The sequence below is a fragment of the Hymenobacter setariae genome, assembly GCF_007713685.1.
Classification (GTDB): Bacteria; Bacteroidota; Bacteroidia; order Cytophagales; family Hymenobacteraceae; genus Hymenobacter; species Hymenobacter setariae.
The window spans coordinates 1-57,671 of the sequence record NZ_VMRJ01000009.1; the positions used below are offsets into that span (position 1 = coordinate 1).

Here is a 57,671-nt window from a genome sequence, read left to right on the forward strand (position 1 = left end):
ACTCCGAAGGCATGACCGGCGAGGTAGCCGAGCGGCTGGGACTGGATATTGCTACCCCCACGGCCTACGAAGACCTGTTTAAGCTGGTGCAGGCTACGCGCCGGATTGCCCAGGAAGGCCTGCGCCGCACCCGCGAGGAGCAAGGCGGCCAGTATTCGTTACTTCTTTAAAAACCACCACGTACCCGATGGGAAAGCCCCATGATTTAGCCGTTGGCGAGGCCGTGTTTTATGCGCGGGAACAGGCCATAGGCATCATTTACGAGACGTATTCCTTCGTTGACGGGCCAGGTGCCCGCCCCGGCGTGAGCCTGCTGCTGAGCGACGGGCGCAACCTCGGCGGCTTCAATGCGCAGGAGGCCGACCGGTTTTTGCTGCCGCTCGGACCTACCGACCTCGACTACCGGTTTACCGACGTGGGCCAGCTGGCCGCCGACTACGGGCGCGGGCTGTTTGGGGAAGCCTTTCGCTGCGCCCAGGTGCTGCACCTTTCAAAAACGCTGGCCGGCACCCCGGCCCGAGGCTAGTAGTTTTTTCCCTTTTGTTCCCTTCGATATGATACCGACCCGGCAGAATGCCCTAAATACCCCCGTTTTCGCTTCCCAGCTGGCTTATCTGGCCGTAGAGCGGCCACCGGCCGATGAAGCCGAAGCGCAGCGCCTGAGGCAGCTAAAGCAGCTTATTCAGGCGGCCCCCGATATGGCCGACCTGCGGGACTTCGCCACCCCGGCCCGCGAGCTGATGGGGGAGGGGTACACCATTCACTGCGGCAGCAGCCACGTCTGGCTGAAGCGTGACGACCAAACCAAACGGCTGGCCATCATTGCCGACCGCTACACCACCCGTTACCGCGATTGGGACGCCCCAGCCCCGGTTTTGGAGAATGCCGAGCCCGAGTATCACTTATAAAAAGTGGTTTTTGGGCGGTAACATTGCCCCTGTCAAATCCTTGCCCCATGTACAACTTCCAGAGCCTCCCTAAAAAAGACTGGGTGACTGACTATGGCTTTCGCAAAGCCCTCGAATCCGACCCCGGCACCATGACTTTTGGCGGGCAGCCTGTAGCGCGGGGACGCCGGGACATCGTGGACTACTGGCAGCGGGAGAAAAGCCATTATCCCCTGTGGGAACTGCTGTTGTACATGGGCAGTCACACCGCGCCGCAGACGCTGGCTTACTTCGACCTGCCGGCCGACTGCGTGGAGTTCGTACGCTGGGTCTACAATGACGTTTCCCATGAGCAGCGTGAGCAGGTAGAAGAAATGGCTCAGGGCTTTTTCGGCAGTGGCTTCGACCAGATGAATTTCTTTCCCTACGCCGAACTGTACCCCGTCTGGCAGCGGGCTGACGAGCGCGAGGCCCGCGACGGCAACGTGCTGGTTTACCTCGACCGCATCACCGAGCCCGACGGGCAGGAAATTGTCCGGTATCGGGCACCCACATTTTTCGAGTAGTTGGAACCGCGCAGCCAGCGGGCCGTAATGTTGCTAAAAATACAAAGATTTTTACGCCGCACCGGCCCCCAAACTTTCTGCGAAATGTCCACTAAAAAGCTTCCTTTTGATACGCTGGCCGAGCTAATTCACTCGCTGGGTGAGCGCGGTAAAACGGCCAAAGCCCTCGATATTAACCCGCGTACCCTCGTTACCCGGATGCAGGACCCTTCCACATTCACCGTGGGCGAGCTGCTGAAAGTAGCCGGCTTAGCCGGCGTGGACCTTACGGTGGTCACCGGTCTGGCGGAAAACCAAATCAATAATCCGATTGAGCCACCTGCGCCCGTGCTGGGCCGGCCGGTCCGCCAGCACTAGCACCCGATGGATAGCCTCCCCGAGTATGCAGCCCCAACCGGCATCCGGTCCATGCTCTACCAGATGGCCGAGCTATTGCTGTACTACCCGGACGAAGCCCAGCGCGTGGCCGCCGCCGAGGCGCTCCCCACGCCGAACACTTTTCTGGCGGAAGCTCCCGACCTGGAAACCGTGGCCGAATGGCTGCAATTCACGGGCGAGGACGTGAGTGCCGATGAATTGCGTGAGCGCTTCAAGCGTCAGGGATGGCTGGTGCGCCGACCTTAAGAAAGCTACTATCCGGCGAAGCGACGTGCTACTGCGTAAGGCTGAAGAAAGGGAGGCGGCCAGCTGACCCGTTGGGCACATTTGCTGGCTGCTACTGACCACTGGCTTGGGTATTCCCGGCTACGCCGGCTACCTGTTTTCCCACCCAAGCCCACCCGTGAAATTTCCCGCACGCCGCCGCCAGCCTCTGGCGCTGCCGGCGTTACCACCCATTCCCCTCGATGCAATGGGCCTGGCGCTTCAGGCGGCCGGCCGGCGCGGTGACGAGCTGCTAGGCCCGGCCCTGCGCCAGCTGGACGAGCGCAGCAAGCTCAGCCAGCGATTCGCCCTGGTCTTAGCAGTGCTGGCCGTAGCCACCGTTTGCGTTTTGCACTGGCTACACCCCGAGTGGACATTCCGCGCTTTGGCCGCGTCACTATTTAATCACTAGCCGGGGTAGCTACCAACTGGCCCCTTATCGGGCGAGGCTGCCAGGCAGTGTGAGTTATCCCAAGCGTACCAAGCCCCCTGATTGTGAAGCTAATCATCGTTGAGAGTCCGAATAAGATTAAGAAAATCAAGGGCTATGCCGGGCCGGATTACGAAGTAGCCGCTTCGGTGGGCCATATCCGCGACCTGGTGGTGAATAAGGAAACCGGCAGTATCGGCGTGGACCGGGAGCACGGCCACGCGCTGATTTACGGCATCAGCGCCGACAAAAAAGACGTAGTAGCCAACCTGCGCAGCAAGGCCAAGGCCGCTGGGCCGGGCAACGTGTACTTGGCCACCGACCCCGACCGCGAGGGGGAGGCTATCTCGTGGCACCTGTGCCAGGTGCTGGGCCTCGACCCGCGCACGACCAAACGGGTAACCTTTCAGGAAATTACTGAGAAAGCCATTAAGGCCGCGCTGGCCGCCCCGCGCCTGATTGATATGCCGCTAGTCAGCGCCCAGGAGGGCCGCCGCGCCGTTGACAGACTGGTGGGTTTCACCGTGAGCCCGGTCTTGAGCCGCAAAATCGCGCAGGGCCTGAGCGCCGGCCGGGTGCAGTCGGTGGCCGTGCGCCTGATTGTGGAGCGCGAGCGCGAGATTCAGCAGTTTAGCGACCGTTTCACCGTGCCGGTGGTGGCCACCGTGCAAACCAGCCACGGCGAGTCTCTGAGCGCCCGCCGCACCGCCGAGCCCTTTGCCACGCTGGCCGAGGGCCAGGCTTACTTGCAGCAGGTAGGCGGCAGCCGCTTTGGCGTAGCCAGCGTCGAGAAGAAGCCGGTGGAACGCCAGCCACAGCCCGCTTTCAGCACTTCTACGCTGCAACAGGAAGGCGTGAAAAAGCTGAAATTCAAGGTACAAAAGACCTCGGACCTGGCGCAGAAGCTGTTCGAGGAAGGCCACATTACCTATATCCGCACCGACAGCGTGAATCTGGGCGAAGAAGCCACCCAGCAGGCGCATGCGCAGATTACCGCGCAGTTTGGGGCCGGCCAGTTCCAGGCTCGCCAGACCAAAAATAAGGACGGAGCCCAGGAGGCCCACGAAGCCATCCGACCAACTCACTGGGAGAATGCCACGGCCGGCGATACGCCCGACGAGCAGGCACTCTACCGGCTGATTTATACCCGCGCCCTGGCTTCGCAGATGGTGGCCGCGCAGTACGACCAGACCACGATAACCCTAGTGCCCGGTGCCGATGCTGGCGATACCTACACCAGCTCCACCCGCGTGCAGACGAGCCTTGGCTATCTGGCCGTGTACCAGGATGCCGAGGAGGAGGCCAGCGAGAGTGACGAAGCCGAAACCACGCTGCAACACCCGGTGCAGGTGGGCGAGGCGCTGAAGCTCCTCAAGCTGGAGACCCGCCAGAGCTACGCCCGGCCCGCCAAGCGCTACAACGAGGCCACCATTGTCGCCGATTTGGAAAAGCGGGGCATTGGCCGGCCCAGTACCTACGCGTCGATTCTAAAGACCATTTTTGCCCGCCAGTACATCGACACCGGCAGCGTGGCCGGCAAGAAGCTGACCAGCCAGGTGCTGACGTGGCAGGACGGTCAGGTAACGACCAGTTCCAAATCGGAGACGCTGGGCGCGGACAAGGACAAGCTGCTGCCCACGGCCACCGGCACCCAGGTCACGGAATTTCTGGAGCAGAACTTTCCCAAAATCATGGACTATAAATTCACGGCGGGCTGCGAAGCCATCTTTGATAAAATAGCCGCCGGGACGCAAACCTATCAGCAGTTCGTGCCGATGTTCGACAAGAACCTACTCGACTGGGTAGCCAAGGCCAACGACCTGACTCCTGACCGGGCAGAGCTGCAAAAGCGCTTCGTAGGGCAGTTTGAGGGAGCTGAGATGCTAATTGGCACTGGCAAAAACGGCCCGTACATCGCGCACGCCGAGAAATACTATACCATTCCCGAAGGCATAAGCCCCGCCACCCTGAGTGAGGCGCAGGCCCAGGCCATCATCACCCAGCGCCGGCAGACCGCGCCTCGCGAGGTGGGCCAGCACCAGGGCAAGCCGGTGGTAGTTGGCCAAGGACCGAAGGGGGTTTACCTCAAATGGAACGAGCAGTATTTCAATGTGCCGGCTAACACAGCCGCCGCTGAGATTACGTCGGCGCAGGCGGTCGGCATCATTACCCAGGCCCAGGCTGAGGTAGCTAAAAACGTGCTGGCCACCGTAGGTAAGTACACTGTTGGCCGCAACGAGTGGGGCCTTTACGTGTCCGACGGGGATGTAAAAGCTAAGTTTAGGCCAGGTGTGACCGAGGACGAGGCGAAGGCCACGACCGTCGAGCAGGCCGCCGAAATGATTAAGAGTTATAAAGCATGGAAAAAGAAGAACGCCGGCAAGAAGTAGCTCCCCTGGGCTTTCCCGATTTTAGTCTGACCGTTCCTTACGCCGACGCGCTGTACTACGTGCAGCGTCGCTTGGGAATGTTTGGCCGGGGTGATTTGAAGCCCTTTTGCGAGGCGCAGCAACTCACCTATACCAATGTGGTCGGCCTGAAAAACGGCACCTTGAAGCGGCAGGAGCCCCGCTTGGTGCAGCGACTCCTTCGCAGCTTTGATGTGCCGGCCGAGGTACTGCGCTTCCCCCCAGATAGCCCAGGCGGTAGCTTTCTACTGCCGGATGCGGGCATACTGACCACTTTTCAAAGCCAGATTGCCTACTTCAAGACCTGCGAATGAGGCCACGGTAGTTGTCATTTTTCTCCCTTTTGTTCTATTACACTTTACCCTAGAAGAGTTGCTGCCGGACCGCGAGATTACCGAACCCTCCAGGCCAATCGGGGGTTAAAGAAGTGGTACCTTAACCTACTCAGTTGCGGGAATTTCATCTGTTAGCTTCGCGTAAAGTCAGCGCCCGGTTCCTCCGACCCACTAACGTGGCTCCATTTCCAAGACACTTTTCCTCATGAGCTATACTCCCCAGTTTTCCGAAGATGAGCGCACTCCCCAGCAACGGCGCGAAGCCGTGAAGTGGGCCGTGGGCGTGAGCATGAGTCAGGGAGGCAGTGCCTCGCCCGAGTTGGCCGCGCTCTATCAGCGCTACATCGCTGGCGAAATCGACTTAGCTTTTATCCGGGCCGAGCTTACCCGCCTCTATCCGCAGCAGCCCACCGCTGACCCCCGCTATCAGGCTGGCCAGCCCGACCGCTACTATCCGGTGCCCGTGGAAGCCGTTCCGCAGCAGTACGAGCAGATTGATATGGAGCAGCCCTGGATTGGCTAGCTGCCCCATTCCAGTTTATGATGAATTATCCAGCCCGGCCCCGGCCGGGCTTTTTTCTTGCCTATGAATAGCCCTGAGCAGCCACCGTTAGACTTTACTAACCCCGCCGATGGGCTGCTGTACAACTTCGTAGGGGCCACCAGCCAATCCCACCTCGACCGCCGTGAGCACGACCTGTCGATTGCCCGGCTTACCGAGCTGCGTTTTCCCAAAAGCAACGCGCCGGCTCCCGCCGTGCCGGCCCCACCCATCCCGGCCGTGTTCAACGAGCAGTATGCGCGCCAGCTGCACAGCTACCTGTTTCAGGACGTGTACCCCTGGGCCGGCGAAACCCGCGCCGACCGCAACTTTCAGGGCCAGAAGAAGGGTGACCGCGAGGGCTACTTTATGAGCTACGCCCACTACCGGCAAATCAGCCCCGACCTGGCGGCCGTGTCGGCCCAGCTGAGTCAGGAGAACAACCTGAAGGGCCTGGATAAGGACCAGTTTGTAAAGCGGGCCGCCTACTACCTGGACCACTTCAACCACATTCACGCCTTCCGGGAGGGCAATGGCCGCACCGTGCAGGCACTGTTTTTTGAGTTGGGCAAGCAGGCCGGCTATAAGCTGGACCTCACCCCGGAGTTCCGCGAGTTCAATCCCGCCCGCGATACTGCTTTGATTGCTGAATCCAGTAATCCGCGCAACAACATCGGCCGGTTGGAAGGCCTGCTAGCCCGCCTCGTGAAGCCCCGCGCCGGCAAAGAGGCCGAGCTAGCCCGTGACCCGCGCCAGGCGCGGCCCCTGGTTGAGCCAACGCTCGCCGTGGCCCGCATCGAGGCGCTACGCGAGTTGAAGGCCAGCAGCCAGGCGGTAAGCATCCGGCTGAATGACTTGCGCCAGACCAAGGAGGGCGACCCCATGCACAACGCGCTTTTTATGAACGTGCAGCGGCATATCACGCCCAAGCCGGAAGGACTGGAGCAAATGGCACCCGCGCTGCGTCGGCAGGTCGAGGATGCTGCGCAGGCCCCCGCCAAGGTGGGGAACGGCCAGGCGCAGCTGGACCGATTCAGCCGCGCCATTGACCAGGCTTCACTGCTCTATGCTGGCCAGGGCCAGCAGCTCACCGTGCTACCGTCAGCACCGGCAGTGGAGCCCGAGGGAAGAAAAACGTCGGCCGCTGAAGAGCAACAAAAAGCCCCCGAGCCGAAGCGTCGAGGGCCAAAAATGTAGGCTAGCGTGGTATAGCAGCTGGTTTTGCAATTGTAAAAAGCGAACACCAGCTTCGGTGGCTTTTGGGCAAGGGTAGGGCAACTGAATAGCGCTTACCCACAAGCAGACTCATAGAAGGGTGAAATAATCGCACACTTTCGGTGGTGTGCGACGGGACTGCGTGCTTTGCTCAAAATCCCCATTATGAGTCTTCACACCACCATCAGGCAGTTGCGGAAGCAGCAGAATATTACGCAGGAGCACATGGCTGAGCAGTTGTGCATGGCTCGCTCCACCTACAGTAAGCTGGAATCGGGTATTACGGAAATGCCGGTAGCCACTCTCGTTCGTATCGCCGGCCTGTTACAGGTAGCGGTGCACGACCTCATGCAGGAAGACGGCCAGCCCTACGTAAAAAAGCTGGAAGACAAATTCTCCCTGATGCTGTACCAGACTGAGAACGTACTCTCCTTTGAGCGGCTGAGCGCGGTGCCCTACGATGAGTTGACCCTTCCCCAACTCATGCTTCTCACGGAGAAGGGGCTGGCCAGCCAGGAGGCCTACGAAAACACGCCACTTGGGGGACGCTTCTATGCGTTTGGTCCCCAGCAGGTGTTTGGCCACATGATGCAGAACTTTGGAATGAGTATCCTCTTCGAGGAAAAGTTGGTCCAGGACCCGTACTGGCAGGCGAAGTGGAAACTCTACAAAGCTGCGCAGCAAGGCAAAAAACCTGAGTTGGCCGACTCGCTGGACGAGTACGACTATTTCACCGTCTACCTATTTGATTTGACTATGCCCGACGGCTCCAGTCGGGGAGTGCAGATGGCAGAGCGGGATTTTCCCGAAGAGCTGGACGAGGAGGAGGTATTGCAGCGGATGATTGTGCATTTAGGGGCTGTCTCGGGCGATATTCTGGCCTATAATGTAGAAGGGTACGACCCGATTTCAGAGATTATTACTTCCATTTGACGCTACATAAGAAGCGGCCGAACTGACTTTGCTGCTGGCTACCCGTATCTGCTTGCCCAATAGCTGTAGCCCTGTAGCCTGCCTTAGTAGCTATCGTAGTGATTGCGGCGCTCAGAACGATTGAGTTTCGCGACGGAAGGCCCCAGCACCATAAACGCGCCGATAATCAGTAGCCAGATTGCGAGTGTAGGTCCCCAGGCAGGAGCCCATGAGGAATAGAGAAACCAGATAAGCGCACCAAACAGGAGGAAGGTTTTCATGGTAATAATATAAATAATTATTATTCTGTCACTTGCCCCTTAGCAACGCGAAAGGTCTGGCCCTAGTTGTATAAAATTGTATTTTTTACAACATTATTTTGAACCGCCTGAATAATAGAGGGTATCAGCTTTTTACCGGGTGTAGCAACGCCCGCAGGGCCGACGACCCAGCTTGAGCGCTGCCGCTTTCGACAGGGCTTTGGCCGAGGTGCTGCACCAGGCCAGGCCCTCACATTTCGCCGTGGCATGGTAGGCGTAGGAGGCCGAGCCTTGACAGATATAGACCGCAGTTAGTCGAGGCGGAGGGGGGAAAACGAAAAGGATGGCCAACAGATAATTAAGCATGAATTACTGCCGGCTAGGCGTATTGTTTGCGTTTGATTAGTGGCAAGTCTGCTTTGAAAGCACACTTCTTGCAATAGGTAGCCGTGTGTTGCAGTGAGCGGTAAGCCAGCGAATATTTCAGGCTACGCAAGGTGGCTTCGTGTTGAATCCTATCATCACGCCGTCGCAATTCCGCTACGACTGCCACACTCAGTAAAAATTCGCGGGCAGTAGCCAGTGCTACCTCCCGGTTTGTAGTTTTCTGTTTGGCATAGTAGCGCACGGGCACTGGGGCATCAAAGCCAGCCGGGCTATGATAGCCGCGCTCACCCCGCGAGCACAGATAGCGCGGGGTGAGCGACTGCCGCTCCCGAATCGATACCGACCCGCAGGTGGGGCAGGCAGGCCGCTCATCCCCCGGTCCAACGTGCTCAGCCACGGCATGCTCGCTCACCTGGTCGTCAAGCAGGACCAGCAAATCTGCCCGGAGTTCGGCTTTAACGGCCTGACAGACTTCTTTAAAAGTGGGAGTCGGCAGCAAGTGTTGAAGGACAAAGGGGCCATCCGTTGTTTCGCAAACCGCACAGCTTGACCCAATCAAGGCATCACGGCGGCGCTTCCATTCGGGCGTTTGCCAGGCCGTGGGAAGCGCGGTAACCTGAGTTAAAGCCTGCTGCCAGGTTATCGCGCCGGCCGCCAGGTCAGAAAGAAGGTCGGTAATTTCCTCCGTGTGCATAGTGGGTGGGAATGAGGGGAGATACTGCCCGATGATAGGGGCAGGCTCACAGGCAAAGTAAGAACTGAGCGATTAAACCAGTGACCATCGTACTTCAAAGATGCACGCGTTTATTTGCCCTACGCATTCCTCCTCCTATGAGCTTCACATACCCTAGCCTGTTGCGGCCGAACACAACTGAAGCTCTTACCAGCAACGGCCAGGTTCTAGCAATTTCCAAAGTTGAGTTGCAGTTGCGGCGCTGGGAAGGAACCCCACTCAACAACACTTTCGGCAATAAGCCACTCATTGATTTTGGGGGCCGGCCCGTTTTTGCGGAGCTGTGCCTCTATGAGCTGATGCGACTTTCCGGCTGGCAGGCCCGCTGGGTGGAAACCTACGGAGCCGGCGCGATGACCCCCAATCACTTTACCCAGTGGGCAGATGCTGGTTTAGCCGGGCAGCAGCACGAGCCTATTCAGGACCCGGCAATGCTGGCCCTGTTGCCTAAGATTGCCCAAGCCAACGGCAACACCTACGCCGGGTGCTGGGATGTTGTCGGCTGGCAGGGCGATGCTGTTTTATTTGCCGAACTGAAGCGCCATAAAAAAGACCGGCTCCGGCCAACGCAGCCCCGGTGGCTGGAAGCTGGTTTACAAGTAGGCTTGCAGCCTGCCAACTTTCTTCTGGTTGAATGGGACTTTTAGGAAACTGCTAAGCATAATATCTGAGCACAATGGATACTACCACTACGACCCCTAGCGAGCCGTTTGACCCTCGCCACAATATCACGGCCAAAGAGCTGGACCGCGACCTGATTAATCTGAATCTTCCAGCAATCGACCTGATTGCAACCGATGAGGAATGCGAAGCCATGTACCCGCCCGGCGTGTATAAGCAGATGATGGATAGTATTCTGGGACCTAACCAAGGACAGAAATCGCCGAAGCTCCCTAATTGACAATCATCAAATCTTCCAGCCGTGTCGTGAACGCGGGCGAGCGCCATTGGGCCTTGCCTTCCCAGGGTGGACGGTTGGCACTACCGGCCGTAGCTGGCCGGCTAGGTGCCGCAACTGCCGTAGCTACCCGCACTGTGCCCCGGCCGAAGCGCTCATTCAGCGCATCGAGGCTGGCCATCAGGCCCGGCCGCCTGGTAACCAGCGTCGGCTTCTCGGGCAGTACCAGCGGTGCCGTCGCCGGGGCAAACAAGTCGAGCTGCTGACCCGTGCCGGGGGGCTCTAATCCGTCGAGCACCACGCCGGCCTTGTGATAAGCCACCCCCGGTTCCCAAATCCGGTTGAGTAGCACGCGGGCATAGCCCAGCAGCACCGTTGTATCGGCCGTAGGCCCGGCCGGCAGCGTGAGCGTGGCCGAGCGCGAAAAAGGCGGCAGCACATTAGTCGCAAAGCGGTTTTTGCTGACGTACACCGTCAGGACGTGCGCCATATCGCCCTGAGCGCGCAGCTTCTCCGCCGCCCGCGATAGGAACGCGGCCACGGCTGCCAGCATATCAGCAAAGGCCGATAGCGGCCGGCCGAACGAGCGGGAGCAGCTGATGCTTTGGCGGCTGAGCGTCCCATCCTCGGAAGCGTGCAGGCCCGCGCAGGGCCGGCCTTGCAGCTCCTGCACCAGCCGCGCCCCCACCACGCCTCCGAGGTGCTTCCGCGCCCAGGCATCCGAAACACGGGCCAGGTCGGCCGCTGAATCAATGCCAGCCGCATTTAGTTTGGCCGCATACTGCCGGCCCACGCCCCACACGTCGCCCACCGGCACTTGCCGCAGCGCCCAGGCCCGCCGTTCGGCCGAGTCGAGGTAAAGCACCCCATCCAGGTCCGCATTTTTCTTCGCGATGCGATTGGCCAGCTTGGCCAGCGTCTTGGTCGGGGCCACCCCTACGCAGGTGGGAATGCCCGTGCGTGATTTGACTCCGGCGCGCACTTTCTGAGCGTATGCATCCAGGCGACCGAGGTAGGTTTCCATGCCAGCCAGGTCGAGAAAGGCCTCGTCGATAGAGTAGATTTCCACGGCTGGGGCTACCTGCCCCAGGTGGTACATGACGCGGCGTGACATATCCCCATAAAGGACATAATTGCTCGAAAAAACGGCCACATCATGCCGGTGCAGCACATCTTTGACTTGGAAATACGGGTCGCCCATTTTCAGCCCGAGCGCCTTGGCTTCGGCTGAGCGACTTATTAGATTGCCGTCGTTATTTGAGAGCACGACAACTGGCCGGCCCTCGTAGCGCGGCTGGAAAACCCGCTCGCAGCTGACGTAGAAATTGTTGCAATCTAAAAGGCCAAACATAACTATTAATCAAGGCTTTGAATAAGAGCTTGGAGCTTGCCCGGAATCAACTCATGCACGACGTGGGTAACTACTCCCCAGATTCGCAGCTCGTCGGGGTCGGTAATCTCATAGGGCTTAAATGCCGGATTGGCGGGCATCAGCCACCACGTTTGCCCCTGACGCACCAGACGCTTGACGGTGCATTCGCCATGCACGACTGCTACCACGATGTGTCCGTGGTCGGCCTCCAAATGCTTGTCCACGGCCAGCAAATCGCCGGTATGAATTTCGGCTCCGCTCATACTTTCGCCGCCCACCCGAAGCATATAGGTAGCGTCGGGATGACGAAACAGCAGCCGGTTCAAATCAAACAACCCCTCCAAATGGTCAGAGGCAGGAGATGGGAACCCAGCTGGTATTAAGTAGCTGAAAAGCGGTAAGGGAAAAGGGTCAGGACCAGGCTCAGGTACCCGGATTACTTCGACATCATTCATAGTCTAGCTAGATAAATGGTGTGCAAAGTAAACGAGAGCCAACGTAATTAGTATGTGATTAACTAAAAAAATTAGTATGCGTAGTGTGCTTTGACTTCGATTACTTTCAGGCAACCTTCGAAACTATCTGACCTGCCAACGGTACAAGAAGCAATTATTAGCAACCAACATTCTGGTTAATAAGCTAAAAGGCAATATGACTACCATCTTTACTTTTCCTGATTGCGACGAGCTTCTGGACCGGTTTCTCAGCCTATACAAAGTAGCGAACTTCGTTAGTGACTCGCCACATCGAAAAGATGGATTAAAGCCCAGAGGAGAGAGGGTTTGCCGATTTTGTGGCCGGGATAATACCCAGACAAAATTCAAGAAAGTAGCCCATATGATTCCAAACTTATTGGGCAACAGATTTTTGCTCTCTGATTCAGAATGCGACGAGTGCAATTGGAAATTCTCGCTCTATGAGAATGACTTAGCTAATTTTCTCGGCATTAGCCGAACAGTAATGGGGGTGAAGGGTAAGGAGAGTGTACCCACTTTCAAATCCCCGGATAATGTGATTACTGCCCGGAGCACGGACTTTCACGGTATCAAGGATGGGATTAAAATCGAGCGTAGCGACGTAAACAACAGCGCTTTTCAGATTATGGATGCAGAAGGACGGGCCGAGATTTCGACCTTGAAAAACCCTTACGTCCCGTCGAGAGTGTACAAAGCCTTTTTGAAAATGGCACTATCCGTCATGCCCGAAGTGCAAATGCCAAACTATGCGTGGGCGCTTCGGCTTTTGGAAGATGACCAATATGATGAGCGTTTAAGCCGCTTTTTCACCGTTGTTCACTACACGTTGCCCCACACATTGTCAGCTACATTTCCTCACTGCTTCATGTTTGAGAAAATCGATGCGGCTGAGAGAAGGGTGACCCATCAATTTTACCTCCGTTACCAGAACAACGTGTACCTGCTGCCGGTACCGCTACATCATGATGATATTGTATTGGGCATTTACGAAGATGAGGTAACCACTTTGCTGAGTCCGCCTATTCTCTTTACTGCGTTGACCGACGAGAGCGAAACCTACTTTAGCGATGCGGTAAAGGACTTGTCATCCAGTTTGCCTATTAAGGAGGAAGAAACCATTACTATCCGAATGATTCCGAATGCGATGGCTAATACGCAGGGGATTGACCGGGTAACGGGCCAGGTATTATCCGAGCCATTTGACCCAACTGTGGTAAAAGCGATTTATCTGGCACCCTTGGGTTCATCGCTCAACCTGCCGGAATAAACGGCTATAGAAGCCGGAGGCACTAGCAGTTGGATGAACGAGCTGGGTACCCTTGTTAGGTCGCTGAACAAACATAAATCAGTGTGTTAAGCTGTGGTTTTGCCTAGTTGGGTAACTACTACACAGCTAGAGCTTCGGAAGATGACAATGCTTCTGCCCCTTGTACAAGCAGTTGTAGGGCAATTAGATTGGGCTGCCTAACAAGCTGTGCAGCTTATCCATGACCATCTTAATACCCTCTTGCAACTGGCTGCCATGACAGTTTCTATAAGTTCTACGTAGGCCGCAATAGCAGACAGAGTACGGCTGGCCTCCCAACCTAATGTATTCGAGCAAGTCATCCTTTAGCTTTTGGTAGCTTTCCGCAACTACTAATGCCGGCTGCGGAATGGTATGCTCGTTCCCGTCAAGCCGACTACCATAAGCAAAGGCCTGAGATACTGCTTCTGCCAACAGAATAAAGTCATCAACTAAAGGGTTTTGGGTTCTATTTACCCGGATATTGTCAACTGCTTTCCCGGTGTAGACCCAGTTGTCGTCGGAAACAAATTGGATTTCGTTTACACCGGATTCATAAGGTGTTACATCAACCAACTCACCGTCTTCGTTTTCCCATACGGCGTGCCTTTCGGCCTCGTAGAGAAGGTTGGTCTTATGAATCGACCAGCCATAATGGGGCCTTCCACCATCTCGCCTGACCTTTTCATCAACATTGGGGTAGCAGTTCAGCGGTCTAGCATAATCCTCTGGATGCACGGGCACGCTTTCCGGCTCGAATTCACTACCAACCTTGGTCAGTAGCTTTTCAAGGTATACAGCGTCGGGTATTTGAAAACTTCGCTTGGGCACGGTACAGGTTGAGCTTTTTGGAGATTATACAAGGGCAGTCCCACAAGAGGGATTAGCGTGTAAAGCCGCCCGTTGGGAAGGAGAACTCTAAAGTAAAGATTGTTGGGTGGCCCCTCAACGTTGTTAGCCTTTCGAGTATCTGCTATCAACAGGCCAAAAAGAGATTTTGCTAGCAAATGACAAGGTTAAACATTATTAATTTTGCAATTGTAAAAATTGCAATTGTAAAACTTATATCGTATCTTAGAGATGGTAATCACCACCTAAAATCAGCAAGCCATGAGCACGAAAAGCACGAAATTGGAGCAAGCCAGCAAGTGGGATACCATCTGCTTCCCGGTTGAAGTAGTGCCGTTGGTTGACTTACTGAATGAGCCTTATTTATTGCCCAGTGACCGTAACTGGGCCGTAGTGGGGGAAATGACCCCAGGCCGGAAAACCATCTTCGCCATGCAGAGCGGCGAGTACACCCTGATACCTAATGCGCTGGTGCGTGAGGTAGCTGACCGAGAACTACCGGGCCACAAGCTGAGCGCCAGCTTCACCGACCGGGGCGAGTTCAGCCTGTCCATCGTGATGCCCGACGAGGTAAGCGAGATAGCTACTACCGGCATTTCGCAGGTGCGTGACCGGCTGTTTCGCTCGCTCATCGTCAACAACTCCTACAGCGGCAAAACCCCGTTCTCGCTGCAAGGCTCGGCCGAGTGGGAGAAGGAGGTAACCGGCCGCCGCACGGAAATGCGGGTTAGCTACTTTCGCGAGATATGCACCAACGGCCTAATGGGCTGGGCCGACGACTACTATACTCTTGACGAATACCTGAACTGGCTGGCCGCCGGCAAGCCCACCAAGCACCGCAAAATTCAGCAGGAGCGCGAGGCCGAGCCAGTAGAGCGAGCCGACCAACGGATTACTCACGAGCACGAAATACTGATTGAGCGCAAGTTTCATCACAAGGGTCTGAACCTGGACGTGTTCAGAATGCACTTGCAGCAGGCTTTTCAGCAGTTTATGAAGCGCAGCCACTCGCTAACCAGTTCCATCTACAAAGAGTTGGCCCATAAGCCCGTGGAGGGCGACCGCGAAAAGCTTTTCACCGATACTAAGCTGCCTAAGAAGCTGGCCGCGATAGCCCTAGAACGGCTGGCCCATGAGGAAACGCTGCTGCAAACTGATGCTAATATGTGGCTGGCCTACAACGCCGCCAATTACGCCTTATTCAATAGCAAGAGCTCGCTGGCCATCAACGACCGATACCGTCAGGATGAGCAGATGTTTCATCACTTTGCGGAGTTGGCCATGCAATAGGTCTCAACTGGCAACAAGCCTTTATTGTGCCGTGTGAAGAAAGCTTAGTGGCATCAATTGAAAGTAGGCAAGAGAATGAGCTTCAATTCTCTGCTTCTATGTGCTCAATAAATTTTACTAATGCCGAGATATTTCTAAAAATCAATAGACTTTCATCACGATTGAGTACTGTATTATCGTGTGCTAAGCTTTGGTCATTCCGCACAGCGTTGAAGGAGGAAAGGATGTTAATAGAATACTTCAGGATATTATGTGACATTTCGGATTTTAGGATTCCTGAAGCAACAAGCGCTTTCACGTATTTGCCGAATACAGCATTTAGCGGCTCCTCTCTCGTTGTAGTAAGGCCATGCTTGGTACACAGGTGACGGAAATACTTAATCAGGAATGTGTGAAGCCTATCCAATCCTGCGGCTGGCTCGCCACTGTCGATACTAGCTTTTATTTGGTGGCTTAGCAGTTGGAAATTTTCATCGTAATCAATGGCCTGTAGGCCATCTAGGTGCTCAACTGATGTCTTACCTATTAACCGCTCACAGGCTTGCTTAGAATCTTCGTACGCTTGGCGTATATCCTCTGAAATTTCTTCGCCCGTTATGTCCCTGCGGCGTTCCCAATCTTCGGGAATCTTATCAAGCAGGTCGTTAAGCAGTTTGCCAACTAACTCATCTGACTCGTTGCTCCACAACGCTCGCAATCGGTTGGCTTTGGACCCAGAACCTTGGTTATACTTTTCGTCAAGAATATCCAACTTAATGCTGTCGGCTACGAAGTTTTGCAGCGAGTTATTGGAAAATTCTAATACATAACCGCCGCTCATCCGAAGTAGCTTTTCAATTTTAGATTTTTCGGTGATAGTAAGAGAGGACATTGGTAAGCGCCTATAGTTTCGAAACTCAAGAATACGGAATAATGCGTTGGTGGTCGGCGGATGATGCTACGCGATTAGGGTGGAGGCTTGTTGAATTTTTCCCACTTGTTGTACTCGTATAAGCACACTATCTGGTGCTGGCTACCCCCGCCGTAGCCCCGGAAGTGGCTGCACCTCATACAATCGGTGTCCACGTTGGCGTAGGATTCGACCGCGAAGGCCCGGCGCGGGTCGGGGCACGGCAGCACGTGACGCTCCGGCCGGTGGGGCGGCCGAGGGTCGGGCCGTAGGGTGATGGGCTTGCAGCGGGTGGCGTAAAACGCTTGGAGCGACTCCTTCTTGTCCTGCTCCCAGCGCTGACGCTTCTGCTCACGCATAGCTTGAGTGTGGCAGGCCAGGAAGAGGGGACGGGCGCGTTCCAGATACTGAGTGTGGAGCGTGGCCAAGCGCGCCGCGAGGCGGCCGTTATACACCCAGCGCTTATGCGTAGTCTGGTGCAGCAGTACGTCAGCCAACTCCGGTCCGGCTAGGTCGCGGCTGCACTTACTCAGGTCGATTTCCACGCACGATATGCCCCACTGCCGTAGCTTGGTGAGCTTGGCCTGGTCCACGAAATGCGTCACGGCCACTTCTACCAGCAGCAGCCCGGCTTCGGTTTCCAGCACGATGTCGGGGATGAGGTCGGCGGTGCGGTGCTCCAGCCACGCCCGGCGGATAGTGACTGGGCGAGGCGCAAACTCTACCTTGTAGTCTAAGCCGTCTTCGTAGAGGGCGTGCTCCACCTCGGCCTGGTATGGTTGGGCGCGGAAGCTGAAGCTGGCGAAGTAGTCGTCAGCCTGAAAGTTGTCGGCGCGGAAGCCCGTAAATCCGGCGGCCCCCGGCAGCCAGAAGGTGCTGTGCTGTGTGAAAACGTCCTTTGCGGCTAGGTGCAGAGCAGTTTGCAGGCCTGTGGCGCACTCCGGGGCTTGGTGGTGAGCAAAATGGGCAACTTTCACCTTGCCCTGGTTGCGGGCCACAAGGCGTGCACCGCAACCGGGGCACACGCAAGCGCAGGCCAGGCCGTTGGCCACGTCGGCGATGTGGAGCAGTTGCCCGTCGCGCAGGCCGTAGGGCAGTTTGAGGGTGGCGGCCATTGGGCGGCACGGTGCTGGTAAAATCGTGCGTAATTTGCTGCGATTAACCCGTGGATAATAATTGCCTGGCATCCCTACTGAAACCGTGCCAGACAAGTGAGGCAATTGCCGTCGCAGTGGCTGCCAAAGTTCAGTTGCCAGCAGCCGGCAGCGTAGGGCAAGCAGAGGAGATTGCCGTGGGCGGAAGTAATTACAACTACCAGAAACTAAGAAAATAGATACACGCTATCATGTCTCAACCGTCCATCACCCTGGAAAGCCTGTGGGAAGAAGCTGGATTTAAGCCCAATGCCGAGCAAGAGCGAGCTATTCGGCATATTGATGGGCCGCTGTACCTGACGGCGGGGCCAGGGTCGGGTAAGACGCGAGTGCTGCTGTGGCGGACGGTTAACTTGATTGTGTTCGAGGGTGTGCAGCCGGAGCATATCCTGCTTAGCACGTTTACCGATAAGGCGGCCCACCAGCTGCGGGAAGGGTTAAAAAACTACTTAGGCCAGGTAACCAACCACACGGGACAAGCCTACGACCTAGCCAATATGTACGTGGGCACCCTGCACTCGCTGTGCCAGCGGCTGCTGCAGGACCGTAAGCTCAACCCCAACTACCGCAATGGGCAGCCGCTGCGTGTGCTAGACGAGTTGCAGACATACTTCTTCGTGGCCCGGCGGCGCAACTGGCAACAGCTGATTGAGGCGGCCGGGCTGGCCGACCTAGAGCCAATGGACCAACACGTGGCCATCAATACCTTTTTCGCTGGCAACCGGGCGGGGCGCTCACGCCACGAGGCCATCCAGAACGTACTAAGCTTTTTCGGGCGCATGAGCGAGGAGATGCTGGTGCCGGCGGCGGTGCTGGGACACGCGCCCGACGACGACACACGGATGCTGCTGCGGATGTATGCCCGCTACCGCGAGCTGCTGGCTACGCCGGGCGGGTTCGACCAGTGCGACTTCTCACTGTTGCAGCAGAAGGCCTACGACGTGCTGCAAGCCAACCCGCAGGTGCAGCGCTACTTCCGGCACGTTATCGTGGACGAGTACCAAGACACGAACCTGATTCAGGAGCGGTTAGTGTTTGCGTTGGCGGGGCAGCAGAATCTTTGCGTGGTGGGCGACGACGACCAGGCGCTGTACCGCTTTCGCGGGGCCACGGTGGAGAACTTCGTGGAGTTTCCGGCCCGGTGCCTACGCTACCTGGGGCGCGAGCCGGAGAAGATTCCGCTCAACACTAATTACCGCTCGCGTAACCGCGTGGTGCAATTTTACACCGACTACATCGGGCAGCATAACTGGCGCAAGGACGACCACCCGGGCGAGCAGTACCGAGTACACGACAAAAACATCACAGCCCACAGCCGCGACCAGGACGTGTCGGTCGTCTGCACGGCGGCGGCGGCCCCGGACGTGGTATCGGAGGAGCTGGCGCGGGTAGTGCGGGAACTGCTGGATTCGGGCAAGGTTGAAGACCCCAATCAGATAGCCTTTCTGTTTCCGGCGCTGCGCGGCAACTCGCAGGTGGAGCGGATGCAGTTGGCGCTTGAGGCCCAGGGACTGCGCGTGTACGCGCCACGGGCGGGGCGTTTCTTGGATGTGGAGGAACCGACCCTGCTGTTTGGGGCTTTTCTGCACGTCTTTGGCCGGCCGGAGCAGGGGCCATTTACTTCGGCCGACTATACTGGCTACTTCGACTGGCTGAACGAGGCAATGGCCCAAGTGCGGCAGCGCTTCGGGCAGGAACCGGAATTGAAGCGCTACCTGAAGGCCAAGCGGCAGGAGGTGGAACTGGCCGTGAGCGACTACCAGGCGCTGGTAGCTACCTGCCAGGCGCAGGGTTGGGACTTGGAGGCGCAGTACGACGAGCGAGCGATGAAGCCGGCCTTGGTGGGCACGCGGGCCGCCTCCGAGCGTACCCGCCGGGCTGTGAACAGCGTGGCGCTAACCCACCAAGTGCGCCGCCGGCTGCGCGAAGGTAGCGACAAGCCCCCGCTGAAGCTAGCCGACATTCTTAACCGCGTCACAACGCTCGACTGGACTATCCTGGACTTGTTTTACCGGCTGAGCGGCTTTCCGACCTTCAAGCGGATGTACGACCTGGCGGAGAGTGGCCGGGACGAGGGACCTATCTGCAACCTGGGCCTGGTATCGCAGTACCTGTCGCGCTTCATGGAAATGTACTCGCCGCTGCTCACGGCGGGCTTTCTGCACGACAACCAGTTTCAGCGGCTGTTCTTCATGAGCTTTCTCTACACGATTTATCGGCGGGGCGAGTCGGAATTTGAGAACGCGGAAGACCCGTTTCCCAAGGGCCGCATCCCGTTTCTGACCATCCACCAGTCGAAGGGACTGGAGTTTCCGGTAGTGGTGCTGCCCAACTTGCGCAAGGACAACCGGGGCGCGGGGCCGCTGGAGCGCACGGTGCGGGCGCTGGCCCCGGAGGCCGAGGGCGAGCCGCTCGACCGCATGGCGGGCTTCGACATTGCTCGGATGTTTTACGTGGCCCTGTCGCGGGCCAAGAACCTGCTGCTGCTGGGGCGCTACCAGTCGCAGGGCAACCACGTAAACCGGGAGTTCAAGCCCCTGCTCGACCAGCTACCTACCACGGCCAGCTTCGACGTGGCCAGCCTGGCGGCCATGCGGCACGGCGAGGAGAAGCCGCCCAAGGCCTACTCCTACACGGCCGACTACCTGCTCTACGAGCGGTGCCCGCGCCAGTACATGGTGTTCCGGCGCTACGGGCTGGTGCCGTCGCGCTCGCAGACGCAGTTTTTCGGCTCGCTGGTGCACTATACCATTGAAGACCTGCACCATCGTCTGATTGAGAAGCGCGAAAAAGCCACGCCCCAGCCATGATACTGAAACAGAACACCGCCCAGATAAAGGCTGAGGCTGCCAAGAAGCAGCAGGAGTTGGCCGAGCTGCAACGGCAACTCGACGCGGACAAGGAGGCCAACGAACTAGAGCAGTACATTATCGAGCGCTTCGAGGCCAACTACGAGACGCTGGCGCTGGAATCGGGACGGCACATCGCGCCCGACGCGAAGGAGGCCGCCCTGAAGCAAGTGCTCATGTACTGGCGCAAGCTGCCGGAGGTGGCCACTACCATCACCCAGACCGAGGTGCGCCTGTCGCTGCCCAACCAGCGCACGAGCACGGGCACCGTCTTTACCATTGAGGGCGTGGTGGACATCATCCGCGACAACGACCGCACGGTGATGTACGACATCAAGACCCACGACATTGATGCGGTACGTTCCAACCTGGAGCTGTACCAGCAGCAACTCAACGTGTACGCCCACATCTGGCAGACGCTGCGAGGGCAGGAGCTGGAAGAAACCTGCATCATCGCCACGGCTTTTCCGAAGGCGGTGCGCGAGGCCGTGGCCCTGGGCGACGACGCGAAGCTGGAGCGCGAGTTGACCAAGTGGGAGCCGCGGCTGACGATACCGTTCAGCCAGCAGACCCTAGAGGAAACTATTGCCCGGTTCACGGCGGCCATCGAAGCCATCGAGGTGGGGCAGTTTGCGCCGCCGCCGGTGAGCCGCCTGCGCGAGCGGCTACCAGGAGAGCGGGCCCTCTACGCCAGCCGCATCTGCGGCAACTGCGATTCACGCTTTTCGTGCAATGCCTACCGGGCCTATGCCGAGGGCGAGCGGGCCAATGTGGCCGATGAGTTCGACTTTTACGGCGACTATGGCACTGAGCTGGAGCAGTCGGACTGGCTCAGCACCAACCTGGATGCTGGCCCACCCCGCGATATTGACGACCTGATTTAAGTAGGCAGTTGTATCAGAAGTAATAAGCGGCTGGCTGACTGGCCGCTAGTGTTTTTAAATTTACTTTTTAATTAAGTAGTACCGTGAGTGAACGGATTGTACCGGGCAAGGGTGAGCAGAACATATTGAAGGAAAAGCTGCTGGCGCTGTGCCCGGAGATTTTTCAGGACGGCAAACTGAACGTGGAGGCGCTGCAAACTCTCCTGCCCGACGAGCTGGAAGACGAGGAGCAGCAGCGCGAGCACTTTGGCCTGAACTGGCCAGGCAAGACGCGGGCGCGACAGCTGGCCCTGCAAAAGCCAGTTGGCAGCACACTCAAGCCTTGCCCCGGCGAGGGCGTGAATGAGGAGGCCACCCAGAACGTGTTCATTGAGGGCGATAACCTGGAAGTATTGAAACTACTGCGCGAAGCCTATAGTGACCAGGTGAAGATGATTTATATCGACCCGCCCTACAACACTGGTAATGACTTTGTGTATAAAGACAGTTTTGAGGATTCGGTAGAAGATTACTTGGCTAAAACCGGGCAGAAGGATGGTAAAACGCTGTTAGTGGCAAATCCAAAAGCAGCTGGTCGCTTTCACTCCAACTGGTTGAATTTTATGCTGCCTCGATTGAGGATAGCAAAAGATTTAATGAAGGAAACAGGAGTAATTTTCGTGAGTATCGGCAGTGATGAAGTAAGCAACCTAAAAGCCGTAATGAATGAGGTTTTTGGAGAAGAAAACTTCATTGGAGAGTTCGTTTGGCAGTCCAAGAAGGGTGGGGGAAGTGATTCAGGAGGAATTGTTAGCGACCATGAATACGTCTTATGCTTCGGTAACAGCACCGTAAAGAGTGCTCTATCGCGTGTACAGATAGTAGCTGAGGAGTTAGATAAAACGGATGCTATTGGCCAATATCGTAGAGGGCGAGAATTAAATAAGTGGGGTGCCAATTCTCGTCGTGAAGACCGGCCAACCATGTGGTTCTCAGTGCCAGGTCCAAATAGTGAGCAAGTGTTTCCAATTAGAAACGACGGTAGCGAGGGTTGCTGGCGATTCGGTAAGAAAAAAATGGATGAGTTTGTAAGTAAAGGCAACGCGGAGTTTGTAAGACGCGATGACGGTACTTACATAGCGTATGAGAAAATTCGCACTACTGACCCGAGAACTAAGCCATATCGCACTTACCTGTCTGATACAGGTACTACTGCGGATGGTTCTAAAACAGTAAAGGAAATCTTTGAAGGAAATAAGGTTTTTGACTTTGCCAAGCCAGTTAAGTTGCTAAAGCAATTAATTAGTATTGGTGCAACTGGTGATGAAATCATTTTAGACTTTTTTGCTGGCTCTGGAACTACCGCACAGGCAGTAATGGAGTTAAACGCTGAACAAGAGTTGAACTTAAGCTACGTGTGTGTGCAATTGCCTGAGTCTATAGATTCAAATCACACAGCTTATAAACTCGGATATCGTACAGTATCTCAGATAACTAAAGACCGATTGCGGAAAGTAAGTAATGCTTTGGTTGCCAAAGGCGGCGATGATTCTGGCCTAGGATTCGCAGCTTACGAACTTGCCAAATCAAATTTCAATGTGACGAAGTCCTATGTCGGCTCCGACGTGGGCCAGCTTACAATCGGTTTTCAGCAAGCCACCGACAAGCCCCTAGTGGAAGGCTGGACGAAGGCTGACCTGACCACGGAAATCATGCTGCTGGAAGGCTTTCCCCTTCACAGCCGGCAGGAGCCGCAGGTGCAGCTCATGGAAAACGAGGTTGTGGCCATCACATCCGACTTCAACGCCAACACGCTGTACGTGTGCCTGGACGCGCAAATGCAGGACGACACGGTGGAGGCGCTGGCCCTCGGCCGCGAAGACGTACTTGTATGCCTCGACGACGCCCTGACCGATTTACAAAAAGTGCGCTTGGATGACAAGCTGACCCTCAAAACAGTATAAGGGCGTGATGAAGCTACAATTCAACGCAGAGCAGCCGTTCCAGCTACGGGCGGTAGAAAGCGTGGTGCGTCTGTTTGAGGGCCTCGACAAGTTCGGTTCAGATTTCAGCATCAACGAGTACGAGGTAGTGCCCAATCTGCCCGAAACCGAGGAGCTGTGGGAGCCGAATCTGTTGGAAAACCTCCAGGCCGTGCAGGACGACAACGGCTTGCGCCCCAACCGCAACTTGGAAGTGGACGAGGGCGAAACGCTGCTGAGCCTCGACGCGGTGCGCTACCCCTCGTTCAGCGTGGAGATGGAAACGGGCACGGGCAAAACCTACGTGTACCTGCGCACTATCTACGAGCTGCACCAGCAGTACGGCTTCGGTAAGTTCGTGCTTGTAGTACCCAGTGTGGCTATTTATCAGGGCGTGAAAACGACCTTTAAGCAGACCAAAGACCACTTCGCCGCGCTCTACGACAAGCCAATTGTCCACCTGATTGACTACGATGGCAACAACGTGCAGCAAGTGAAGCGCTTCGCCACCTCCACGGCCTGCGAAATCTTGCTTATTACGCTCGATGCGTTCAACCGCAAGGCCAACAACCTCTACAAGCCCACCGACAAGCTGCCCGGCAGCCCGCTGCTGCCCTACGAGTACGTGGCCCAGACGCGCCCCATCCTGGTGCTGGATGAGCCGCAGAATATGGAAGGCGCGGCCGCGGCCAAGGCCCTGCGTACCCTGCGGCCTCTGCTGGCCCTGCGCTACTCGGCCACCCACAAAACCACTCCCAACCTAGTGTATCGCCTCACGCCCGTCGAGGCCTTCCGCCAGGGGCTGGTGAAGCGCGTGGAGGTAGCTGGCATTACCGAAAATGACAATTACAACGAGGGTACGGTGGCCCTGCTGGAAGTGAAAGCCAAAGCTGGCTCCACCCCCACAGCCGTGGTGCAGACCGTGCGCCAGCAGAACGGCGAGCGCAAGCCGATGGAAGTGACCCTGCGCGTGGGCCAGAAGCTGCGGGCGCAAACCGGCCTGGAAGAGCACGAAGACTTCGTGGTGGACAACATCTCGGCCGTGCCCGGCGACGAATATATCTCCTTCAAAAACGAAGTACTGGTGCCGCTGCACGCTACGCTCGGCTCGTCGCGGCCAGCCGTGTTCCGGGCGCAAATCCGCCAGACCGTGCGCGAGCACCTGCGGCGGCAAGCGGCCCTGCTGCCCCACGGCATCAAGGTGTTGTCGCTATTTTTCATCGACCGCGTAGCCAACTATGTGGATGGTGGCATTATCCAGCGCATCTTCGACGAGGAATATGAGGAGGCAGCCAAGGAGCACACCTACTTCAAAAACTACCGCGCCGCCGAGGTGCGCGATGCGTATTTTGCCAGCTACCGCAAGGGCAACGCCACCCAGCCAGTATACGTGGAAACCGAGGAGGCCAACCTGGGGGCCGACAAGGATGCCCGCAAGGCCCAGCGCGAGTCATTCGAGCTGATTATGCGCAGCAAGGAAACCCTGCTGACCCTGCCCACGCGCAGTACCGAGAAAGGCGCGAAGGTGGCCTTCATCTTCGCCCACTCGGCCCTGAAAGAAGGTTGGGACAACCCCAACGTCTTCCAGATTTGTACGCTTAACCATACTATCTCCGAGCGCAAAAAGCGTCAGGAAATCGGGCGCGGAATGCGCCTGGCGGTGAACCAGGAAGGCCAGCGTGTAAGCGAGGCCGGCGTGAACGCACTGCTGGTCGTGGCCAACGAGAGCTACGAGTCCTACGTGCGGGGCTTGCAGCGCGAGTACACCGAGGAAGGTAAGTACACCGACAGCGAACTGCCCCCGCAGCCATCCAACGCCAAGCAGCGCAAGGTGAAGCGCAACGACGCGGTGTTCCAACGGGCCGAGTTCCGGCAGATGTGGGCCAGGCTAAGCAAGCAGGTGGACTACCGCATCGAGTTCGACCCGCAACAGGTTATCAAGCGCAGCATAGAGCAGCTGCAACGCACAGCCTTCCCCCTGCCAAAGCTGAGCGTGAAGCGAGGCCAATTCGTGCAGACCGAAATTCAGATAACGCTGCTAACGGTGAGCGGCCAAGAGGCCCGGCTGAAAGTAGAGCTGTTGGACACGCGCAACCTGGCTCGCCAGGCCGAGTTCAACGTGGAGATGGGCCAAAACCTGAGTGCCGGGGCAGGCTTCAAACAATATCTGGAAAAATTTAAGGTCGAGGAGCTAACTGCCGACCCCTACAACGCCCGCCTGAAATTTAGTAACGGCTACGAGGTGACGCAAGTGCGCCCGCTACGCTTCGTGTCAGAACTGGGCGCGGTGGCCCGCCCCGAAACTACGACTGTGGAGGTATCCACCGAATACCCGGTCTTCGACGTGGTGGGCCGGGCCAGCCGAGAAACCCGGCTCACGCGCCGCACCGTGCAAACTATTTTCGCGGGCCTGACCCCGGAGAAAAAGCAGGCCTGCCTCAAAAACCCGGAAGGTTTCGCCGAGAAATTTATCAGCGTCATCAAAAACGTGCTGGCCGAGCAGGTAGCCGAGAATCTAGTATTCGAGATTGTGGGCGACGACCCTATGAGCTTGGACGAGCTGTTCCCAATTGAGCCGAAGTTCGTACAAGACCGCCTGCTCGACGCGGGCACCAACAGCATCTACAATCAGGTGCAGATTGATTCGGGCGTGGAAGCCCGCTTCGTGGAGCACCGGATGCGCGACATGCGAAAAGTGCTGTTCTACTTCAAATTCCCCAAGAGATACTGCATCGATTTGCCCCGCATCATCCGCAACTACAACCCCGACTGGGGCGTGGTGTACGAAGACATCGACCAGCAAACCAAGCTGGAACTGGTGCGCGAAACCAAAGGCTCGATGGATAAGGAGGCGCTGCGTTTTGAGCACGAAAAGCTAAAAATCACCTGTGCCGAGCGCTATTACCGCACTCTAGGTATCGACTACAGGCAAATAACCGACCAGATAGTGAACTGGCAAGAGCCGGCCGGCAGCGAGGTAGTGCAGGGGCAGGTACTGTAAGCAAATAGTCGCTTTACGCCTAAGTCTACTCGCCGCCAGCCTGTAAGCCGCTCAGCTTTCAGGCTGGCTGTGGCATTACTATTAAGTAGTGAGTCAGTTCGATATCACCACCGTACCCTCGACTACTGGTAGAGCGGTACTTGGCGATGACATCGGTAATGATGTCAATTCTTTCAAGTAGTTTATCGCTAGTGTTCCAATCGGCCTCATGGTGGCGGCCGATGATAATTAATTCGTCTAACCAGGAATTGATTTTAGCTACCCAATAGTCAATGTCTTCTTTTTGTATGTACCCAACAATGGCACTGGAATCGGTTTCTATGCCGTGTAGGTTCCGCTTATAGCGTTCGATTCCTCCTGCAGGCTTCTGCGAGTCGCTACCTATCACATACTCCTTTTCGCGAACTTTACCCGGTGCGGGCAGGCGCTTGGCCTCAATAGTAAAAACGGGTGTTCTATCCGTGGGAAGCACAAATGCCCCAATATCAGTCCGCCTGACCCGGCCCATAAGTGGGCGCTGGATAGATTCTTTCACAAAGAAAAAAACCTCATTCTTGGCGTGATGAGTCAGGTATTTTACTAACTCTTCCGTGATACTTTCCTCATCCTGCTCATTCAATACAGCAGTATTTCGGAAATGCACCAATAGCTTCTCTATGAAAGTAGTGATGCTGCGAATAATAGTTTTCTTGGGTATCTGCGGTGTTAAACCCAATGCAGGCCCACTTGATTGGAAAGAATCTCTCAGCATACAATCAGTAGCCAGCATTATACAAATCCTTTACAATCTCGTCGGCATCGCGAATAGCAATTGACCGGAGCCAGTAGCGCAGTTCAAGCGGTTTTATCAGGATTATCCTGTCGGCCTCGTACAGCTTAATGATGCGATTGATTCTGGTCGTAGCATTTAAAGTGTCTCGTACCAATTTCTCCACAGCAAGCGCATCAATTATAGTGGGCGCGACTGTGCTATGTGGTGCATCATTGACATGGTGCACATATTGAATAATTGAAACGCCAAAGCCACTGTTTGCCGTAAGTTCTATCGTTACGTAGCGGCCGAGGTCACTATCTGAACTGAACAGACTGTTCAGTACCTCGCATAGCACCTGTTGGTAAGCCTGCAAATCAGGCAGCGTAGCAGGCTGAAGCGCTCTGATATTGTTTTCCTTAGCCAAAAAATCAAGCCAATATTCCAGCGTGTCATCTACGAGTATCTGCTCAAGATAACCCAACTCATACTGTTGGTTTCTACCCAAATAAGGTAGTGCTAAAATATCTTTTTTGAGTACTGTGCGTACTGACCGCGAAATGCCACTGCGACCACTGGTGGCAGAAAGAATGAAGCGGTATAAATTGCTATTCGCGAAGGTTTCACGAATAGCCAGCAAAAGACTCTCATCGGTGGCATGAATACCGATGAACTCCTTCTTATAAGCAAGAGTAACTTGGCTGAAAACTACTGGAATAGTTTGAGAACCAATATTCTTTTTAATAACCAGTAGAGGGGGCCTAAAATTTACTTCTTTGCGCCGGCGCTGAAAATAGTTGCCGACCAAAGGGTGCGTATTGGCAATGCCGTGCTCCGTAAAGTCTGTGGACTCAAAGGTCAAGGCCCCGCTCAAATAAGGCGCAAGCTTATACCTACCCGTAATAATATCTTCGTCAGTTACTTCTTCATCGGGTTTGCCTTTGATGTAACCTTCACTTATCGCGACTGTTTTGCCAAGCTGTTTTGAGAAATAATCTTTCAGGGTAGGTAAGGCCCGGAGTTTGTTGAGCAGTAGAATCAGACGGCCTCCCCCAAGCAAGTTAGATTTCCAAATTAGAGGGTCGAACACGGCCTCCCGATGCTTGACTAAATGAAAGTCATAGTGGTCAAATTCAAAGTAATGTCGCTGAACCATTACTTTGAGTTTTTTAGCTATTACATGATAAATGTAATCATACTTAGTTGCGTTATTCTCAATGAATACCGCCGCTACAGCCACATTTTTTTCATTACCCTTGTTTCTGAATAAGGTATTGCTTAAGTAAGTGAAATCGATTATTTGGGGAATAGAATATCTTTCAAAAAATCGCTGTCTAAAATTTATTGATTTTGCCGATGAATTGTATAGAAGTGGCCCCGAAGGAAGAATGAAGCAAAGCAGGCCTTTCGGAGCAAGAAGTTTCTCCGATAGAACAGTAAATAAAATAGCACTTTGGTTCTTAGGTATTGTTACGTCAATGTCAACCATGGTCATAATACCATGCTGTTTGACGTAAGAATTAGGATACTCTATAAAAGGCGGGTTACCAATAATTATGTCGAATTGATTATTTTTTGCTTGTATAATCCAGGTGAAAAAGTCTTCGGCGATTATGTTACCGCTTAGGTTACTAAACTTCAGGTCTTCCCAAATGACCTTGGGTGAGAAGATATCGCAAAGTGTTAGGCTCAAACTAAAAACGGCGAGGCTTACTGCTTCTGTGGCAATATCAACGCCATAGACGCTCTGCACTAGCAGTTGCTGTAATTCGTGCAGATTACTCCCGTTGGGCTTGACCCAATAGCCTAGTTCATGAAATTTTTCAACCCGCCACCAATCAACGAGCCTCTTGTAAGCGGATACAAGGAAGATACCAGAGCCGCAAGCGGGGTCCAGTATACGGTAGTCACGCTGTGGCCGATGAATCGGCATTGTTTCATCAATGAGGAAATTAACTAAAAAGGAGGGAGTGTAAGCTACACCGTTATCCTTTGTGTTTTCTAGAAATTCCTCATAAATATTGCTTATTAGTTCAATTGGTAAATAATTGAATGAATACTGGCTCCATAAGACATACTGATGTCCATCTATCCTGCCAGACAAAAAATCCGCCAGTGGTTGAATGTCAGCTGACTCTATCTTACTAACCTCGTCTTCAAGAATGTTGAATATATGGCCGCCGAAGTGATTGCTTAGGAAATGAAGTATAGCTAATAAATATTTATTAGCGTGTAGAATGCCATTTTCTATGGCAGCTACGTAGTTAGCGGAAAACCCAAACTCTGCTTTGTTGAAAATATCTTTGGAAAATACCCGCGTTTCATTGCCATCAGCATCGATATCAACGCGTTCTTCCAAGTACTTTATTAGAATACTTACTATTAGTAACTTGTTAGCTACTTTTTGGTCTAAGACAATTTGTTTATTAAACTTCTGACGGGCATTGCGCAGTTCGGATATTAGTTTCTCGTAAGCAGTTGTGTTGTAAGAAAATTGGGATTTGTGTATTTCCCAAAATGAGCCATTATCAAATTTGCGACCTGAGTATTCGTCAAACCTTTCCTTCGCATCACTAATAAGATTCAGAGTTTCGAAGGGCTGTACCGCTAATTCACCATCTTTGATAATTACAGGCTTAGAAGAATTATAAACAATTAAATCACTTTTAGTAATAATAAAATAGATACGTACATCAGTACTGCTCCACACTTTGCGGTGTAGTTCTGGAATGGAATCTACTTGTCTACCCGTTGAGAAATCAAAGAGGTATACCTGTGCTACTGGAGCACGATTATCAGCGTTATTCTTAAAATACACCGCGTCCGCCCCAATCTTTTTAGCCCGCTCAAGCAAGAGCAAGTGATACGGCTCCAATATCGAGTTAGCCGTTGCTAAGCTTGAAACCAGTAACAGGCCACTTCCTGTATCCCCAACTGGCATATCCACGCGGTCTAGCGCTTGTGCAAAGCTGGGGGATACGTTGTGCATGGTGGGATAGTACGCGTTGGTTGGCCAAAAGTAATAGCAGCAGCTAACATTGCTGGCAAAAAATAACGCTGTTGATGCTGAAAGACGCGGAGGTGTTAATAATGAGCAGTCTTATTCCGGTACTATAATCCCAGAGCCCGGCCCGCGTTATACTTGATGATGTCATCCAGCCGGGTGTAGCGGCTAATCATTGCATCCGTTTTCTGCTTGGTCTGATTCTTAATGAAGTCGTTGCTCTGTCCTGCTAACTTGGCCGTGGTGATAAACGCCACCCGTAGCGAGTGGGCAGAGTACTTCGCGCCTAGATGCTCTTTCACCAATAGGTTAACGCGCCGGTCGGCCAGGCGCTTATCCGTAGGCTTGCCCGGCTCACTTGGCCGGCCCCGTTTCAGTGACACGAATAGCGGCCCCTGCGTGCGGCCCGCGAGCAGCGCTACCCATGCTTTGTAAGCCTCAATTGGGCAATATGCAGGGTTGTCGGCGTAGAAAATGACTTTCTGCTCGATGTTACCTGCTTGGTTGGCCTTGCTTTTAGGAAGCGTTACTACCAATACCTCGTCGGCCGCGTCGTGCACCATTTCTATATGCTCTATGTTGAGACCCACCAATTCGGAGCGCCGAAAGGCTCCTGTGAAACCGAGTAGCAGTAGCGCCCGCGCCCGCAGCCCATCCGGCCGCGAGAGGTCCAACCGGTCGATGGTGCGCTTGAGGTGGGGCACCGAAAAGGCCGGGGCCTGTTTCTGCTTTTTGCCAATTTCCCGCGCCACGCCCTTCCGCAGCACGTCCAGCGCCGGGTCATTGACAGCCGAAGGCAGCCCGAGCAACTGGTGATTCTTCTCGATAGCGGATAAGTGCCGGGTGATTGTGGCCAGCTTGCGACCCACATCAGCCAGGTGCGCCACGTAGCCGGCCAGCGTTTCCAGGGCAGCGGGCCAGGGGGCGAGTTCGTTTTTCTTACAATAGGCCTCGTAGGACCGTAAGTCGGCTGAGTACGCGAGGCGCGTATTGTCGGAGCCTTCGAGGCCGCGCAGCAGATACCGCTCGACGTTGGGCGCCACGCGGCTGGCCAGGTCGGCGGCCAGCGCCAGTGCCGGCCGGTCAGCACCGACTACGGTCAGGCCTTTTTCTCCCTTTTGTTCTTTGTACTGCTTACTCATGGGTGGCCAGCTGGGCGTAAGTTGCTTCAATCATAATCGCAAGGACATTGGCCATCGCCAGCGCTAGCCGGGCATCGGAGCGCAGCAGCCGGGCAACTTTCGCCGCCGTGGTTTCGGCCGGAGCCGTCCCTGTTGAGGATGGGCAGGAGAGCAGCCGGGCCGGCGACACGTCCAGCCAGTTGCAAAAGTGCAGGAACACCGGCAGGTCAGGTAGGCGCTGTTGCTCGACTCGCAGTAGCGTACCCACACTGACCGGACCGATAGTCTTACTGATTTCCTCGGCTGCTTCGCGCAGGGTCTGGCCGCCGCGCTTGGTGCGGACCAGCGAAGCCAGCAGTTGGGTATCGACTTGGTACAACATTTTGCAATTGTAAAATATCGCCGGTCAGCGGTGGTTTTGCAATTGCAAAAAGATAGGAAGCCGGCCCAACAAATATAGGCAGAGTTTAGGGCCGATAACTAACGTTTATGGTTCCTAAACTCTAAAAAGGAGAGGGGACGGATAGTGATGCATGGTCAAACGACTTTTGGCAGTGGACACCGCAAAACTTCGCACTACATTTACCGACCGCATTCCCGCCCAATTCGCCTACTCATTTTTTATGGCCAAAAGCTACTCTCTATTTTTTTCACTCCTTCTTATAAGTGTCCCCGTGCTGGCTCAACGACCCCAGCCCGCTGCGGTGAGTTTGCCACCAGCCGACACTGTTTATTTTGACCGCGATTGGGAACGCACCAAAACGTTGGAAGAATGTGCTTATGCCCGCGTCGCCCACCGCGATGCCACTGGCCAGCCTGTAGGCACGGTGCGCGACTATTATTACCCCTCGTGGAAAAAGCAGTCGGAGGGCAAAATGACTCATGAAAGTCCTGACCGGGCGAATGGATTATGCACGGGCTGGTTTGAAAATGGACAACTGAGTTTTCGCGGCACTTTTGTGAATGGCCAGGCACAGGCCGATTACCGGAGTTGGCGTGAAGATGGTCGGCCCGTGACCTGCACGTTCACCACTCGCGATGCCTTACCACTTATCAATGCAACGCTGGGCTGCTCGAACTGTATGGCGAGTAGCCGGAAGGTTTTCACCGTGGACTTGCCCGCTAATACGGTAGGTGTTGTCTACAAGCTCGATTTGCGTGATGAAGGCCAGCCCCCCATATCGTGGTCCACGGCCTTATCCCTAGCCGCGACTGTTGGTACGGGTGGGACCGCTGCGCCAGCTTTACTTGCTTCGGTTGCCTCGTCGTTGGCTAGTCGCGGCAGTGGCTCGGCCACCAAGCCTACCAAGTGCCATTGGTATATTACCGCTAGCCCAGTGGCCGCCCAGCAGTTCACGGACTCGAAGGGTTCCATTACGATACCCAATGGCCTCTATCGGAGCGAAACGAATGTGCCTCAAATCACTAGCCCAATGTCAGTTGTTGGTGGTACGCGTCGGCTATTTGTGTGTGTTAATAATGACAATAAGACTGCGGATGCAACTGCTACCTTAAGCGTAACGGCACTTGTGCAGTCTTGTAATTAGTCAACGCTTCGACCAATGAACTACTGGCATATCATGATGCATCCCGGCAATCAAGCCGAGTTTGACCGAGCCCGCGTCACCAGAATTTTGGAGGAAACTGATTATATCGGTGTTGGCGAGTGGGACGAAGGAGAGGGTATAATCCGCCAGTTTCGAGATGATATGGCTGTTGGAGACGTGGTATTAGTACGAAGCAAAGGACCGCTTGCTTTGGTAATAGTTGTGGGTGAGCCAGAATACGAAGAAGCTCCCAACGAAGAACTTGATTGGTTTCAAAACCGACGAGCAGTTAAAATACTAGCTTGGCATACCCAGGAGGTTCGCCAGATTTTAGGTAATCAGCTAGATGGTGTTTATCCAAGCAAGTCATTCTCCCTAGCTAACAATAGCTCCTACATTCGTACCTGGCACAAGATGATTATGCGTGAAGCTAGACTGAATGAGATAACTGACCTGTTGAAAGCCAAAGGGCAGGTGATTTTGCAAGGCCCACCGGGTACCGGCAAAACCTGGCTGGCGGAGCGAGTCGCCGAGCAATTAGCCGCCGCTTCCGATGTGAAGCTGGTACAGTTTCATCCTGCGTATGCTTACGAAGACTTTGTGCGGGGTATTGTGGCCAAGGCCGGTGAGCATGGTGGCCTGGAGTACCAGGCGGAAAACAAAACCTTGGCGGAGTTTGCAAAGCTGGCTGCTGCTGCGCCGGCGGGGCAATACTTCGTGCTGATAATTGATGAAATCAACCGTGCCAACTTACCCTCGGTATTGGGCGAGTTGATTTATGCGCTGGAGTACCGGGGTAAGCGGGTGGAGAGTCTGTACGCTGATGCGGAGACGGGTGACAGGGGATTGGTACTGCCGGAGAACCTGCTGATAATCGGCACCATGAATACCGCTGACCGGTCAATCGGCCACTTAGACTATGCTATTCGGCGGCGATTCGCCTTTGTAACGGTGTTGCCGGAGGAAGAGCCGATTGCCGACGAGGCCGGTCGGAAGCTGTTTCGGGAAGTGGCAGCGCTATTTGAAAAGAATCTATTAGTGCTGGAGTTCGAGCGCGAGCAGGTTCAGCCGGGTCACAGCTACTTTATGACGAAAGCTGATAAGGGGCTGACATTGAAGCAGAAGCTTGATTATGAGATTCGGCCACTGCTGCGCGAGTATTTACGAGATGGCATCCTACGGCCAGAAGCAAAAAAGCTAGTGGAAGACCTGCGAGCGTAGTTGGCGATGCTAGTACAGGTACGCGAACACGCCAAGTGGAAAGAAGAGCCCGCTACCTATCAGGGACTGGATGGCTTAACGCTACGCTTTAAAGGGCGCGAGCAGGAGGAGGGTATTTGCGTAGCCGTGCGGGAGGTGGGCAATAAGTGGCTGCTGAAAACGCATTATTATGTAGGGGCCGGTTGGCTACGACCGGGTGAGGTGGCAGTGCAGGTGCAGCCAAAACTAAACGAAGCAGGCCGTAATCTGAACCACTTAGCCATGCTGTTTGCCTGTTTGAGCAATACAGAGGTGATTCCGCACCTGGGAGAATTATACGAACTCGACCTAGAAGCACCACCAGTATCCTTGCCTCGTCAGGATGATTTGCTTACGCCGGTATTGGTCGCGCACTTCCTGCACCTGGTAAGCACGGTGGTACGGCAGGGCCTGCGAAAGGGCTACAACCCCGTAAAGCGAGAACTACGCGGGCGAGTAAAGGGAAAAATTGAAGTGGCTAAAACGTTGCGGCAGGGTGTGCTGAAGGGCCGGCCCTTGGCTGTCGCGTGTGCTTATGAGGAATTTAGTGTTGACATTCCCGAAAACCGTCTGTTGAAGCAAGCTCTACGCTTTGCCGGGCATCATTTACAGCGGTATCCTGCCCTTGAAGTCGAGCTGGCACCCCTGTTGCGCTACTGCGAGCCTGCTTTTGTAGACGTAAGTGAAGATGACGAATGGCAGAGCGGCCTGAATTCAGGCCGCAATTCCTTGTATCGCAGCTATAACGAGGCGATACGGGTGGGGCAACTGCTGTTGCGCCGGTTTGGGTACTCCTTGCGTGAGGCGGAGGAAAAGGCGGGCGATTCGATTATGGTGCCGCCCCATTGGCTGGATATGAGTCGCCTGTTTGAGCTGTATGTGTTGGGATTGCTACGCAAACAGTTTGGAGAGCGGATACTATATGGGGAGGACCAGGCGAAAGCGAAATACGGTCTGCCAGACTTCCTGTTAACAGGGGAAACCCCGTGGATAATTGACACGAAATACAAGCGGGCGTACCAAAAGCGAGATTATCTGATTGAAGATGTGCGGCAGCTAAGTGGCTATGCACGAGACACCGGAGTGCTAGAGCGGCTTGGCTATGTCAGCCCGGAAGAGCAAACCAAGGCGATGATTAATTGCCTTATAGTATATCCACAGCGGCTGAGTGGGGCGGCGGAGCTAGCAAAAATGGTGGAAGCGTTTCCAGCCGAGGACCAGTTGCAGGACTTTGCAATTAAGCAGTTCGTTAGCTTCTACAAGCTGGCTGTATGCTTACCTCAACTAGCTAATTCAGACAGCACAATTGATTAGCTAACGCAAGAAATGGGGCTAAATACACCAGCAATCGTATCTCCCACACTGCCTCACTAAAAGCTGTTTGGCGTAGTTTAGCGTGTTCTATAATTTGTTGCTTTGCCGAACTACCTGTTTATTGATGAGTGTGGAGACCCTACGTTCTATGGGCACCGCAAAAAGCTTTTAGTAGGGACCCCTGGCTACCAGCCCCTGTTGCTCATGGGCTCGCTCACGACCAGCAACCGACGGCAGTTACGGGCCGCCGTCCTACAGTTCCAGCAAGCCATCCTGGCAGACCCCTTATATAATACCATCCCCTCGGTCGCCAAGCCCGGCTGGTACCTGCACGCTAAGAATGACCACCCGGAAGTGCGCGCCAAGTTTTTCGAGCTGCTGCGTCAGTTGCCCGACTTTGCTATCCACATCGTTATCGGCCGCAAGAAGCTAGAGGTATTTAACCGCAAGCACAACAACAGCCCGACCGAGTTTTACTTTGACCTGCTGCACCACCTGCTGAAGGATTGCCTGCACGAGCCTGACCAGGCCTACGCTATTTACCTGGCCCAGCGGGGTAAGAACAACAGTGACCGGTTTCAGGCAGCGGTTGATAAGGCTTTGCCCCCGGCCGGGCAGGCTGCCGACGCTGCGGGGCCGGTTGTCAGCAAGCTGGCCATCGTGCTGAGCAGTGAGTACCCCGAGCTAAGCATTGTGGACTACTGCCTGTGGGCCTTGCAGCGCTACATCTTTAAAGAGGAAGCCCGCTTTTTCAAGGCGCTGGAAAACCGTTACGCCGTTATCGTGGATATCTATGACGAGGCCCGCTTTCCCGCGAACGGCCACATTTACGGTCCTCACAACCCCTTCACCACCCAGCTGGCCAGCCCTTTCGAGAAGCCGGTCTAGGGCCAACAAAAAAGGCAAAAGGTTCTCCCTCCCTCGTGCCAATACTGGCAACCCCCGCACGAGGCGAGTTCTAGGAGAAGGCCAACCTTTTGCCTTGTGATGCTGGTGCAAGAGCGAATCCCTTGCGATGACAAACTTACACAAACTTACACCGATTTACACAAAATCGTTTCAAGTTGATTTTGCAATTGCAAAAACTGCATAAGAATTAGTCAATGAGAAGAGGCTTCGTTCTTTTTGGCTTTTAGATTATCTGCTTAAAGTGGGAGTGCCATACATATCAACCCAGCGGAGGTATTCTTTCTCTGACAGCCGTCGCACCAGATATTCCGGCAGGCTCAGCCCCCGAGCAGTGAGTACCCATTCCTGAAAAGAAGGTAACTCAGTGGCCCAGCAATGTGCCCAGCCATTGTGGTACAAGTCAGGCCGCGAAGCCAGCGGCTGTGCATCGACCCAACTCACAAACTCATCATCGGTGGGCGCAAGCCCGAGCGCCAACGCCTGGTGCAGGTAAGCCTGAGCTAACTCACTTATGCGTTGCGTGAAATCTTTCATGCGGTAGTGTTTTCCAGAAAATAAAAATGCCCGGTCGGTGGGACCAGGCACTGGTTTTAGTAATCGTTGTCCTGAACTGGCTCGCTGTAGAATCACAACCCAGTCAGCCGCTAGTCTCTATTTGAACGTGCGGGCTTTCAGCAGGTCAGAATTGGCTAGCTTGAGCTTAATGTTCCGTCCGCCGCCCTTCTCGTACAACTCGATTATCAGCTGCTTTTGCTCGGGGATGGTGAACTTCTTGAAGATGTAGACTTGCTGCAACTTACTCTTGGCATCAATCTTTTTCTTCGCTCCATTGTAGACGTAGATGGGGTTAATCTCAATGGCTTGCTCGGCCGTGCGCTTGGCCACCTGCTTGTCCTGAATGTAAAATTTCACAAAGTCCACGTCGTAAGTGACGTTCGACTTATTGGCGACGTGCAGGGGAAAAAACAGGGTTTCCTGCTTGTAGCCGACGGCCCCGGCGCGCAGGCTGAGTTGGTTGGCGCTTTCACTGGCTGATGAGCCACCTCGCGCCAGCGCCTGCACCGAGTAGGCATCCAGACTTCCTTGGGGGATAGGCGAATTTGATAGGATAGCGCCGCCCGTCGAGGCAGTAGCCTGGCCACCGCCAGCAGCCCCACCGGCCGCGCCCATGTCGAAGCTGAGCACCTTCGGGTCGTGCTGGTAGTTGACCAGGAACATATACAGCTTGCCACCCGAGGTTAATACCGTCATGTTGGCCTCGGGGAAAGCGTTGCTTGCCGCTTTTACGCGCACAATGTTTTCCGCGCCAGTGGCCTTTGAGGCGATGATGCCGGGGTTACCCAGGTCCACGTAAGTAACCGGGTAGGGGAAGACCAGATGGGTAGTCTTTTGGTCGCTGACGTAGAGCGGCGTAACCGGCAGCTTGCCCGCCTCGCCGTTCGCGCCCAGGTCGATGCCGAGTAGTTTGGGACTTCGTTGGTAGTTGACCACAAACGTGTAGAGCTTACCCCCAGTGGTTAAAACCGTCATGTTGGTTTCGCCGAAGCCCGCGCCGGCCGCCTTCACCCGGACAATGTTTTCGGAGCCCGTAGCTTTGGCCGCGATGATGCCCGAGCTACCTAAGTCCACATAGGTAACGGGCTGAGGGAAGACCAGGTGAGTAGTCTTCAGGTCGCTGACGTACAGGTTAATAGTTGGTAGCTTATTCGCTTCCGTAGCGTTGGCAATCTTCTGCGCTACTGCGTGGGTAGGCCGGAAAGCAGCAAATACGAGGGCCAGGGCCAGGCAGGACTTAATTTTCATAGTTCAGGTTAGTCTTTATCGACTTTAAGCATGATGTTGTAGCCAGCTTTTAGCCGCACTTTAACCAGGCGGATTTTCTTTTGGCCCAGGCTCTTGACCGCGTTGACTGCCACCCCAGCTGCTGCCGTGGTAGGGTCGCCGCTCATGGTCATCATGTCGGCCGCGCCCATTGCGTCCGCCCCCGCCTGCTTCGAGGCATCCCGCGTGATAGCGCCCGGAATGTGCAGGCCTTCCAGCCCGTCCACGTCGTACACTTCCAGCGAGGCCGGGAAGATGTTGTTGCCCGATTTGAGGGTTTCAATGGTGATGGTGAGGCGTTCCCCAGCCAGCGCGCACTTGCCGTAGATGAAGGTGTTTGCCGCCAGCCGGTGACCATTAACCACGGCCGCGTCAGTGAGACGCATTTTCACCAGCGAGCCGCTGACTACTTCCTGCGATTCATGAATTACGGCCGGCAGGGTGTTAGCGCCCATCCCCGACGAGCTGCCATCATCTAGGCCTTGAAAGGAAGCGGTGCGCTTTTTACCCGTTCCGTTGGAGCCCAGGCGCGATACGATAGCATCGTCATCGACCATCAAAGCTCTGGTGGCAGGCTTTTTCTTAACTACTGCTGGCTTAGTCACCGTCACGGCCGCGCCACCCGCGCTGGCCGTGGCCATCGACTGGGCGTTGATGCGTTCCAGGCTAGCCTGCGTGCGGGCCTCGTCCAGTTCACGCTGATGCTGCGCCCGCATTAATTCCATCTGCTGCTCGGGCGAAAGCGCCGCTACCCCGCCCGTCGCTACCTGCCCGTTTGATTGCTGCGCAGCCTGCACCGCCGCCAATTGCTTTTGTGCCGCGAGCACCGCCGCGTCACTGGAGGCCGTAGCCGGCTGGCCATTGGCTGAAACCCCGTAGGCCATCCCTCCTGCTTTGGCCGTGTCAACCCGACCGTTCACCAAGTCACGGTTGCGCAGGGAATCTACTGGCGCGGAGTACGCCGCCAGCTTACTGCTGGTGATAGTAGAATTGCCCGCTTTGGGCAAGTCCGTGTTAATGCCAGGCTGAATCGGTGCAGCGCCGGAAGCCACCGCGCCTTTTCCTCCATCGCCCAGCCAGAACATAGCGGCCATGAATGGCACCCCTACAATCGGAATGAAGGTGGCCATCTTGCGCGTCCGGTAGAACTGCGCGTCTTTGGTGGTAGCCATACTACTTAGCGGGAAATGGTGGAGAGAGTGGTGTTTTGCAGTACCCGCCAGTTCTCCATTAGAAAGCCGTGGGGGTTATTCTCGGAGCGCGTCACGTCCCGCAGGGTGCAGTCAGCTATCAAATCCCGGTTGGTAATCGACGTGGCCCGAATCAGGCGCTGATGGGCATAAGTCCGGGCCGTAAATGGGCGGTTTTTGCTCAGCACCACACTATCCACCGTAATTTCCATGCTGATGTTGGCCGCTATCAAATCGTTATAAAAACCCTTTTCTTTCAGGTTTTCATACTCCCGCTTCGCCGAGTTGTCAGCCAGGTATAGGGCCTTGTTGATGTTGCCATCAATCGCTTTCTGGTCGGGGTCCAACGTGAAAAAATCTTCGTGGAATTGCTTGACGTGGGCGCGGGCTTCTACCGGCCGGTCGGACCGTGCATCCCGTGCCCCAGCCGTGAGCAGCTGGCCCCCTTCCAGCACGTAGATTCGGTTTGCCGCCGCCGCTGAGTTTTGGAAGGAAAAGTACGCCACGGTAATGGCCAGGATTAGGCACGAGGCAATGAAGATGATAGCCAAAGCTTTAACCTGCTTAAAAGCTGAATCAATGGTTTTTAGGGATTCAAACATGGTCGTTGTTGCTAGAGGGAAGAAGAAGTGCTTGCTTCTGATTCGTTAAGAATTGTTGCCATTGCGGCCGAAGTAGCCCCCTACCCTCTCCCGGAGTGCCGTGCCGGCTCGGTGGCCAGCTTGCTCGCCCCGCGTCATATTGCCGAAGCCAGCTCCACCCGCCATTCCTTGCCCCATACCAATTGCACCGCCCATGCCTGTTGCCGCGCCCGATACACCAGCAGCACCAGCTCGGCCAGCAACCCCGGCAGCAGCTCCAGCGCCAGCAGCTGCACCCGTCGCCGCGCCAATGAAGGCACTGGACATTTGGCTTGCACCACTAGCGGCAATGAGCATTTCCGTAATCTTCGGAATCAGCGCGTAGCCCACAATGGCAATGCAGAGGAAGACCAGGTAGCCGAAATCGGCTGAATCAACCCCCGCGTTAGCGTTCAGCCGGTCTACATCCGATTGAAGCATCTGCACTTGGAAAGTGGCCATCATAGCCCCAAACACATTGGCTACCGGTACCCAAAGCGAAATCGTAATGAAGTTGCCCAGCCATTTGGTGATGCCGCCGCCGAAGCCCGGAAAAATGGCTATGCCGAACGTGAGCGGCCCGAGCACCGAGAGCACGATTAGCAGAAACGTGGACATTACGCTAATCAGCAGGCGGGCCGCGACGTGGAACAGTTCGAGGGTGTTCTTCATCCACTCCCGGAAATTCTGGTTTACATCGTAGGCAATCTTATTGAAGGAAAGGCTCATCCGGTCCCCGATACCGCCCATACCGGTAGGTCCAGCCAAGTCCTTCAGTTTTTGCTCGTAAGCATCGTTGGTAGCGAAATCCTTATTTTCTGGTTTGCTGTCTAGGATGCGCTTTTTCTCCGTTTGCAGCCGGTCAATTTCAGCGGACTTGTCCATCCGTATCGAGTCGGTGCTATGCGATATTGCCCCCGTCATGCCGCGCAGGCCTTGGCACAGTTGAGGGAAAAGCAGGATGCAGAGCCCAATGAGGAACGGCCGCAGCAGCGGATACACGTCGATGGCTTCCGACCGGGCAATATGGCCCCACACTTTGGAGCTGATATAGATTAATGCCCCTACTCCCCCAATGGCCCGTCCCAAGGTGGTAAACTGCGATACGAGCGGCATCATGTTGTCGTAGAGCTGACTTAGCATCACCTCTAGCGCATCCATTTGCGCGACGACGGTATTGATATCCATAAGAAAGGAAGGCTGGTGGGTGGAAAAGGAAGAGCGTAGGTTGACCTAGCGGCTTCCCATTAGGGAAAGCACAGAGGCGCGGTCCTGGGCAGTTTGAGCTTGCATCCGAGCAATTGCCCGGCATTTCGACGTGTAGTAGTTCATCAGGTCATGCTGGCTGCCGATTTTGTCAGCTATGTTGTTGATGAACTCAATGCGTTCTGGGTCCGTCATCTTCGCCTTGCCGGCGCTGAGTACGCCCACCAGTTCACTTAGCAGCCCGATATTTTCATTCAGAATGCCTTGGTAAATGGTGGTGGCCCCCGAGAGCTGGGCAGTCGATAACCCTTTGGTGCGTAGCTCAGGCAGGACGCTTGAATAAAGGCCAATCATGCCGGTTTGGTGGTCGTAGATTTCCTGAACCCGCCGATACGTCCGCACCCCAGAACTGATTTGGAGTAGGCTGCTATACCACTGGTCATGCAGTTGTTGGGTCTGGTCAATAACGCCTTTAATCTGGCCGCTAACTGCCGTCATATCCCCCGCGAGGGCTTTGCCTTGCGCTAGCAAAGTGCCCGAAACGGTTTGGTGAGTAATCTGCTTGCGCGAAATCTGCTCCGAAATAGGAGCAGAGATAACGGCCGGGTACTGGGCGTGGGCGCGATGGGCACCGAGCACGAGCACCAAAGCGCTGAGCTTGGGAAGGGATTTCATAACCGCGATGCGTTAGGTGGTGAGGCCCCTACCCTATCGGGCAGATGACATGAAGGAGCGCAGGGATTGCAGGTCCTGCGCGTTTTCTTTGGCCGTTCGCATCATCATCAGATTGCGCGAGGTGTAGTAGTTGAGCAAGCCGGCCTGGTCGGTAATCTTCTTGTCCAGCTGGTCGATGAAGCGCATGCGTTCGGCATCCGTCATTTTGAGCATGGCCGGGCTTACAATCGTTTGCAGGTCTGAAATCGTGGTAGAGCTTTCGGCCAGCATCTTGCCATAAATGGTTGTCATATCCGACAACTGCGTGGGCGTGATGTAGGGCGACTGGCGCAGCACCTCGATAGCGGACGAGTATTGCGAGATGATTTGCGTCTGCTTCTCGAAGATGTTGCGAACACGCCTGTAGTCGCGCACGGCCGAGCTGACTGATAGCAGACCATCGTACCAGGTTTTGGCCATAAGCATATTCTTCTCCGAGAACATCTTGGTCAGTTCCTGCTCCTTTACTCCCGAAGCGACTAGCTTATTTGCCGCCGACGAAAGCACTTTCATCGTGTTTTGCAGGCCGGTTTGCACCCCTCCTTGTACTTCCAGTACCGGGGCAGTTACCACGAGCTGAGCTGAGGCCCGCAAGGCAGTGAAGCCGAACAGCGATAAGCTTAAGATTCCAACTTTCAGGTTCATAATAATGGAAAAGGAAGGTGGAAAGAGAGAGAGAGGAAACCGCTACCGTTGGTCGCGGGTGTAGGGGTGCTCCAGGTACATCATGTGCCGCTCAGCGCCCAGGCGGACGTGCTGCATCCCGTCCCACGCCATTTGCAGCTGAGGCAATGCTTTGTCGGAAGTCGGGGCAGGGTTATCCTGAGTAAGTGGGATAATCGTCTTGGCCACCGTCTCACATTCGCCCGCAAAGCCATCCCACTGTTTGGCATCTTCGGGCTTCACTTTTTTCATGCCCCTCGACTTGGCCACCATGCGCAGCACGGCGCGGTAGTTCTTCCAAATACCGTCGGCCAGCGGGTGAGCTTTGATACCTGAGCTTAGTTCACTACCATACCAAGCTCCGACCGCCTGCGTGTAGGCCCGTGCCGCCGTAGCGTCAGCCGGAGCACCGCCAGGAAGCGCTGAAAGGCTATCGGCAAAAGCAGTTGCTGCCGATACTTCAGGCAGCGCTGCGACCGTTGCAGCCGGCGCACCAGCCGCAGCCCCAGGGGCTGATGAATCAGAACCACCGCAGCCAGACAAGGCCAGTAGCATTCCCGCTGAAAGCAAGGTAGTTTTCATAGTTTTCCCCTTTTGTTCAAATTGGTTACTTGCCTTCTCGCAGTTCAGCGGCCACCAGCTTGATAGCCGTGGGCATGTCGCCGGTCTTCTCAAACTTGTCGAACAGGCGCATCTTCTCCGATTCCTCGGTAGTGTAGGTGATGTATTCCTCCTTGGAAACCTCAATGGAATACACCTTGGAAACCACCCCACCCAGCGAAATAAATACCTCGGTGTAGCGGCCCCGCTCGGGCTTGTTGTCGCGGTTGATGGAGAGGATGAGGGCCTTCTCCTTTTCGGTCAGGGAGAGAAGACTTTGTATCTGGTCGAACTTCAAAATGAATTTGCGCTGGTCGAGCAGAATCTTCGTGTCGGAGTTGTTGATGATGGCATCTTTAACAATCTCATTGCCAATGATGTCATCTATCTCCTGCGTTACCACAATGGCTTCGCCGAAGAACTTCCGCACCGTCTTAAAGAGATACTTGATGTAGGCGGCCATCCCCGGCGTGGTGAGCGCTTTCCAGGCTTCCTCAATCAGAATCATCTTCCGTACCCCTTTGAGCTTGCGCATCTTGGAGATAAAGGTTTCCATGATGATGAGCGTCACCACCGGAAACAAAATGGGATGGTCTTTGATATTGTCCAGCTCGAAAACGATGAAGGGTGACTGCACCAAATCCAGTTCCTTGGGCGAGTTCAGCAGGTAATCGTACTCGCCGCCCCGGTAGTAGGGCTTCAGCACGTAGAGGAAATTATCAATGTCAAAATCCTTCTCCCGCACCTTTTCGGCGAGCAGCAACTCCGAGTAAGGGCCTTTCACGAACTCGTAGAACGTGTTGAAGCTGGGCCGGATAGTCTCATCCTCTTCCAGCATCACATAGTACAGGCTCACTGCCGTGGACAGCGATACATACTCCGACTGGGACACGCTTTCATCGTCCTTTTTCCAGAGTGCCTGGAGCAGCGTCTTGATGGATTCCTTCTTTTCAACGTCTAGCTTTCCAGACACCAGAAAAGGGTTGAAGGCAATCGGGTTATCTTCCTCGTAGGTGAAATACACGCCGCCTTTCAGCTCGCAGAGGCCCTTGTAGGAGTTACCCGTATCGACCAGCAGGACGTGCGCCCCCTGCTCGTAATACTGCCGAACCATGTGGTTAGTGAAAAACGACTTGCCCGAGCCCGAGGGGCCAAGGATGAATTTGTTACGGTTGAAGATGATTTGCTTCTTCATCGGCTCATCCGACAAATCGACCTGCACGGGCCGCCCGGAAAGGCGGTCGGAGAGCTTGATGCCCTTCGTAGCCCCGGTGCTGCGGTAGTTGGTTTCGGAGGCCCAGAAGCACACCGACTGCTCGATGAACGTGTAGAAGGTTTCTTCGCTCGGGAAGTCGCCGGCATTACCCGGCACCCCACCCCAGTACAGCGCCGCAATGTCCACGGTGTTTTGCCGGGGCTTGCAGTTCATAGTGTTGAAGGCGGCGTTTACCAGCTTGCGTACTTCGGTCAGCTCATCTTCGCTTTCCGACCAGGTGAGCACGTTCACATGCACCCGCGCAGGCCGGCGCTTATCGGCCACTGCCTCATTGAGGTACTGCTGGTAGAACTCGTGGTTGACCGAGTTCTGGCGCGAGTAAAGCGAGAGCGAGTTGAGGCGGTCCTTCTTCTGCTCGAAGGTTTTGAGCGTTTTCTGGGTGTTGTCCAGAAACACGTACTGGTTCAGGATATGGCTGGTGCCCAGCAGCAGCCCCAGGGGGGCCGCGAACGAAATCGGGAAATCGGTGTACTCGGTGCTCAGTGGCTCGTAGCGGATATCCGATTCCACGCCCAGCGGCAAATCATCGAGGTTGGCCACCGAGAACATATTGCAGAACTGCTGGCCGACCTTCAACCCGTTGGTTAAGTCCAGGTCCACCTGCTGCGCTTGGTCGGAGAGGTTCAGGGCGAAGTACTTTTCCAGCAGTCCGGATTTCTCCGGCGTGCCGGCCAGCTCGTCGGAGGTGAGCCGGTGGGACTTGATGTAAGGCGCGTTGGTGGGGCCGACGCTTTCCAGCGTCCGCAAGAACTGGCCCACGTTGTCGAAGAAGGCTTCCATTACCTTCTTGTCGAGCATATCCTTCGGCACGATGTTGCGCCGGGCCAGCAGGCCCGACGAGCTGCCCCAGTCGGGCCGCTCCGACGACATCTTGGTGATGTAGAGGTAGCAGAAGTGGTTGAGGAAGGGCCGCTCGAAGAAATGGCGCTCGTAGGCCGACGAGAGCAGCGTTCTGTCCGTCTCGAAGCCGGGAGCATACTTGTCTTCGACAAACCAGTCCTGCTTATGCACCGCGCAATGGTCGGGCAGTAGCCGCACCGCTTTGACGAAGGCCTGTTGCAACTGGGCGTAGTCTTCCCGCGAGAGCGTGAAAATCTCGGGTAGCTCCAAGCGGAACGCCACCGTTACATCGGCGTTCTTGGAGATGAGACAGTCCTTCTCAATCTTGTAAATCGGCTGCTTCGATTCGAGCGAGGCGGAGGCGAGAATTTTGCTGCTCATAATCGGAAAGGGAAGCCGAGGCCCAGGCACTGCTAGCGCCTGGGCCGGTCCTCATTTAGGTTTTGGAATAACCGGCTCTGCCGATTGGTAATGAGCTTCGGCGCGGAGCGCCGGGCATTGGCTTTCATCAAGCCATGCTCCCCATACTTCGTGTTGAGCGCGAACACGCCCGCCCACATACCCCCGCCGAGTACCAGCGTGATAATGACCGAAAACAGCAGGGGCGTACCCACCAGGTACATCGTCACGAAGGCGACGAACACCAGGCCGATACCAGCCACCAGGTAGTAGACGTTGCCCCCAATCAAGCCCTGAAATTCCCACGGCTTGTTGATACCTCGGTTGAGGTTATAGCCAGGCATCGGAGCGCTGGCTTACAGGAAGAAGGAACGGACAACCGTTGCCACCAGCACCAGGAAAATCATGGAGCCGAACCACGACACCGCCGTCTTCTGGGTGTCCTGGTCGCCCGCGTTCCACTTGCTGTAGACCTTGATGGCCCCAATCAGCCCAAGCACCGCGCCGATGGCGTACATGAGCTTGGTGAGGGGGTCGAAGTAGTTGGTGACCTGCGTAGTGGCATCCTGGATGCCCGCCGTGCCCCCGGAAGCACCACCCTGCGCGTAGAGGACCTGGGAGCAGAGCATCAGACCAAGTATGGCTACCGACGAAAGAATTTGCTTCTTATTCATTTTGGGTGATTAAAGGAAGGATAATGGGAAATAGATAGTCAAACAGGGATAGGTAAAGCAAATAATTACTCGGTTTCGGGGCCGAATAAATCGGCTAATTCATCCGTATTAGTGGAGGTAAACTGAGCTAACTGGTCAGCCAGACTGGTGCCTACCAGGGCGACAGGGGTTGCAGGCTTCTCGCCTGCCTGGACCTGGGAAATGTAGGCGGCAACCGAATCTGCCTCATACAAATCCTCCTCTTCCAGCGTAGCCACGTCCGAAGGCGAAGCTACTGGCTCGTTGAAGTCAGCTAATGGCTCATAGCTGGTCGCAACAGCAGGTTGATACTCAATTGTGTCTTCTACGTGAAGCGCTTCAACATGGGGGTGTTTATTTTCAATATTTGCCCCTTCCGAATTGGTTTCTTCAATAACAACTGCCGAGGTATTCTCTTCTCCTTCAGCGGAGCCATCGGCCAAGTGTTCTGGCTGCGCGGCATGAGCCTTTTTGCGAATAATTGCCGCCAGGGCCTCGTTGGGCTGGTCGGCCTGCTCCTCCCGGTCGGCATCCATCGCAACGGCCTCATCCGTTGCCCCCGCCACCGAAGAGGCCGCGTCCATCGGTCCTTCGTCGTCGGTGCTATCGTCGCGGCCCGTAGCCGTGGCGGTTGAGCTGGGAAGCTCCCCCCCTACTACCGCCGCCGAGGCTTCGGGCAGGTTTTCCGCCGCCCCATCTTCGGGCGCTTCCACTTCCGCCGTCGCAGCTTCCGTCGCCGTGGGCGCAGTAGCGAAAGCCGACTTGGCGCGGACCAGCGAGGGTGGGCCAGCGGCCGACGCGGTGGCACCCGCGCCGGCTAGTTGGGGGACAGCCAATTTTCTGCCTTTCAGCAAGGCAGCCAGGTCATCCCGGTAGTACAGGAAGCCCACTACGACATAGTAGATTACGAGCAGGACCAGTACAAACACAAAGAATTGGACCCAGGTATATTGGCTAAGCATGTTTTGGTGGTGGTTAGGAAGATTAAAGCCTTTTGCCAGTGCGCTGGCGTAGCTTCTTTTGCAGGGCTTTTTGCAGCTCTGCATCGTGGGCCGAAATGAATTGGGAGATGATATTGTGAACCATATCCGGGATGGAAGCCCCCCCTCCTACTACCGTACCGAGAAGCGATAGGTATTCCTGGTGAGACTCGGTAATGCGGACGACCCAGGTTTTCTTATCGGCCGACTTCTCAAAGAGAGAGGCTAGATTAAAACTCATCGGCTCTCCATCTGTGGCGGCTTCTACGGAAGCGGCGGCTTCAGGGGCAGATTTAGCCGAAGGTTCTTTTTCCGGGACGGTTTCCACTTTTGGGACAGAAGTATCCTCAGTAGTGACAGTTGGCGCAGAAGTAACGACGAGCTTAGGCGCGGGAACTGGTTCAGCAGCAGGGGCCGGAGCAGTTTCCGGCGTGGGCTCAGACTCGGCGGCTGGCGCAGGTAAGGGCACCGGTACGGAAGTCGCCACAGGTTCGGCCACTACAGCAGCCGTGGGGGCAGGCGGAGGGGCCGACGCGACCGAAGCAAATTCTCCCTTTTGTTCAACTGTTGCCGTCGGCTCAACTGAACTGGCTACTGGTGCCGGGGCCGCTACCGGGGCAGCGGGGGCCGGAGGAGCCGAAGCCCCTCCCCCATCGATTAAATCATTGCTGGTGGCTGCTGCTTCCAGCATCTTTTGGAGGTCGGCGTCCTTTTCGGCCTGGCTCTTGGGTTTCGGTTTAGCCATTGGTGTTATTGGATTTTACGGAGTGAAAGAATTACAGGGTATCGTCCGATGCTTCGGCCGCGCCGGCCTCATCGGTGCTCACGGGCACCTCGATTACTTTGCCCGAGGGAGTTACTTCGCCGGGGCCGAGTACAATGGAGAGCATTTCCATAATCAGCCGGCCGAGGCCCAGCTTATCCAACTCCCGCTCAGGCAGCGAGAACATGGTGGAGCGTTTCTCCTTGTAGCTAATCATCAACTCGACCTTGCTTTCCAGCAGCGGCAGGTTTTTATCCTTCAAAAGCTGCGCTGCTTTATCGTAGGTGGACTTTTTCTCCGATTTCACATAGCGATTCCAGAAAGCGTAGAACCCCAGCAGGTTCGACTCGTCGGGGTCCGGCTGCGCGGACTTTAAAAAGCCGCCCAAAATCTGCATGTAGCCCATCGTGGAAGCTATCGTGCCTAAATCCGCTTCCATTGGGAGGAAGATGTACTGCACCATCCTGAGCAATTCTGGCAGACCCACGATGTTGACGGTACCCGGCGTATCCACCAGGATAAAATCAAAGCCCTGCTGTTCAAGCTTGTCGATGGAATCGACCGCTTTTTCCACACTGGAAATAACGATGGGATACGGCTTGATATCCTGCTTGAGCAGACGCTTCTGAAATGCCGGGTCACTGGCCAGCATCTGCTTGTCTTTGGTCCGGTAGACGTTGACCGTGTTCTGGGGATAGTCGCAGTCCACAATGGCAACTTTGTAGCCATATACATAGCAGAGCGCCGAGGCGACATGCACGCTGATGGTGGACTTGCCGGCCCCTCCTTTCTGGGTGGCGAAGGCAATCACTACTGGCTCTTTCATTGGTGCGGCGGTTGAGTTGTTGAGGATTAAAGTTGGGTGCAATGTTACTTTGTTACTTGGTGACAAATACACAAAGTGACGCTGTTACTCGGTGCCAAACAGCTACGGTGACAAAGTAACAAGATTACTTTGTCACGAATTTACTAAGTAACGAGGTGATAAAAGTACACCGTAACAAAGTAACTAACGCTCAAAGTAACCAACAAACAATATTATCTGGTGACTAAGTAACAAAGTAACAAACACACAATGTTATTTGGTGACCGAGTGACAAAGTAATCTTGTGACCTCAGCACAAGGTGGTTGGCGTAGCGGCTGGAAGTCACAAGATTACTTTGTCACTCGGTAACAAAATTACTTGCCCACAAAAATTAGTCGTTACCGTCACCGTGTACTAAAGTAGCAAAGTCACCTTGTGACAAGGCAATATCTCTCCCCTATTAGAATAGCCTGTTGAGAGCCCAAGTAACAAAGTGACTAAGTAACACCGATGCTAGCCCAGACAAGCTAAGAAAAAGCCGCCCGCAATCACAAGAGAAAACCGCTGTATTAGTAACAAAGTGACAATGTAACAAAGTCACTAAGTAATTAGCCTAGCCTTAGCTCTAACCCCGTTCAACGACCGTTCAACGCCCCCGTTCTACTAGCCCGTTCAATCGTACAGCAAGCCATGTCATTGTAGCTACAAACTACGTTTGCAGCTGACAATGACACCGCCAAGTTCGCAGGCTCACATGGCTTGGCTCGCTAAAGCAGACGATTAAAAAGTAGCTGTAATCTAATTCTAGCCGTAGGCAGGGGTAGAAAGTAACCCTGCGGAACTATGAATGAAGAAGCCACTCCTGAACCGACAGAGACTAATCGGGACGAAGTGCTACGTTTCCGCGTCACAGCTAATGAGAAGCGTGCTATTGAGGCGAAGAGTAAGGCAGCCGGGTTTAAGAAAACGTCGGACTACCTGCGCACCATCGGCATCGGGGGAGAAGTAAAGGAGGCGATACCGGCTGAGCTACGGCGGCAACTGGTAGGCATTGGCACCAACTTAAATCAGATAGCCCGGCGCATCCAGTCGAGCACGCTGTATGCGACCGATGAAAAGTCTTTGCACCAGCTGGTGGCCACCATCCGCCAGTACCTGGTATGATAGCAAAGACGAATACGGGAAGTGACTTTGAGGGAGCCCTTACCTACGGGGCAGGACAGCGGAAGGGGAGGGGCAAAGAGCCCGAGGACGCGCCGCTATTAGTAGTGGCGAATGTCATTCCCGGCAGCCCAAAAGAGATGGCGCAGGATATGCAGGCGGTGGCCCGGCTGAGCAAGAAAATCCAGAAGCCAGTGTGGCATACGGTGCTTTCGTGGAAGGCCGGCGAGGACGTAACCCAGGAACAAAAAGTGGCAGCCGCCCGGCGCTATTGTGAATTGATTGGTGCACCAATTGACCGGCATCAGGTGGTAGTTTATGAGCACCGCGATAAGAAGCACGCCCACGTTCACATCTACATAAACCGGGTGCCCATTGACGCGGGGCCGGCTCTGCGGACAGACAATAACTTCTACCGACAGCCAGCAATCACGAGGCAGATAAGCCAGGAACTGGGGATGCAGCCGCTACCAGAGCGCCGGCAGAGTGTGGCTGATACGGACCCCACCAGGCAGAAAGCGCGGGAGATAGTACGCGAAGCGGTAAAGCAGCTGGTGACCCACCCGGAGAACGCCGGCAAGCAGTGGCTGCAAGAACAGCTGGAGCAGCGGGGAATCAGTACGCGCTACAAGCACGACAACGGCGGCGTGCTGCGGGGAGTGAGTTTTGAGTTGAATGGGGTAGCCGTTACCGGGCAGCAGGTGGGCTATAAGGCCGCCCAGCTCCGCGAGTTGTTCCCGGTCGGCCAGGACAACGAGCAGCAGTTGCCCATTTTACCCACGCCACCGCGCCCTATCCAAGATGAGGACAAGGAAGCCAGCAAGCAAAGACCGAAAGGACCACGCTTATAGAATTGTACTTTATTAATTCACGCAATCGACGTTAGGTATCATGGAAGACGAGAAAGCACTACGAAAAATCATGGAGTTCATGCGACTCTTCGCCATCGTTTTGATGGGCATAAACATCTACTACTACTGCTTCGGCTACTTCCAGTCGATGGGGTGGACTTCGGGCGTAGTCGAGCGCATCATGGCCAGCCTCACCAAAAACTCCTTCCTGTTTAAAGCCAGTTGGGTAAGTAAAACCCTGGCCGTGGTTTTCCTCATTCTGAGCTGCCTCGGCATCAAGGGCCGCGCCAACGAAAAATTAAAAGGGAAAACGGTGATTGGCTACGCGCTGATTGGGCTGGGGCTGATTTATGGCTCCGACCTGCTACGCGCTACCGACCTGCCGGCCGGGCTGGCCACGTTCCTCTACGTGGCGCTGGTCGCGGGGGGCTTCCTGCTGCTGCTGAGCGCCGGCACCTGGCTCAGCCGGTTGTTCAACAACGACCTGATGAAAGACATTTTCAATAAGGACAACGAATCATTCCCCCAGGAGGAGCGGCTGATGGAAAACGAGTACTCGGTGAATCTGCGCACCGAATACCTGGTGCGGGGCAAGAAGCATCACGGCTGGCTGAACGTGGTCAATCCATTCCGCGCCACGATGGTGCTGGGTACCCCCGGTAGCGGTAAGTCCTTCGCGGTCATTAACGAATTCATCCGGCAGCACCTGGCTAAGGGCTTCTGCATGTACATCTACGATTACAAGTTTGATGACCTGAGCCTAATCTGCTACAACGAGTTGTTGAAACACCAGGACAAGTTTGATAAGCCGGTGGGCTTCTATGTCATCAACTTCGATAACCCGCGCAAAAGCCACCGCTGCAACCCGCTGCTGCCCGAGTTGATGACAGACATTGTGGATGCCTACGAAAGCGCGTCCACCATCATGCTCAACCTCAACAAGAGCTGGATTAGCAAGCAAGGCGACTTCTTCGTGGAGAGCCCCATCAACTTCGTGGCGGCCATCATCTGGTTTTTGAAGCTGTTCGAGAAGGGCAAGTATTGCACCTTCCCCCACGTCATTGAGTTTCTGAGCCGCGATTACGAGGAGATTTTCCCTGTCTTAGCCTCGTACCCCGAGATTGAGAACCTGGTGAAGCCGTTCGTGTCGGCGTTCCAGAAGGATGCTATTGAGCAGCTGGAAGGTCAGATTGCCAGCGCCCGGATTCCGCTGGGCCGGCTGGCCAGCCCACAGCTGTACTGGGTAATGTCGGGCAATGATTTTACGCTCGATATTAACAGCAACGAGGAGCCCAAGGTATTGTGCGTGGGCAACAACCCCGACCGCCAAGCCATCTACGGGGCCGCGCTGGGCCTCTATAATGCCCGTCTCGTGAAGCTGGTCAACAAGAAGGGCAAGCGGAAATCGTCCATCATCATTGACGAGTTGCCAACGATTTACTTCAAAGGGCTGGATAACCTGATTGCCACGGCGCGAAGCAACAAGGTTTCGACGTGTCTGGGCTTCCAGGACTTCTCGCAGCTGGAGCGCGACTACGGCCAGAAGGAGGCCGAAGTAATCAAGAACACCGTGGGCAACGTGTTTAGCGGTCAGGTATCGGGTAACAGCGGCAAATGGCTGAGCGAGCGCTTCGGCAAAATCCTGCAACAGCGCCAGAGCCTGAGCATCAACATGCGCGAGACGAGCACCAGCCTTTCCACGCAGATGGACAGCATGATACCGGCCAGCACGATTGCCAATCTGACCCAGGGTAATTTCGTGGGGGCCGTCGCCGATAATTTTGGGGAGGAGATTGAGCAGAAGGTTTTCCACGCCAAGATTCAGGTAGACGTGAAGGCCGTAACCGCCGAGGCCAGAAACTACCAGCCGATTCCCGATATTACCAGCTTTATCAACCCAGCCACTGGCAAAGACGAGGCTGAGGAAATGATACAAGCCAACTTCCGCAGCATCAAAAATGACGTGAAAGAGCTGTGCGCCCGGGAGCTGGTTCGCATTGGCAATGACCCTGACCTAAAGCACCTCATCAAGGAGAAAACCGAGAAAGCAAAATGAAAGAGCCGCAGTCCAGCCCCGGAACCCCCAGCCCTAACAGCAAGCGAGTAGGGAAACGCCTGGCCACAATTCGCGAAGAATTGGGCAAGCACTACGGGGAGGCGGAATGGACGCAGGCGGCGGTAGCCAAACGCATTGGGCTGACGCAAAACATCGTATGGCGCATTGAGCAGGGGGAGGGGGGCAAGATTGAAAACTGGCTCAAGGTGATGGGGGTGTATGAGAGCCGGGGCTACAACCTGAACTGGGTGCTGACCAAAAACAATGGCCAGGTGAGCAAGCTTCAGCTGGACGAGGTAACCAAGAAGTCGCCGGAGCCCATCCGGGATGCCATTGTAAGGACGCTGGATAAGCACCTTACCGCCGTTGACGAGAAATTAGATGCCAAGATGGCTGAGCTTTCCGAACTGCTGACCACGCATCTGCGTACCCCCTAGCATCAATATAACCGCGCCGTTTCAATAACACGAAAACGAGAGGCTGGAACCTAAGTTGGTTTCAGCCTCTCGTTTTTTTTGGCCCATTATTTCCACCTAACCACATCATTACCAATGGCAGAGCAAGACGAAGTGCCCATTACGGAGGCCGTAGCGCCTACCCCCACCGCGTCCCAGGTAATCTACCTGAATGGCCTGCCAATGCCCGATGGCACGGTGGGCCGGGATTTACTCAGCAACCGGCCGGCACATTACAGCCTTTTTGAACTGAGAGTGGACCCCAGCAACCCCAACCGGGCGGAGGCATTCCCCGCCCCTAATGCTGATGCGCAGCTGTTGTACAGCCAAGACAGCGTCTTGAATCGGGTGTTTAATTTCGAGGGGCGGCCCCAGCCGGGGCAGGATTTTCTGGCCGTGCAGCAGCCCGCCATTTTTGAGCGCAGCGGCGAAACGTGGAAAATGACCATGCAAGGGCAGACGGGCTTTAGCAACCAGCCACAGCAGCAGCAGGTGCCGGAACTGGCCAGCGACGTTACCACGACTGCCGGCCCGGTGCGCGAGGAGGCTGCCGCCAGCTTGGGTAATCAGGAGCCCGGTAGCCGTATTCAGGTGAAATGGCAGCAGATTAACGACGAGGTATTGCCTCTTGATGAGATGCGGCTGTATTTGGAAGGCCAAGGGCTGCACATGGACAACCCCCAGGGCTACCAGGTCGGGCGAGGGGAGGATGGCAAGCTGACCACGAGCTTTCACCTGAAGTATGACCCCGCGCAAACTGACCCGCTGAAGATTGAGGGGGCTATCCAGGGCTTAAAAGAGCTGGGTAGTGGCAACGGCTTACAGGTTTTTGAAAACCATGAGCAGGAGGCCGCCCGCCAAAAGCTCATTGACCCAACCCAGCAGGCCAGTACCCGGACCGTGGCCAATGAGCTGAAGCGGGAACTGGCAGTAAGCGATTGGGGCACCAATCCGGCGACATTGGAAAGCCTGATGTCGAAAGCGCCGGCCGCCGCGCCGACCCAGGAGCCCGCACCCGATGGGACCGCGCCCGCAGTGGCCGCCGCGCCGGCCGCTGCCGACAAGCCAGCCCCCGAGCAGGCCCCCGCACCCGCGTTGGAATCCAGCGCCGGGGAACTGCAAATTAAATGGAAGCAGCAGGGCGACGCGGTGGCTCCCTTGCTGGAAATGCGGGCCTACCTCGACCAACTCAAAGAATCGGGCGTAGCAGTTGGCCCCATGAAGTTTGAGAAAGGTACCGATGGGAAGCTGAGCGGCAGCTTCGGCGTGAGCTACGACCCGCAGAGCCCGGAGCTGACCAAGCTGGAGGGCACTATCCAGGGCTTGAAGCGTGTCGGCAATGGGATTGAGATTGTCGAGAAGCCTGAGCAGGTAGTAGCTCGCCGGCAGCGCATGGGCGTGGACGACCAGGACCAGGCTACCGACCTGGGCTATTCCGTCAAAGAAGCGTTTGGCGTGAAGCAGTGGGATGCGCTGAGTGCCCAGCTAAGCCAGGCTCCCAAGCAGGCCCTCACCGGCCCGGAGCAGGCCCAGCAGGCAGCCGGCGTGGAGCGCGTGAAGCAGGTAGCCCAGCAGCAGGGTAAATCCACGGCGCAGGTGATTCAGGATGGCAAAAGCCTGCTTGACATTGATACCAGCGGCAACCCGGTCTCGGCGTTTCTGAAAAACTTCTATGAACACCTGAACGGCGCTCCCAAAACCCGCCAGTCGCTGGAAGTCGATTACGAGAAGACCCGCCAGGACCTACAGGCCCGCCTGATAAAATCGGCCGGTAATGCCGATGCCGGCGACCAGTTGAAGCCGGGTGCCCGGCCCGAAGGCGTAGCCCCCACGGCCCCGGCCGCAGCTGTTGCCGCCGCCGTAGCGCCCGAGGCCCCCGCGCCGGCCGCCACCGCTGTCCCCGTGCAGCAGCCCGCCACGCCCGCGCCGGCTCCGAAATTTACCGAGGCCGATATTCCCCAAAAAGTGCTCGCTTCGCTGGGCCTGACTGATGCCGACCTGAAAGCCAACGGCCAGCTGCAAAAGCTGCTGAACGGCGAGAAAACCGGCTTGCTGGCCATGCAGGCAGTCGGTAAGGAGGGGCAGGAACCGGTGAGATTCGAGGCGAAGATGGTGCTTCACCGCGAGGCGGACGGCTCGGCCACGCTGAAAATGGAGTTGCCGAAGAAGCTGCTGGAGATTCCCAACGAGATAGGGGGCCAGCCATTTACCCCAGAGCAGCGCAAGCAGTTGGAAACCGAGGGCACCGCTGGCTTAGTGCGCGGCCTGAAGGACAAAGAAGGCAACACCTACAACGGCTACGTGGGCGTTGATAAAGAGATGAACAAGGTCGTAGTTTTACCGGAAAGTAAGGTGACTTTCAAGGACGAGATTGCGGGCGTAAAACTATCAGCGGAGCAGAGTCACGACCTGCGCGAAGGCAAAGCAGTGCATCTGGCGCAAATGAACCGACCCAATGGGGGCGAGCCGTTTGACGGGACTGTACAAATCCACGCCGCGAAAGCCGGCGTGGAAGTGAAGCCCGAGCCTTACGAGCTGGCCAAAACCCAGGCACCAGCGGCTACCCAGACGCGGGACCTGGATTCGGAGAAAAAGCAGGCACCCGTAGCAACGGTGACCGAAGTAGTAGCACCCGCGCCACGGGTGCGCGGCCCACGCATCTAAAGGCGCTTCGTGCGGCCTTTAGGTAGTATCAACGAAGCCCGAAAACACTGTTTTCGGGCTTCCTATTTAACCTGATATGGAACACGACCTCACCTTCCAGCAAATCAAGGAGCGCGTTGAACTCCCCGAAATACTTACCCATTATGGCTACGCGCTGCAAAAGGGCGAGGACCTGGGCAAGGGGAAATGGCACGTTTTCGAGGGGGATGACAAGCTCGTGGTTTTCAAGGGTAGGGGAGGGGACTGGATGTATTTCAACAGCCAGGACGACCGCGATAAGGGCAGCGTCGTCGATTGGATGAAAAACCGGGTGAGCACGGGCCGCGTCGTCGGTATCGAGCAGTTGCCCGGCCGCAATATGTGGCAGAGCGTCAACGACCATTTCCGGGCCTACCTGAACCTGCCCGAGTCCGAGCGGCCCAGGCTGACTTTGCCGCCAATCAGCGAAACCACCCCCGGCGAGAAATTTCACAGCATCTACACCAAAGACTGCCGGCCCCTCGAAAATACCACTTTTCTGGAGAGCCGGGGTATTACAAAAACCACGATTGAGAACCCACAGTTTGCCGGCCGCATCCTGAACCAGCTGCACACCGTGCAGCGCGAGGGAATGCCGGCCAAGACGTTTGTAAATACGGCCTTCCCGGCCTACCACGACGGCCGCGTTGTGGGGCTGGAGCTGAAAGGGGAGGGCTTCAAAGGCCAGGCGGCCGAAAGCCAGTTTGCCCGCTCGCTGTGGCTGAGCAAGCTGCCGGAGGGCAAGCCGCCCACGCACCTTGTAGTGAGCGAGTCGGCCATTGATACGCTCTCCTACGCGCAACTGCACCCCGGCGAGCGAGTGTTGTATGCATCCACGTCGGGCACGCTGACGCAGAATAAGATATTTGAGATGAAGCGGCTGCTGGGGGAGGAGCGCATCCCCGCCATTAAATCCGCTTTCGACAACGATACCCAGGGCCACCACTTCGATACCCGACTACTCGCGGGCTTTGCCAGCGAGCAGAACCCGATGAAGGTGGTGCGGGAGCACGAGCACCTGCTGACCGTCGAAGTCACCACGGCCAACCTGGCCAGTATGCAGGCCGTGACCCAGCAGTTGAAATCCTTCAATGCCCGAACCACCGAGCAGTACAACCGCGAAAGCGGGGAGCCCGTCTCGCCAGCCATCGCCCAGACCTTGCGCGACGAGTTAATTAGTTCGGCCAGGCAAGGCCCCAATACTTACCAGTTCCACGTTCCAATGAACCGCGAAGCGTTGGGCGCTTTCAATCAGGCCATCGCCCAGAGCTTGCAGTACGACCAGAAAATCGAACTCGTCAAAAGCCAGGGTAAGGATTGGAATGAGGATTTGAAGCAGGACCAGATGCAGCGCGTGGTAAAGCGGGAGTTGGGCAGCGCCGTTACTCAGCAGCCGGAAGTGCCGGCCACCGCACGCGATAAGGGGGAGCGCCTGCTTACGATAGCGTATCGGGAAAGCCGGGATGAAATGTCGCAGCTGAGCACCTTGCAGCAGAACCTGGAAAAAGTGGGCCTGAGCATCGACCACTCGCGCAAGTTGGATAATGCTGCTCCCCGCGAACTGGCTACCGAGCTGACGCTACGCTACCGATTGGACTCGCCCCAATTGCCCGCTATTAGCGCTGCCCTCGACAGCCTGGCCACCAACCCAAAGGTTACGGTCAACGAAGGGATGGTGGCCCAGACGGAGCGCCGGCAGATGGCTGGTGAACAGGAAGTGGCCCAGCAGCAGAAGCGGGCCGAGCAGCAGCAGCTACAGCCGAGTGATTCGCCCGGCCACGACCAGG

The 57,671-nt window shown here is 55.6% G+C and carries 54 protein-coding genes (1 of these 54 running past the window's edge); 29 read left to right on the plus strand and 25 right to left on the minus strand.

What is annotated here, in order from left to right; genetic code table 11:
* The first annotated feature begins 187 nt into the window (after nt 1–187).
* From FNT36_RS24770 to FNT36_RS24820, 11 genes are all read left to right on the plus strand, one after another.
* Nucleotides 188–526 carry a hypothetical protein gene (locus FNT36_RS24770; protein WP_144853349.1) on the plus strand — a complete coding sequence of 113 codons (339 nt, stop codon included), beginning with the start codon at nt 188–190 and terminating at the stop codon, nt 524–526.
* A 28-nt stretch (nt 527–554) separates the two neighbouring features.
* Complete coding sequence (locus FNT36_RS24775; protein ID WP_144853351.1) at nt 555–908, plus strand: hypothetical protein; 354 nt, start codon at nt 555–557, stop codon at nt 906–908.
* Between the two features lie 47 nt (nt 909–955).
* The gene (locus FNT36_RS24780; RefSeq protein WP_144853353.1) at nt 956–1,453 is read left to right on the plus strand and encodes a hypothetical protein; all 498 of its coding nucleotides are present in this window, start codon (nt 956–958) and stop codon (nt 1,451–1,453) included.
* A gap of 84 nt (nt 1,454–1,537) precedes the next feature.
* Entirely contained in the window at nt 1,538–1,810 is a 273-nt protein-coding gene (locus FNT36_RS24785; RefSeq protein ID WP_144853355.1) for a hypothetical protein, read from the plus strand.
* Nucleotides 1,811–1,816: 6 nt separating this feature from the next.
* On the plus strand, nt 1,817–2,077 hold the full coding sequence (locus tag FNT36_RS24790; RefSeq protein WP_144853357.1) for a hypothetical protein: 261 nt from the start codon (nt 1,817–1,819) through the stop codon (nt 2,075–2,077).
* A 157-nt stretch (nt 2,078–2,234) separates the two neighbouring features.
* Nucleotides 2,235–2,507: a hypothetical protein gene (locus tag FNT36_RS24795; protein WP_144853359.1), complete on the plus strand. Its 273-nt coding sequence runs from the start codon at nt 2,235–2,237 to the stop codon at nt 2,505–2,507.
* 83 nt (nt 2,508–2,590) lie between these two features.
* Nucleotides 2,591–4,915, plus strand: coding sequence for a type I DNA topoisomerase (gene topA / locus FNT36_RS24800; protein ID WP_144853361.1), 2,325 nt, complete (start codon nt 2,591–2,593; stop codon nt 4,913–4,915).
* Nucleotides 4,885–5,247: a hypothetical protein gene (locus FNT36_RS24805; RefSeq protein ID WP_144853363.1), complete on the plus strand. Its 363-nt coding sequence runs from the start codon at nt 4,885–4,887 to the stop codon at nt 5,245–5,247. Before topA ends, FNT36_RS24805 begins: the two co-directional genes overlap by 31 nt.
* A gap of 226 nt (nt 5,248–5,473) precedes the next feature.
* Nucleotides 5,474–5,791, plus strand: coding sequence for an antitoxin VbhA family protein (locus FNT36_RS24810; RefSeq protein ID WP_144853365.1), 318 nt, complete (start codon nt 5,474–5,476; stop codon nt 5,789–5,791).
* A 63-nt stretch (nt 5,792–5,854) separates the two neighbouring features.
* On the plus strand, nt 5,855–7,006 hold the full coding sequence (locus FNT36_RS24815) for a Fic family protein (RefSeq protein WP_144853367.1): 1,152 nt from the start codon (nt 5,855–5,857) through the stop codon (nt 7,004–7,006).
* A 183-nt stretch (nt 7,007–7,189) separates the two neighbouring features.
* On the plus strand, nt 7,190–7,957 hold the full coding sequence (locus FNT36_RS24820; RefSeq protein ID WP_144853369.1) for a helix-turn-helix domain-containing protein: 768 nt from the start codon (nt 7,190–7,192) through the stop codon (nt 7,955–7,957).
* A gap of 83 nt (nt 7,958–8,040) precedes the next feature.
* Here FNT36_RS24820 and FNT36_RS25775 read toward each other — a convergent pair whose 3' ends face one another.
* Nucleotides 8,041–8,217, minus strand: coding sequence for a hypothetical protein (locus FNT36_RS25775; protein WP_233636217.1), 177 nt, complete (start codon nt 8,215–8,217; stop codon nt 8,041–8,043).
* A 358-nt stretch (nt 8,218–8,575) separates the two neighbouring features.
* Nucleotides 8,576–9,277 (minus strand): hypothetical protein, encoded by a 702-nt coding sequence (locus FNT36_RS24825; RefSeq protein WP_144853371.1) that lies wholly within the window; start codon nt 9,275–9,277, stop codon nt 8,576–8,578.
* 137 nt (nt 9,278–9,414) lie between these two features.
* Between FNT36_RS24825 and FNT36_RS24830 the strand changes: the two genes are divergently transcribed.
* Complete coding sequence (locus FNT36_RS24830) at nt 9,415–9,963, plus strand: hypothetical protein (protein WP_144853372.1); 549 nt, start codon at nt 9,415–9,417, stop codon at nt 9,961–9,963.
* Nucleotides 9,964–9,992: 29 nt separating this feature from the next.
* On the plus strand, nt 9,993–10,217 hold the full coding sequence (locus FNT36_RS24835; protein ID WP_144853374.1) for a hypothetical protein: 225 nt from the start codon (nt 9,993–9,995) through the stop codon (nt 10,215–10,217).
* Here the strand turns inward: FNT36_RS24835 and FNT36_RS24840 are convergent.
* Nucleotides 10,210–11,565 (minus strand): Y-family DNA polymerase, encoded by a 1,356-nt coding sequence (locus tag FNT36_RS24840; protein ID WP_144853376.1) that lies wholly within the window; start codon nt 11,563–11,565, stop codon nt 10,210–10,212. The two genes, FNT36_RS24835 and FNT36_RS24840, sit on opposite strands and share 8 nt — an antisense overlap.
* Nucleotides 11,566–11,570: 5 nt before the next feature.
* Nucleotides 11,571–12,041 carry a LexA family protein gene (locus FNT36_RS24845; protein WP_144853378.1) on the minus strand — a complete coding sequence of 157 codons (471 nt, stop codon included), beginning with the start codon at nt 12,039–12,041 and terminating at the stop codon, nt 11,571–11,573.
* Between the two features lie 196 nt (nt 12,042–12,237).
* On the opposite strand from FNT36_RS24845, the gene FNT36_RS24850 reads away from it, so the two are divergent.
* Nucleotides 12,238–13,329, plus strand: coding sequence for an HNH endonuclease (locus tag FNT36_RS24850; RefSeq protein ID WP_144853380.1), 1,092 nt, complete (start codon nt 12,238–12,240; stop codon nt 13,327–13,329).
* Between the two features lie 183 nt (nt 13,330–13,512).
* On the opposite strand, the gene FNT36_RS24855 is transcribed toward FNT36_RS24850, so the two are convergent.
* A complete protein-coding gene (locus FNT36_RS24855; RefSeq protein WP_144853382.1) occupies nt 13,513–14,178 on the minus strand; it encodes a hypothetical protein in 666 nt (221 codons plus the stop codon).
* A 279-nt stretch (nt 14,179–14,457) separates the two neighbouring features.
* Between FNT36_RS24855 and FNT36_RS24860 the strand changes: the two genes are divergently transcribed.
* Nucleotides 14,458–15,486: a hypothetical protein gene (locus FNT36_RS24860; RefSeq protein ID WP_144853384.1), complete on the plus strand. Its 1,029-nt coding sequence runs from the start codon at nt 14,458–14,460 to the stop codon at nt 15,484–15,486.
* 82 nt (nt 15,487–15,568) lie between these two features.
* On the opposite strand, the gene FNT36_RS24865 is transcribed toward FNT36_RS24860, so the two are convergent.
* Nucleotides 15,569–16,357, minus strand: coding sequence for an abortive infection family protein (locus FNT36_RS24865; RefSeq protein WP_144853386.1), 789 nt, complete (start codon nt 16,355–16,357; stop codon nt 15,569–15,571).
* Nucleotides 16,358–16,431: 74 nt separating this feature from the next.
* Nucleotides 16,432–17,490 (minus strand): competence protein CoiA family protein, encoded by a 1,059-nt coding sequence (locus FNT36_RS24870; protein WP_144853388.1) that lies wholly within the window; start codon nt 17,488–17,490, stop codon nt 16,432–16,434.
* A 230-nt stretch (nt 17,491–17,720) separates the two neighbouring features.
* On the opposite strand from FNT36_RS24870, the gene FNT36_RS24875 reads away from it, so the two are divergent.
* The 4 genes from FNT36_RS24875 to FNT36_RS24890 all read left to right on the plus strand — a co-directional run bounded on the left by FNT36_RS24875 (nt 17,721) and on the right by FNT36_RS24890 (nt 26,224).
* Nucleotides 17,721–20,339 (plus strand): ATP-dependent helicase, encoded by a 2,619-nt coding sequence (locus FNT36_RS24875; protein WP_144853390.1) that lies wholly within the window; start codon nt 17,721–17,723, stop codon nt 20,337–20,339.
* Nucleotides 20,336–21,262, plus strand: coding sequence for a PD-(D/E)XK nuclease family protein (locus FNT36_RS24880; RefSeq protein WP_144853392.1), 927 nt, complete (start codon nt 20,336–20,338; stop codon nt 21,260–21,262). The genes FNT36_RS24875 and FNT36_RS24880 overlap by 4 nt, the downstream gene beginning before the upstream one ends.
* Before the next feature lie 83 nt (nt 21,263–21,345).
* Nucleotides 21,346–23,205 carry a site-specific DNA-methyltransferase gene (locus tag FNT36_RS24885; RefSeq protein ID WP_144853394.1) on the plus strand — a complete coding sequence of 620 codons (1,860 nt, stop codon included), beginning with the start codon at nt 21,346–21,348 and terminating at the stop codon, nt 23,203–23,205.
* 7 nt (nt 23,206–23,212) lie between these two features.
* On the plus strand, nt 23,213–26,224 hold the full coding sequence (locus FNT36_RS24890; RefSeq protein ID WP_144853395.1) for a restriction endonuclease: 3,012 nt from the start codon (nt 23,213–23,215) through the stop codon (nt 26,222–26,224).
* Nucleotides 26,225–26,282: 58 nt separating this feature from the next.
* Here FNT36_RS24890 and FNT36_RS24895 read toward each other — a convergent pair whose 3' ends face one another.
* The 4 genes from FNT36_RS24895 to FNT36_RS24910 all read right to left on the minus strand — a co-directional run bounded on the left by FNT36_RS24895 (nt 26,283) and on the right by FNT36_RS24910 (nt 31,482).
* Nucleotides 26,283–26,975, minus strand: a complete 693-nt coding sequence (locus tag FNT36_RS24895) for a hypothetical protein (RefSeq protein ID WP_144853397.1) — start codon at nt 26,973–26,975, stop codon at nt 26,283–26,285.
* A gap of 4 nt (nt 26,976–26,979) precedes the next feature.
* The gene (locus FNT36_RS24900) at nt 26,980–29,964 is read right to left on the minus strand and encodes an HsdM family class I SAM-dependent methyltransferase (RefSeq protein WP_144853399.1); all 2,985 of its coding nucleotides are present in this window, start codon (nt 29,962–29,964) and stop codon (nt 26,980–26,982) included.
* 122 nt (nt 29,965–30,086) lie between these two features.
* The gene (locus FNT36_RS24905) at nt 30,087–31,121 is read right to left on the minus strand and encodes a site-specific integrase (RefSeq protein ID WP_144853400.1); all 1,035 of its coding nucleotides are present in this window, start codon (nt 31,119–31,121) and stop codon (nt 30,087–30,089) included.
* Nucleotides 31,114–31,482 carry an XRE family transcriptional regulator gene (locus tag FNT36_RS24910; protein ID WP_144853402.1) on the minus strand — a complete coding sequence of 123 codons (369 nt, stop codon included), beginning with the start codon at nt 31,480–31,482 and terminating at the stop codon, nt 31,114–31,116. The genes FNT36_RS24905 and FNT36_RS24910 overlap by 8 nt, the downstream gene beginning before the upstream one ends.
* 292 nt (nt 31,483–31,774) lie before the next feature.
* Here FNT36_RS24910 and FNT36_RS24915 point away from each other — a divergent pair, with 292 nt between their 5' ends.
* The 4 genes from FNT36_RS24915 (at nt 31,775) to FNT36_RS24930 (ending at nt 36,088) form a co-directional block, all read left to right on the plus strand.
* On the plus strand, nt 31,775–32,647 hold the full coding sequence (locus FNT36_RS24915) for a toxin-antitoxin system YwqK family antitoxin (RefSeq protein ID WP_144853405.1): 873 nt from the start codon (nt 31,775–31,777) through the stop codon (nt 32,645–32,647).
* Between the two features lie 15 nt (nt 32,648–32,662).
* Nucleotides 32,663–33,868 (plus strand): McrB family protein, encoded by a 1,206-nt coding sequence (locus FNT36_RS24920; protein ID WP_144853406.1) that lies wholly within the window; start codon nt 32,663–32,665, stop codon nt 33,866–33,868.
* 6 nt (nt 33,869–33,874) lie between these two features.
* The gene (locus FNT36_RS24925) at nt 33,875–35,200 is read left to right on the plus strand and encodes a 5-methylcytosine restriction system specificity protein McrC (protein ID WP_144853408.1); all 1,326 of its coding nucleotides are present in this window, start codon (nt 33,875–33,877) and stop codon (nt 35,198–35,200) included.
* A gap of 102 nt (nt 35,201–35,302) precedes the next feature.
* Nucleotides 35,303–36,088, plus strand: coding sequence for a DUF3800 domain-containing protein (locus tag FNT36_RS24930; RefSeq protein WP_144853410.1), 786 nt, complete (start codon nt 35,303–35,305; stop codon nt 36,086–36,088).
* A gap of 249 nt (nt 36,089–36,337) precedes the next feature.
* On the opposite strand, the gene FNT36_RS24935 is transcribed toward FNT36_RS24930, so the two are convergent.
* From FNT36_RS24935 to FNT36_RS25000, 14 genes are all read right to left on the minus strand, one after another.
* On the minus strand, nt 36,338–36,643 hold the full coding sequence (locus FNT36_RS24935; protein ID WP_144853411.1) for a hypothetical protein: 306 nt from the start codon (nt 36,641–36,643) through the stop codon (nt 36,338–36,340).
* Between the two features lie 117 nt (nt 36,644–36,760).
* The gene (traN, locus tag FNT36_RS24940) at nt 36,761–37,912 is read right to left on the minus strand and encodes a conjugative transposon protein TraN (RefSeq protein ID WP_144853412.1); all 1,152 of its coding nucleotides are present in this window, start codon (nt 37,910–37,912) and stop codon (nt 36,761–36,763) included.
* Between the two features lie 8 nt (nt 37,913–37,920).
* Nucleotides 37,921–39,102: a conjugative transposon protein TraM gene (traM, locus tag FNT36_RS24945; protein ID WP_144853413.1), complete on the minus strand. Its 1,182-nt coding sequence runs from the start codon at nt 39,100–39,102 to the stop codon at nt 37,921–37,923.
* Between the two features lie 5 nt (nt 39,103–39,107).
* Complete coding sequence (traK, locus tag FNT36_RS24950; protein WP_144853414.1) at nt 39,108–39,722, minus strand: conjugative transposon protein TraK; 615 nt, start codon at nt 39,720–39,722, stop codon at nt 39,108–39,110.
* Nucleotides 39,723–39,767: 45 nt separating this feature from the next.
* Nucleotides 39,768–40,928, minus strand: coding sequence for a hypothetical protein (locus tag FNT36_RS24955; protein ID WP_144853415.1), 1,161 nt, complete (start codon nt 40,926–40,928; stop codon nt 39,768–39,770).
* A gap of 45 nt (nt 40,929–40,973) precedes the next feature.
* Nucleotides 40,974–41,621, minus strand: a complete 648-nt coding sequence (locus tag FNT36_RS24960; RefSeq protein ID WP_144853418.1) for a hypothetical protein — start codon at nt 41,619–41,621, stop codon at nt 40,974–40,976.
* A gap of 33 nt (nt 41,622–41,654) precedes the next feature.
* On the minus strand, nt 41,655–42,305 hold the full coding sequence (locus FNT36_RS24965) for a hypothetical protein (RefSeq protein ID WP_144853420.1): 651 nt from the start codon (nt 42,303–42,305) through the stop codon (nt 41,655–41,657).
* A gap of 42 nt (nt 42,306–42,347) precedes the next feature.
* A complete protein-coding gene (locus FNT36_RS24970; RefSeq protein ID WP_144853423.1) occupies nt 42,348–42,905 on the minus strand; it encodes a hypothetical protein in 558 nt (185 codons plus the stop codon).
* 25 nt (nt 42,906–42,930) lie between these two features.
* Nucleotides 42,931–45,420 carry a TraG family conjugative transposon ATPase gene (locus FNT36_RS24975; protein WP_144853425.1) on the minus strand — a complete coding sequence of 830 codons (2,490 nt, stop codon included), beginning with the start codon at nt 45,418–45,420 and terminating at the stop codon, nt 42,931–42,933.
* A 32-nt stretch (nt 45,421–45,452) separates the two neighbouring features.
* Nucleotides 45,453–45,782, minus strand: a complete 330-nt coding sequence (locus tag FNT36_RS24980) for a DUF4133 domain-containing protein (protein ID WP_144853427.1) — start codon at nt 45,780–45,782, stop codon at nt 45,453–45,455.
* 12 nt (nt 45,783–45,794) lie between these two features.
* Nucleotides 45,795–46,112: a DUF4134 domain-containing protein gene (locus FNT36_RS24985; protein WP_144853429.1), complete on the minus strand. Its 318-nt coding sequence runs from the start codon at nt 46,110–46,112 to the stop codon at nt 45,795–45,797.
* A 65-nt stretch (nt 46,113–46,177) separates the two neighbouring features.
* Nucleotides 46,178–47,092, minus strand: a complete 915-nt coding sequence (locus FNT36_RS24990) for a prolipoprotein diacylglyceryl transferase (RefSeq protein WP_144853431.1) — start codon at nt 47,090–47,092, stop codon at nt 46,178–46,180.
* A 22-nt stretch (nt 47,093–47,114) separates the two neighbouring features.
* On the minus strand, nt 47,115–47,855 hold the full coding sequence (locus FNT36_RS24995; protein WP_144853433.1) for a hypothetical protein: 741 nt from the start codon (nt 47,853–47,855) through the stop codon (nt 47,115–47,117).
* Between the two features lie 31 nt (nt 47,856–47,886).
* On the minus strand, nt 47,887–48,699 hold the full coding sequence (locus tag FNT36_RS25000; protein WP_144853435.1) for a ParA family protein: 813 nt from the start codon (nt 48,697–48,699) through the stop codon (nt 47,887–47,889).
* Nucleotides 48,700–49,522: 823 nt separating this feature from the next.
* Here FNT36_RS25000 and FNT36_RS25005 point away from each other — a divergent pair.
* The 6 genes from FNT36_RS25005 to FNT36_RS25030 all read left to right on the plus strand — a co-directional run.
* Nucleotides 49,523–49,843, plus strand: coding sequence for a plasmid mobilization protein (locus FNT36_RS25005; RefSeq protein ID WP_144853437.1), 321 nt, complete (start codon nt 49,523–49,525; stop codon nt 49,841–49,843).
* A complete protein-coding gene (locus FNT36_RS25010; protein ID WP_144853440.1) occupies nt 49,840–50,691 on the plus strand; it encodes a relaxase/mobilization nuclease domain-containing protein in 852 nt (283 codons plus the stop codon). Before FNT36_RS25005 ends, FNT36_RS25010 begins: the two co-directional genes overlap by 4 nt.
* Before the next feature lie 40 nt (nt 50,692–50,731).
* Nucleotides 50,732–52,747, plus strand: a complete 2,016-nt coding sequence (mobC, locus tag FNT36_RS25015; RefSeq protein ID WP_144853443.1) for a conjugal transfer protein MobC — start codon at nt 50,732–50,734, stop codon at nt 52,745–52,747.
* 80 nt (nt 52,748–52,827) lie between these two features.
* A complete protein-coding gene (locus FNT36_RS25020) occupies nt 52,828–53,184 on the plus strand; it encodes a helix-turn-helix domain-containing protein (protein ID WP_144853446.1) in 357 nt (118 codons plus the stop codon).
* Nucleotides 53,185–53,298: 114 nt separating this feature from the next.
* On the plus strand, nt 53,299–55,866 hold the full coding sequence (locus tag FNT36_RS25025) for a DUF3945 domain-containing protein (protein ID WP_144853448.1): 2,568 nt from the start codon (nt 53,299–53,301) through the stop codon (nt 55,864–55,866).
* Between the two features lie 76 nt (nt 55,867–55,942).
* A protein-coding gene (locus tag FNT36_RS25030) for a toprim domain-containing protein (RefSeq protein WP_144853451.1) crosses the window boundary here: on the plus strand, nt 55,943–57,671 show its 5' portion. The gene runs 305 nt beyond the window's last position; the window shows 1,729 of its 2,034 coding nt (coding positions 1–1,729); its start codon is at nt 55,943–55,945; its stop codon lies beyond the right edge, outside the window.

Bases quoted from the DNA above. Each gene is read 5' to 3' on its own strand.
- FNT36_RS24775 (WP_144853351.1), top strand. From the start codon at position 555: ATGATACCGACCCGGCAGAATGCCCTAAATACCCCCGTTTTCGCTTCC.
- FNT36_RS24840 (WP_144853376.1), bottom strand. From the start codon at position 11,565: ATGTTTGGCCTTTTAGATTGCAACAATTTCTACGTCAGCTGCGAGCGG.
- FNT36_RS24975 (WP_144853425.1), bottom strand. From the start codon at position 45,420: ATGAGCAGCAAAATTCTCGCCTCCGCCTCGCTCGAATCGAAGCAGCCG.
- FNT36_RS25775 (WP_233636217.1), bottom strand. From the start codon at position 8,217: ATGAAAACCTTCCTCCTGTTTGGTGCGCTTATCTGGTTTCTCTATTCC.
- FNT36_RS24815 (WP_144853367.1), top strand. From the start codon at position 5,855: ATGAATAGCCCTGAGCAGCCACCGTTAGACTTTACTAACCCCGCCGAT.
- FNT36_RS24900 (WP_144853399.1), bottom strand. From the start codon at position 29,964: ATGCACAACGTATCCCCCAGCTTTGCACAAGCGCTAGACCGCGTGGAT.
- FNT36_RS24785 (WP_144853355.1), top strand. From the start codon at position 1,538: ATGTCCACTAAAAAGCTTCCTTTTGATACGCTGGCCGAGCTAATTCAC.
- FNT36_RS24895 (WP_144853397.1), bottom strand. From the start codon at position 26,975: ATGCTGAGAGATTCTTTCCAATCAAGTGGGCCTGCATTGGGTTTAACA.
- mobC (WP_144853443.1), top strand. From the start codon at position 50,732: ATGGAAGACGAGAAAGCACTACGAAAAATCATGGAGTTCATGCGACTC.
- FNT36_RS24890 (WP_144853395.1), top strand. From the start codon at position 23,213: ATGAAGCTACAATTCAACGCAGAGCAGCCGTTCCAGCTACGGGCGGTA.
- FNT36_RS24850 (WP_144853380.1), top strand. From the start codon at position 12,238: ATGACTACCATCTTTACTTTTCCTGATTGCGACGAGCTTCTGGACCGG.
- FNT36_RS25000 (WP_144853435.1), bottom strand. From the start codon at position 48,699: ATGAAAGAGCCAGTAGTGATTGCCTTCGCCACCCAGAAAGGAGGGGCC.
- FNT36_RS24830 (WP_144853372.1), top strand. From the start codon at position 9,415: ATGAGCTTCACATACCCTAGCCTGTTGCGGCCGAACACAACTGAAGCT.
- traN (WP_144853412.1), bottom strand. From the start codon at position 37,912: ATGAAAATTAAGTCCTGCCTGGCCCTGGCCCTCGTATTTGCTGCTTTC.
- FNT36_RS24825 (WP_144853371.1), bottom strand. From the start codon at position 9,277: ATGCACACGGAGGAAATTACCGACCTTCTTTCTGACCTGGCGGCCGGC.
- FNT36_RS24875 (WP_144853390.1), top strand. From the start codon at position 17,721: ATGTCTCAACCGTCCATCACCCTGGAAAGCCTGTGGGAAGAAGCTGGA.
- FNT36_RS24995 (WP_144853433.1), bottom strand. From the start codon at position 47,855: ATGGCTAAACCGAAACCCAAGAGCCAGGCCGAAAAGGACGCCGACCTC.
- FNT36_RS24835 (WP_144853374.1), top strand. From the start codon at position 9,993: ATGGATACTACCACTACGACCCCTAGCGAGCCGTTTGACCCTCGCCAC.
- FNT36_RS24905 (WP_144853400.1), bottom strand. From the start codon at position 31,121: ATGAGTAAGCAGTACAAAGAACAAAAGGGAGAAAAAGGCCTGACCGTA.
- FNT36_RS24980 (WP_144853427.1), bottom strand. From the start codon at position 45,782: ATGCCTGGCTATAACCTCAACCGAGGTATCAACAAGCCGTGGGAATTT.
- FNT36_RS24965 (WP_144853420.1), bottom strand. From the start codon at position 42,305: ATGAACCTGAAAGTTGGAATCTTAAGCTTATCGCTGTTCGGCTTCACT.
- FNT36_RS24860 (WP_144853384.1), top strand. From the start codon at position 14,458: ATGAGCACGAAAAGCACGAAATTGGAGCAAGCCAGCAAGTGGGATACC.
- FNT36_RS24805 (WP_144853363.1), top strand. From the start codon at position 4,885: ATGGAAAAAGAAGAACGCCGGCAAGAAGTAGCTCCCCTGGGCTTTCCC.
- FNT36_RS24780 (WP_144853353.1), top strand. From the start codon at position 956: ATGTACAACTTCCAGAGCCTCCCTAAAAAAGACTGGGTGACTGACTAT.
- FNT36_RS24910 (WP_144853402.1), bottom strand. From the start codon at position 31,482: ATGTTGTACCAAGTCGATACCCAACTGCTGGCTTCGCTGGTCCGCACC.
- FNT36_RS24970 (WP_144853423.1), bottom strand. From the start codon at position 42,905: ATGAAAACTACCTTGCTTTCAGCGGGAATGCTACTGGCCTTGTCTGGC.
- FNT36_RS24985 (WP_144853429.1), bottom strand. From the start codon at position 46,112: ATGAATAAGAAGCAAATTCTTTCGTCGGTAGCCATACTTGGTCTGATG.
- FNT36_RS24810 (WP_144853365.1), top strand. From the start codon at position 5,474: ATGAGCTATACTCCCCAGTTTTCCGAAGATGAGCGCACTCCCCAGCAA.
- traM (WP_144853413.1), bottom strand. From the start codon at position 39,102: ATGGCTACCACCAAAGACGCGCAGTTCTACCGGACGCGCAAGATGGCC.
- FNT36_RS24845 (WP_144853378.1), bottom strand. From the start codon at position 12,041: ATGAATGATGTCGAAGTAATCCGGGTACCTGAGCCTGGTCCTGACCCT.
- FNT36_RS24790 (WP_144853357.1), top strand. From the start codon at position 1,817: ATGGATAGCCTCCCCGAGTATGCAGCCCCAACCGGCATCCGGTCCATG.
- FNT36_RS25025 (WP_144853448.1), top strand. From the start codon at position 53,299: ATGGCAGAGCAAGACGAAGTGCCCATTACGGAGGCCGTAGCGCCTACC.
- FNT36_RS24820 (WP_144853369.1), top strand. From the start codon at position 7,190: ATGAGTCTTCACACCACCATCAGGCAGTTGCGGAAGCAGCAGAATATT.
- FNT36_RS24935 (WP_144853411.1), bottom strand. From the start codon at position 36,643: ATGAAAGATTTCACGCAACGCATAAGTGAGTTAGCTCAGGCTTACCTG.
- FNT36_RS24870 (WP_144853388.1), bottom strand. From the start codon at position 17,490: ATGGCCGCCACCCTCAAACTGCCCTACGGCCTGCGCGACGGGCAACTG.
- traK (WP_144853414.1), bottom strand. From the start codon at position 39,722: ATGTTTGAATCCCTAAAAACCATTGATTCAGCTTTTAAGCAGGTTAAA.
- FNT36_RS24865 (WP_144853386.1), bottom strand. From the start codon at position 16,357: ATGTCCTCTCTTACTATCACCGAAAAATCTAAAATTGAAAAGCTACTT.
- FNT36_RS24920 (WP_144853406.1), top strand. From the start codon at position 32,663: ATGAACTACTGGCATATCATGATGCATCCCGGCAATCAAGCCGAGTTT.
- FNT36_RS24955 (WP_144853415.1), bottom strand. From the start codon at position 40,928: ATGGATATCAATACCGTCGTCGCGCAAATGGATGCGCTAGAGGTGATG.
- FNT36_RS24880 (WP_144853392.1), top strand. From the start codon at position 20,336: ATGATACTGAAACAGAACACCGCCCAGATAAAGGCTGAGGCTGCCAAG.
- FNT36_RS25010 (WP_144853440.1), top strand. From the start codon at position 49,840: ATGATAGCAAAGACGAATACGGGAAGTGACTTTGAGGGAGCCCTTACC.
- FNT36_RS24770 (WP_144853349.1), top strand. From the start codon at position 188: ATGGGAAAGCCCCATGATTTAGCCGTTGGCGAGGCCGTGTTTTATGCG.
- FNT36_RS24925 (WP_144853408.1), top strand. From the start codon at position 33,875: ATGCTAGTACAGGTACGCGAACACGCCAAGTGGAAAGAAGAGCCCGCT.
- FNT36_RS25005 (WP_144853437.1), top strand. From the start codon at position 49,523: ATGAATGAAGAAGCCACTCCTGAACCGACAGAGACTAATCGGGACGAA.
- FNT36_RS24960 (WP_144853418.1), bottom strand. From the start codon at position 41,621: ATGAAATCCCTTCCCAAGCTCAGCGCTTTGGTGCTCGTGCTCGGTGCC.
- FNT36_RS24990 (WP_144853431.1), bottom strand. From the start codon at position 47,092: ATGCTTAGCCAATATACCTGGGTCCAATTCTTTGTGTTTGTACTGGTC.